The sequence below is a fragment of the Microbacterium sp. P26 genome, from assembly GCF_023712585.1.
Lineage (GTDB): Bacteria > Actinomycetota > Actinomycetes > Actinomycetales > Microbacteriaceae > Microbacterium > Microbacterium algihabitans_A.
In genome coordinates this window covers 168,885-225,285 of sequence record NZ_JAMAXZ010000002.1, presented here as the reverse complement: position 1 = coordinate 225,285, position 56,401 = coordinate 168,885, and the positions used below count along the sequence as shown (strand labels likewise).

General features: G+C 70.2%; 55 protein-coding genes (2 of these 55 only partly in view). 25 read left to right on the top strand and 30 right to left on the bottom strand.

Annotation, left to right across the window (positions count from 1 at the left end; genetic code table 11):
* Both M3667_RS04710 and M3667_RS04705 read left to right on the top strand, forming a co-directional pair.
* A protein-coding gene (locus M3667_RS04710) for a creatininase family protein (protein WP_251505671.1) crosses the window boundary here: on the top strand, positions 1–109 show its 3' portion. 671 nt of this gene lie to the left of the window's left edge; only the last 109 of its 780 coding nucleotides appear in the window; its start codon lies off the left edge, out of view; it ends in the stop codon at positions 107–109.
* Positions 110–455: 346 nt separating this feature from the next.
* On the top strand, positions 456–1,685 hold the full coding sequence (locus M3667_RS04705) for an MFS transporter (protein WP_251505669.1): 1,230 nt from the start codon (positions 456–458) through the stop codon (positions 1,683–1,685).
* 183 nt (positions 1,686–1,868) lie between these two features.
* On the opposite strand, the gene M3667_RS04700 is transcribed toward M3667_RS04705, so the two are convergent.
* Positions 1,869–2,078, bottom strand: coding sequence for a hypothetical protein (locus M3667_RS04700; RefSeq protein WP_251505667.1), 210 nt, complete (start codon positions 2,076–2,078; stop codon positions 1,869–1,871).
* Positions 2,079–2,713: 635 nt separating this feature from the next.
* Here M3667_RS04700 and M3667_RS04695 point away from each other — a divergent pair.
* Positions 2,714–3,259: a LysM domain-containing protein gene (locus tag M3667_RS04695; RefSeq protein WP_251505664.1), complete on the top strand. Its 546-nt coding sequence runs from the start codon at positions 2,714–2,716 to the stop codon at positions 3,257–3,259.
* A gap of 67 nt (positions 3,260–3,326) precedes the next feature.
* The gene (locus M3667_RS04690) at positions 3,327–3,707 is read left to right on the top strand and encodes a hypothetical protein (protein ID WP_251505661.1); all 381 of its coding nucleotides are present in this window, start codon (positions 3,327–3,329) and stop codon (positions 3,705–3,707) included.
* A 31-nt stretch (positions 3,708–3,738) separates the two neighbouring features.
* Here M3667_RS04690 and M3667_RS04685 read toward each other — a convergent pair whose 3' ends face one another.
* The 3 genes from M3667_RS04685 to M3667_RS04675 all read right to left on the bottom strand — a co-directional run bounded on the left by M3667_RS04685 (position 3,739) and on the right by M3667_RS04675 (position 7,238).
* Complete coding sequence (locus tag M3667_RS04685; RefSeq protein WP_251505658.1) at positions 3,739–4,533, bottom strand: alpha/beta fold hydrolase; 795 nt, start codon at positions 4,531–4,533, stop codon at positions 3,739–3,741.
* 218 nt (positions 4,534–4,751) lie between these two features.
* On the bottom strand, positions 4,752–6,128 hold the full coding sequence (locus M3667_RS04680) for an amidohydrolase family protein (protein ID WP_251505655.1): 1,377 nt from the start codon (positions 6,126–6,128) through the stop codon (positions 4,752–4,754).
* A 165-nt stretch (positions 6,129–6,293) separates the two neighbouring features.
* Positions 6,294–7,238 (bottom strand): alpha/beta hydrolase, encoded by a 945-nt coding sequence (locus tag M3667_RS04675; RefSeq protein ID WP_251505652.1) that lies wholly within the window; start codon positions 7,236–7,238, stop codon positions 6,294–6,296.
* A gap of 145 nt (positions 7,239–7,383) precedes the next feature.
* On the opposite strand from M3667_RS04675, the gene M3667_RS04670 reads away from it, so the two are divergent.
* The 3 genes from M3667_RS04670 to M3667_RS04660 all read left to right on the top strand — a co-directional run bounded on the left by M3667_RS04670 (position 7,384) and on the right by M3667_RS04660 (position 9,452).
* The gene (locus tag M3667_RS04670) at positions 7,384–7,881 is read left to right on the top strand and encodes a pyridoxamine 5'-phosphate oxidase family protein (RefSeq protein WP_251505650.1); all 498 of its coding nucleotides are present in this window, start codon (positions 7,384–7,386) and stop codon (positions 7,879–7,881) included.
* A 97-nt stretch (positions 7,882–7,978) separates the two neighbouring features.
* Positions 7,979–8,686 carry an SDR family NAD(P)-dependent oxidoreductase gene (locus tag M3667_RS04665; protein WP_251505647.1) on the top strand — a complete coding sequence of 236 codons (708 nt, stop codon included), beginning with the start codon at positions 7,979–7,981 and terminating at the stop codon, positions 8,684–8,686.
* Positions 8,687–8,735: 49 nt separating this feature from the next.
* Positions 8,736–9,452, top strand: coding sequence for a GNAT family N-acetyltransferase (locus tag M3667_RS04660; protein WP_251505645.1), 717 nt, complete (start codon positions 8,736–8,738; stop codon positions 9,450–9,452).
* 13 nt (positions 9,453–9,465) lie between these two features.
* On the opposite strand, the gene M3667_RS04655 is transcribed toward M3667_RS04660, so the two are convergent.
* The 6 genes from M3667_RS04655 to M3667_RS04630 all read right to left on the bottom strand — a co-directional run bounded on the left by M3667_RS04655 (position 9,466) and on the right by M3667_RS04630 (position 14,709).
* Positions 9,466–10,299, bottom strand: coding sequence for an aldo/keto reductase (locus M3667_RS04655; protein WP_285837450.1), 834 nt, complete (start codon positions 10,297–10,299; stop codon positions 9,466–9,468).
* Positions 10,296–11,006: a gamma-glutamyl-gamma-aminobutyrate hydrolase family protein gene (locus M3667_RS04650; RefSeq protein ID WP_251505640.1), complete on the bottom strand. Its 711-nt coding sequence runs from the start codon at positions 11,004–11,006 to the stop codon at positions 10,296–10,298. The genes M3667_RS04655 and M3667_RS04650 overlap by 4 nt, the downstream gene beginning before the upstream one ends.
* A 77-nt stretch (positions 11,007–11,083) precedes the next feature.
* Positions 11,084–11,941, bottom strand: coding sequence for an ABC transporter substrate-binding protein (locus M3667_RS04645; RefSeq protein WP_251505636.1), 858 nt, complete (start codon positions 11,939–11,941; stop codon positions 11,084–11,086).
* A 43-nt stretch (positions 11,942–11,984) separates the two neighbouring features.
* Positions 11,985–13,166 (bottom strand): N-methyl-L-tryptophan oxidase, encoded by a 1,182-nt coding sequence (solA, locus tag M3667_RS04640; RefSeq protein ID WP_251505633.1) that lies wholly within the window; start codon positions 13,164–13,166, stop codon positions 11,985–11,987.
* Complete coding sequence (locus tag M3667_RS04635; protein WP_251505630.1) at positions 13,163–13,912, bottom strand: amino acid ABC transporter ATP-binding protein; 750 nt, start codon at positions 13,910–13,912, stop codon at positions 13,163–13,165. Before M3667_RS04635 ends, solA begins: the two co-directional genes overlap by 4 nt.
* A complete protein-coding gene (locus M3667_RS04630) occupies positions 13,909–14,709 on the bottom strand; it encodes an amino acid ABC transporter permease (RefSeq protein ID WP_251505627.1) in 801 nt (266 codons plus the stop codon). The genes M3667_RS04635 and M3667_RS04630 overlap by 4 nt, the downstream gene beginning before the upstream one ends.
* A gap of 212 nt (positions 14,710–14,921) precedes the next feature.
* On the opposite strand from M3667_RS04630, the gene M3667_RS04625 reads away from it, so the two are divergent.
* Genes M3667_RS04625 through M3667_RS04615 form a run of 3 tightly spaced genes read left to right on the top strand, consistent with a single transcriptional unit; the run spans position 14,922 to position 17,239 of the window.
* Entirely contained in the window at positions 14,922–15,710 is a 789-nt protein-coding gene (locus M3667_RS04625) for a helix-turn-helix transcriptional regulator (RefSeq protein ID WP_308196431.1), read from the top strand.
* A complete protein-coding gene (locus M3667_RS04620; protein WP_251505621.1) occupies positions 15,700–16,878 on the top strand; it encodes a MalY/PatB family protein in 1,179 nt (392 codons plus the stop codon). Before M3667_RS04625 ends, M3667_RS04620 begins: the two co-directional genes overlap by 11 nt.
* 22 nt (positions 16,879–16,900) lie before the next feature.
* The gene (locus M3667_RS04615) at positions 16,901–17,239 is read left to right on the top strand and encodes a carboxymuconolactone decarboxylase family protein (protein WP_251505618.1); all 339 of its coding nucleotides are present in this window, start codon (positions 16,901–16,903) and stop codon (positions 17,237–17,239) included.
* A gap of 92 nt (positions 17,240–17,331) precedes the next feature.
* On the opposite strand, the gene M3667_RS04610 is transcribed toward M3667_RS04615, so the two are convergent.
* On the bottom strand, positions 17,332–18,354 hold the full coding sequence (locus M3667_RS04610; protein WP_251505614.1) for a methylenetetrahydrofolate reductase C-terminal domain-containing protein: 1,023 nt from the start codon (positions 18,352–18,354) through the stop codon (positions 17,332–17,334).
* Positions 18,355–18,466: 112 nt separating this feature from the next.
* Here M3667_RS04610 and M3667_RS04605 point away from each other — a divergent pair, with 112 nt between their 5' ends.
* The 3 genes from M3667_RS04605 to M3667_RS04595 are packed head-to-tail and all read left to right on the top strand — an operon-like array spanning position 18,467 to position 22,783.
* Positions 18,467–19,081: a pyridoxal 5'-phosphate synthase gene (locus tag M3667_RS04605; RefSeq protein WP_251505610.1), complete on the top strand. Its 615-nt coding sequence runs from the start codon at positions 18,467–18,469 to the stop codon at positions 19,079–19,081.
* 1 nt (position 19,082) lies between these two features.
* Entirely contained in the window at positions 19,083–19,916 is an 834-nt protein-coding gene (locus M3667_RS04600) for an FAD binding domain-containing protein (RefSeq protein WP_251505606.1), read from the top strand.
* Positions 19,913–22,783 carry a molybdopterin-dependent oxidoreductase gene (locus M3667_RS04595; RefSeq protein ID WP_251505603.1) on the top strand — a complete coding sequence of 957 codons (2,871 nt, stop codon included), beginning with the start codon at positions 19,913–19,915 and terminating at the stop codon, positions 22,781–22,783. The genes M3667_RS04600 and M3667_RS04595 overlap by 4 nt, the downstream gene beginning before the upstream one ends.
* Positions 22,784–22,910: 127 nt before the next feature.
* Here the strand turns inward: M3667_RS04595 and M3667_RS04590 are convergent, their stop codons facing one another.
* A complete protein-coding gene (locus tag M3667_RS04590; protein WP_251505600.1) occupies positions 22,911–23,774 on the bottom strand; it encodes a PhzF family phenazine biosynthesis protein in 864 nt (287 codons plus the stop codon).
* Between the two features lie 75 nt (positions 23,775–23,849).
* Here M3667_RS04590 and M3667_RS04585 point away from each other — a divergent pair, with 75 nt between their 5' ends.
* Positions 23,850–24,218 carry a hypothetical protein gene (locus M3667_RS04585; protein WP_251505596.1) on the top strand — a complete coding sequence of 123 codons (369 nt, stop codon included), beginning with the start codon at positions 23,850–23,852 and terminating at the stop codon, positions 24,216–24,218.
* A 53-nt stretch (positions 24,219–24,271) separates the two neighbouring features.
* Here M3667_RS04585 and M3667_RS04580 read toward each other — a convergent pair whose 3' ends face one another.
* The 8 genes from M3667_RS04580 to M3667_RS04545 all read right to left on the bottom strand — a co-directional run bounded on the left by M3667_RS04580 (position 24,272) and on the right by M3667_RS04545 (position 34,621).
* Complete coding sequence (locus tag M3667_RS04580; protein ID WP_251505594.1) at positions 24,272–24,481, bottom strand: hypothetical protein; 210 nt, start codon at positions 24,479–24,481, stop codon at positions 24,272–24,274.
* 341 nt (positions 24,482–24,822) lie between these two features.
* Entirely contained in the window at positions 24,823–26,106 is a 1,284-nt protein-coding gene (locus M3667_RS04575) for an allantoate amidohydrolase (RefSeq protein ID WP_251505591.1), read from the bottom strand.
* 67 nt (positions 26,107–26,173) lie between these two features.
* Positions 26,174–27,406: an alanine--glyoxylate aminotransferase family protein gene (locus tag M3667_RS04570; protein ID WP_251505587.1), complete on the bottom strand. Its 1,233-nt coding sequence runs from the start codon at positions 27,404–27,406 to the stop codon at positions 26,174–26,176.
* 193 nt (positions 27,407–27,599) lie between these two features.
* Positions 27,600–29,300 carry an AtzH-like domain-containing protein gene (locus M3667_RS04565; protein WP_251505584.1) on the bottom strand — a complete coding sequence of 567 codons (1,701 nt, stop codon included), beginning with the start codon at positions 29,298–29,300 and terminating at the stop codon, positions 27,600–27,602.
* 229 nt (positions 29,301–29,529) lie between these two features.
* Positions 29,530–30,705: an acetamidase/formamidase family protein gene (locus M3667_RS04560; RefSeq protein WP_251505580.1), complete on the bottom strand. Its 1,176-nt coding sequence runs from the start codon at positions 30,703–30,705 to the stop codon at positions 29,530–29,532.
* A 2-nt stretch (positions 30,706–30,707) separates the two neighbouring features.
* Positions 30,708–32,042 (bottom strand): allantoinase AllB, encoded by a 1,335-nt coding sequence (gene allB, locus M3667_RS04555; RefSeq protein ID WP_251505577.1) that lies wholly within the window; start codon positions 32,040–32,042, stop codon positions 30,708–30,710.
* Between the two features lie 51 nt (positions 32,043–32,093).
* The gene (locus M3667_RS04550) at positions 32,094–32,981 is read right to left on the bottom strand and encodes an aspartate/glutamate racemase family protein (RefSeq protein WP_251505574.1); all 888 of its coding nucleotides are present in this window, start codon (positions 32,979–32,981) and stop codon (positions 32,094–32,096) included.
* On the bottom strand, positions 32,978–34,621 hold the full coding sequence (locus M3667_RS04545; protein WP_251505571.1) for an NCS1 family nucleobase:cation symporter-1: 1,644 nt from the start codon (positions 34,619–34,621) through the stop codon (positions 32,978–32,980). The genes M3667_RS04550 and M3667_RS04545 overlap by 4 nt, the downstream gene beginning before the upstream one ends.
* A 159-nt stretch (positions 34,622–34,780) precedes the next feature.
* Between M3667_RS04545 and M3667_RS04540 the strand changes: the two genes are divergently transcribed.
* The 4 genes from M3667_RS04540 (at position 34,781) to hpxO (ending at position 37,852) form a co-directional block, all read left to right on the top strand.
* On the top strand, positions 34,781–35,392 hold the full coding sequence (locus tag M3667_RS04540; protein WP_251505568.1) for a helix-turn-helix domain-containing protein: 612 nt from the start codon (positions 34,781–34,783) through the stop codon (positions 35,390–35,392).
* Between the two features lie 422 nt (positions 35,393–35,814).
* The gene (gene uraD, locus M3667_RS04535; RefSeq protein ID WP_251505565.1) at positions 35,815–36,342 is read left to right on the top strand and encodes a 2-oxo-4-hydroxy-4-carboxy-5-ureidoimidazoline decarboxylase; all 528 of its coding nucleotides are present in this window, start codon (positions 35,815–35,817) and stop codon (positions 36,340–36,342) included.
* On the top strand, positions 36,339–36,659 hold the full coding sequence (uraH, locus tag M3667_RS04530) for a hydroxyisourate hydrolase (protein WP_251505562.1): 321 nt from the start codon (positions 36,339–36,341) through the stop codon (positions 36,657–36,659). The genes uraD and uraH overlap by 4 nt, the downstream gene beginning before the upstream one ends.
* 8 nt (positions 36,660–36,667) lie before the next feature.
* Positions 36,668–37,852 carry an FAD-dependent urate hydroxylase HpxO gene (gene hpxO, locus M3667_RS04525; RefSeq protein WP_251505558.1) on the top strand — a complete coding sequence of 395 codons (1,185 nt, stop codon included), beginning with the start codon at positions 36,668–36,670 and terminating at the stop codon, positions 37,850–37,852.
* A 315-nt stretch (positions 37,853–38,167) separates the two neighbouring features.
* Here hpxO and M3667_RS04520 read toward each other — a convergent pair whose 3' ends face one another.
* From M3667_RS04520 to M3667_RS04510, 3 genes are read right to left on the bottom strand one after another with little or no spacing between them, the layout of a single operon-like run.
* Complete coding sequence (locus M3667_RS04520; protein ID WP_251505555.1) at positions 38,168–38,692, bottom strand: adenine phosphoribosyltransferase; 525 nt, start codon at positions 38,690–38,692, stop codon at positions 38,168–38,170.
* A gap of 59 nt (positions 38,693–38,751) precedes the next feature.
* The gene (locus M3667_RS04515) at positions 38,752–39,786 is read right to left on the bottom strand and encodes a glycosyltransferase (RefSeq protein WP_251505550.1); all 1,035 of its coding nucleotides are present in this window, start codon (positions 39,784–39,786) and stop codon (positions 38,752–38,754) included.
* Positions 39,783–40,997 (bottom strand): glycosyltransferase, encoded by a 1,215-nt coding sequence (locus M3667_RS04510; protein ID WP_251505547.1) that lies wholly within the window; start codon positions 40,995–40,997, stop codon positions 39,783–39,785. The genes M3667_RS04515 and M3667_RS04510 overlap by 4 nt, the downstream gene beginning before the upstream one ends.
* Before the next feature lie 225 nt (positions 40,998–41,222).
* Between M3667_RS04510 and M3667_RS04505 the strand changes: the two genes are divergently transcribed.
* From M3667_RS04505 to M3667_RS04495, 3 genes are all read left to right on the top strand, one after another.
* Positions 41,223–42,413, top strand: coding sequence for a glycosyltransferase (locus tag M3667_RS04505; protein WP_251505544.1), 1,191 nt, complete (start codon positions 41,223–41,225; stop codon positions 42,411–42,413).
* A gap of 133 nt (positions 42,414–42,546) precedes the next feature.
* Positions 42,547–44,226, top strand: coding sequence for a glycoside hydrolase family 13 protein (locus M3667_RS04500; protein WP_251505541.1), 1,680 nt, complete (start codon positions 42,547–42,549; stop codon positions 44,224–44,226).
* A 41-nt stretch (positions 44,227–44,267) separates the two neighbouring features.
* Entirely contained in the window at positions 44,268–45,260 is a 993-nt protein-coding gene (locus tag M3667_RS04495; RefSeq protein WP_251505536.1) for a LacI family DNA-binding transcriptional regulator, read from the top strand.
* Between the two features lie 29 nt (positions 45,261–45,289).
* On the opposite strand, the gene M3667_RS04490 is transcribed toward M3667_RS04495, so the two are convergent.
* Positions 45,290–46,504: a DUF4190 domain-containing protein gene (locus tag M3667_RS04490; protein WP_251505533.1), complete on the bottom strand. Its 1,215-nt coding sequence runs from the start codon at positions 46,502–46,504 to the stop codon at positions 45,290–45,292.
* Positions 46,505–46,683: 179 nt separating this feature from the next.
* Entirely contained in the window at positions 46,684–47,877 is a 1,194-nt protein-coding gene (locus M3667_RS04485; protein WP_251505530.1) for an NAD(P)/FAD-dependent oxidoreductase, read from the bottom strand.
* A gap of 107 nt (positions 47,878–47,984) precedes the next feature.
* Between M3667_RS04485 and M3667_RS04480 the strand changes: the two genes are divergently transcribed.
* The 4 genes from M3667_RS04480 (at position 47,985) to M3667_RS04470 (ending at position 50,374) form a co-directional block, all read left to right on the top strand.
* A complete protein-coding gene (locus tag M3667_RS04480) occupies positions 47,985–49,199 on the top strand; it encodes an amidohydrolase (protein WP_251505528.1) in 1,215 nt (404 codons plus the stop codon).
* A gap of 125 nt (positions 49,200–49,324) precedes the next feature.
* Positions 49,325–49,744 (top strand): hypothetical protein, encoded by a 420-nt coding sequence (locus tag M3667_RS17110; protein WP_368859118.1) that lies wholly within the window; start codon positions 49,325–49,327, stop codon positions 49,742–49,744.
* A 33-nt stretch (positions 49,745–49,777) separates the two neighbouring features.
* Positions 49,778–50,014 carry a hypothetical protein gene (locus tag M3667_RS04475; RefSeq protein ID WP_251505525.1) on the top strand — a complete coding sequence of 79 codons (237 nt, stop codon included), beginning with the start codon at positions 49,778–49,780 and terminating at the stop codon, positions 50,012–50,014.
* Positions 50,015–50,185: 171 nt separating this feature from the next.
* Positions 50,186–50,374 carry a hypothetical protein gene (locus M3667_RS04470; RefSeq protein ID WP_251505522.1) on the top strand — a complete coding sequence of 63 codons (189 nt, stop codon included), beginning with the start codon at positions 50,186–50,188 and terminating at the stop codon, positions 50,372–50,374.
* Positions 50,375–51,162: 788 nt separating this feature from the next.
* Here M3667_RS04470 and M3667_RS04465 read toward each other — a convergent pair.
* The 5 genes from M3667_RS04465 to M3667_RS04445 form a co-directional block, all read right to left on the bottom strand.
* Entirely contained in the window at positions 51,163–52,458 is a 1,296-nt protein-coding gene (locus M3667_RS04465) for a hypothetical protein (protein ID WP_251505519.1), read from the bottom strand.
* Entirely contained in the window at positions 52,455–53,141 is a 687-nt protein-coding gene (locus M3667_RS04460; RefSeq protein ID WP_251505516.1) for an ABC transporter ATP-binding protein, read from the bottom strand. The genes M3667_RS04465 and M3667_RS04460 overlap by 4 nt, the downstream gene beginning before the upstream one ends.
* 1,056 nt (positions 53,142–54,197) lie before the next feature.
* Complete coding sequence (locus M3667_RS04455) at positions 54,198–54,593, bottom strand: hypothetical protein (protein WP_251505514.1); 396 nt, start codon at positions 54,591–54,593, stop codon at positions 54,198–54,200.
* Between the two features lie 327 nt (positions 54,594–54,920).
* A complete protein-coding gene (locus tag M3667_RS04450; RefSeq protein ID WP_251505512.1) occupies positions 54,921–55,829 on the bottom strand; it encodes a carbohydrate ABC transporter permease in 909 nt (302 codons plus the stop codon).
* Positions 55,826–56,401: the 3' portion of a carbohydrate ABC transporter permease gene (locus tag M3667_RS04445; RefSeq protein WP_251505511.1), read on the bottom strand. It continues 378 nt past the right edge of the window; only the last 576 of its 954 coding nucleotides appear in the window; its start codon lies off the right edge, out of view; it ends in the stop codon at positions 55,826–55,828. Before M3667_RS04445 ends, M3667_RS04450 begins: the two co-directional genes overlap by 4 nt.

The window sequence follows — 56,401 nt, the reverse complement described above, 5'->3', positions numbered from 1 at the left end:
CGACCCGACGGGCGCGAACGCCGCGCACGGTGCGCAGCTGTTCGAAGACAGCGTGTCGTTCGTCGTCGAGGCGCTCGAAGAGATCAGCCGATTCGACTACACCGCGTGAGTCGCTCGGGGCGGGCACGGGTCGTTCCCATCCGGGCCTCCGCCGGAGAGATGGGCGGCAACGCGACACAATGCAGGAGATATGCGCCGCCGCAGCCGTGGTCACGCGGGCTTCCCGCTGCGGGGCGGGCGGTTCTCCTGCGTACCGCCCGCCCATCCCGCCGCGACCACGCCGCCGGCGGGTTTTGCTCCCGCGGTCGCGGCGGTGACGACGGCTCACGCCGCACGACGACACAACGCAGGAGAATCCGTGGGGGCTGCCCACGGCGACGAGTCCGCGCGGGGTGGTCGACCAACGGCTGGTCGGATCTCCTGCGTTGTGGCCACCGCGAGGGGACGCACGCGCCGTGAACACGACGACGTCTGAGGCGCAGGGCGTCCGCGCCTACGGCCAGGTGCTGCGCCTGCCCGGGGCCCGCAACTTCGTCGCCGCCGGAATCCTCGCGCGCTTCCCCCGCGCGACGCTGTCGCTCGGCATCATCCTGCTCGTGTCGGCCGCGACCGGCAGCTTCGCCTCGGCCGGGCTCGTGGTCGCACCCCTCGTCGGGGGCATGGCGATCGCGGCGCCCCTGTGGTCGTCGCGCATGGACCGCCACGGCCAGGCCCGCGTGATCCTGGTGTCGCTCGGATGCCTCGTGCTCGCGGCATCCGCTCTGCTCGTCCTCGTGCTCACGGGTGCACCGTTCTGGACGTGGCTCGTGGCCGCGTTCGTCACGGGGGCGGCGACCCCCGACCTCACCTCGGCCGTCCGCGCCCGGTGGACCGTGCTCGCCCCGCCGGCGCAGCGGACACCCGCGCTGGCCCTCGAGACGATCGCCGACCAGATGGTGTTCATCTCGGGGCCGCCGGCCATCACCGCGGTGGCCGCCGCCCTCGACCCCGCGGTGGCGATCCTCGGGTCGCTCGGGCTCGGGCTCATCGGAGGGGTGTGGCTCGCCGCGCAGCGCGGCACGCAGCCCTCCCCGACTCCGCACGCTCCGCGCCGCGGCATCGTGCTGCCTCCCGTCGGGGTGATTCCGATCGCTGTGGCCTGCATCGCCCTGGGCGGGGTCTTCGGGGCCTTCGACGTCAGCCTCGTCGGCTGGGCCGAGCTGAACGAACGGCCGTGGCTCGCCGGCCCGGCGTTCAGTGCCCTGGCCGTGGCGATCGCGATCGGCTCCGTCGTCACCGGAGCCCGCACGTGGAAGCTCTCCCCCGCCGCGCGGTACATCCTCTTCGCGGCGCTGGCCTTCGCCGTCGCGCTCGCCCTGCCGTTCGCGCAGGGCTCCGCGCCGGTGCTGTTCGGGGTGATCCTGCTGCTCGGGCTCGCGGTGTCGCCGGTCATGGTGTCGGGCATCCTCGTGGCATCCGCCCGCGCCCCCGAGGGCCGCGTGACCGAGACCCTCGCCTATCCGACCGCGGCGATGTCGCTCGGCGTGCCGATCGGCGGCGTGATCGCCGGGGCGGCTCTGGATTCGACGGGCCCGGCGGCCGCTCTCGTTACGATCGCGGTGTCGCTGGCGAGCGCGGCGGCGATCGCCGCGGGGGGCGAGGCGCTGCTGCGGGTCGCACGGCGTCGCGAGACGACGGCTCGCTGACGGGACGGCACCGCTTCGGGTTGCGCGGGACGGGGCCGCTCGGTCGCAGGGTGACACCGCCGCAGTCGCACGCGAGACTGCATCTCGCTGACAAGTCCGTTGCACGCTGCAACCGGGATGTCAGCGAGCTGCAGTCTCGGTGTCCGGCCAGGCGCGATCGATCGGCCCGGCCTGCAGATCGACCTATGCGGTTCTCGATCGGGCGAGGCGGACGGCCACGAAGATGTGGCCAGCAACTGACAACGTAAGAAGAAGCACGACGACACCGGGAGTGAAGTCCGGGATGTCAGCCCCGAGCGCGGAGAACGCGATGAACGGCACGGTCACGCAGACGAGTGCGCTCAGGCCGAGCGACATCAGGAATAGCGTGGTGAACAGTATTCGATCCTTCATGGCATCCTCAGCACTTGTATGTCGTGAGGGTGAAGTTGAAATCGTCGCCGATCTTGTGCCAGGCACTATCTCCCCTGAGGTAGTTCCTCGCCTGGGTCGTACCCCCTGGGCCATAGAACCACGCGCAAACTCCCCTGACTAGGAGGTATCCGTCCGCGTCCTTCATCGTGGAGCGGGAAGATCCGCCGGGAGGAACACTCGCGGTCGTTCCGGTCGGGCGGCCTGCCGACGTGCTCCAGTTGGAACCAACCAGAATGTTGTACTGCGAGTTCTTCGAGCTGTTGACGGTTCCGCTAAAGATCCAGCGGCAGTCGCTCGCCCCGGCGGCAACCGGGGTGAAGCACGTTGCAAGCAACGCGGCGACTATAGCCAGGCAGACGAAACTCCACCAAGACGGTCATCCGCGGTTTCAGGGACGCGGTCGACCTATCACCCTCAGGGCGCACTCAACCCACCCGGCCAGGCCGTTAGCGTCAACTCGAGAAGAGCCACGCCAGTCGCCGGAGCCGAAAAGCCACCGTGATCGTGGGACCATCTGGGACTCGGCTTCAAACGGCGGGGCGGGGAGGCTGGCGCAATCTCGGCGCCGGCGGAGACGGGCGGTCGCAACGACCGGCACCCGTACACTTCGACGCATGGGGGCAGAGCGCACGGCGGCGACGATCGGTATCGACATGCTGGCGGTGATCCTGACGGCCTGCACGCCGCCGCCCGGACCGCTCGTCGATGCGATCCGCCCCTCGGCCAGTGCCCGCGCGACGCCGGAGACGACGTCGTCGCCCGCGCCGATCGTCGATTGGGGGCCGTGCGGCCCCGCTGCCCCGGTGCGCGCCGTGGCCGATCCGTCGGATCCGGAGCAGCTAGGCGGGAAGACGCTCGAGGTCCCCGTCGACCGCGGCCTCCTCGACACCGCCTCGGGAGAAGCGGTCCTGAACGCCGAGGGTGTGCCGGTGGCGTACCGCGTGGCTCCCGGCGATGTGTTCTCGACCATCGCGGCGCGGTTCTGCGTGGCCGAAGACTGGCTGCTGATCGTGAACCACGCCCGCCGCGACAACAACGGGCTGTACGCGGGCGACACCCTGAACCTCGACGCGCACACCATCTTCAGCGTCGGCGACCAGAACGGCGTGGTCTCCGACAACGTCTTCCCCGCGGAGTTCACCCTGCCGCCGCAGCGCTAGCGGGATCGACTGGCCGGTTCGCGACGAAGGGTGGTGCGGGCGCGCACCGCGCCGATACCGTGAAGAGATGGACGCCGAAACCGTCTCGACCCCGCTGGCCGGGCCGCACGTTTCGCGATCGCGCGTGAGCCGTGGCCTGGTGTTGATCGTCGGGGTGATCTTCATCCCGATGGCACTCAACCTCATCTTCAACAGCTGGGGCCCGCTCACCCACGAGACCGCCGTGCGCATGGCGTTCGCGACCGTCGCCGGTCAGACGATCGCAATCTTGAGCGTGATCGTCACCCTGGCCATGACCGCCCTGACCCGCCGCTGGCGTCAGCTGCCCACGTTCATCGTGATCGCCCTGCTCGTGTTCGGTGCGGCGTCGGCGACGATGGGCGCCGCGGCCGACAAGCTCTCGTCACGCCTGACGATCGTCGACCAGGTGAGCCGCCTGAATCCGTGACGCCGCTCTGCAATCGGCGTGTCCTGGACTTTCAACGAGCCAGCGCGGCACCCAGGTGGCGCAGCACCGAGACGTGGCCGTCGTCGGGATGCAGGTCGAGCGTCGCATGGGGAAGGGCGGCCTCGAGCATCCGAGCGTGAGCGGGAGGGATGACACGGTCGCGCTCGCCCTGGACGAGCAGCACGGATGCCGAGACCTCGGCGAGCGCGAACCCCCAGGGGCGGGTGAAGGCGAGGTCGTCGTCGATGAGCCCCTCGGGTCCGTCGGCTCCGGCCGCGCCGGCGTCGGCTCCGAGAGACGCCCACTCGCCCTGGAGGGCCGCGAAGTCGGCATCCACGAACTGCTCGGAATCGAACTCGTCGGTTTCGGCGAAGCGGCGGCGCGACTCCTCGCCGTCGACGGCCGATCGCAGCCCGCCCGGCGCCTGCATTCCGGTGAACCAGGCGTCGTCACCGGTGAACGGTGCAGGGCTCGCGAAGGTCACGACTCTGCCGACGAGCTCCGGCATCGCCGCCGCGCACGCGAGGGCGTGCGGACCTCCGCCCGACGCGCCGACCGAGACGACGGATGCCACGCCCAGGGCGTCGAGCAACGGAACGAGCCCCGCGGCGACGTCGGCGACGGTGCGGCCCGTCTGACGCGGCGACCCGGCGTAGGCGGGACGGGCAACGGAGACGACGACGAGACCGTGTGCGTCGGCCGCCCTCTGGACCGGAGGAAGGATCGCCCCGGTCTGCGGGGAGCCGTGGTGCCACAACAGCACGTCGCGCCCCGCGACCTCGACGACGGAGGTGTGGACGTCGAGCCCCGCGATGCGTCTGCGCATGCGCTTACGCTGTCACGGAGTCGCGACGGGCGCGAGGGCGGGCTCGGGTCGAGTCGTCGTCGAACGTCCAGGAAACCCGGACGAGCCTGGCATTCCGTCCGGGTGTTGTGGACACTCAGCGGGGGTGCGGGCAAAGCCGGTTGAGTGTCCAGAACACGCCGCCCCGGCACGCGGAACGCGGCGTGTCCGGGACGCTCTACGGCAGAGGCGCGGAGGGGTCAGAGGATGACGCCGAACTCCTCGGCCAGCGCGGGCAGCTCCTCGTGCAGCACGCGCGAGGCCTCGACCGCGAGCGGGTTGGTCGAGACGCCCCGGTCGTTGACGAGCTTTCCGCCGACGTAGACCTGCTGCAGGTTGCGCAGGCCGCAGGCGAGCACGTAGCTGCGCACGGGGTTCCACAGCGGTCCGATGTCGGGCGTGCGCGGGTCGACCACCACGAAGTCGGCGAACTTGCCCACCTCGAGGCTGCCGACGCGATCGTCGACGCCCATGATCTCGGCGCCGCCGAGGGTGTGCAGGCGCAGTACGCGCTCGGGCATCATCGACAGCGGGTCGTGGGTGCGCGCGCGCTGCATGAACATGCCCATGCGCATGTTCTGCCACGGGTCGGCGACGTCGGTGCAGGCCTGATCGTCGAGGCCCATGCCGACCTTCATGCCCTGCTCGAGCATCTCGGGCACGTGGGCGATGCCCGACGCCAGGCGTCCGTTCGACGCGGGCTGCCACGACATGCTCGCGCCTCCCGCGGCGGCATCCGCGATGATCTCGGGCGTCGTCTGGATGAAGTGGCCGAACATCATGCCCGGACGCAGCGCGCCGGCGTTCTTGTACAGCTGGAACTTCGTCTGCTGGTGCTCGATCGCCTCGTACGTCTCGAGGAAGTGCGCCTGGTTGGTCACGCCGAAGCGGTCCATGACGGCGACCTCGATCTCGGCGGCGTCGGGCCGCGTCGACCACTGCACCTGTCCCATGATCGAGGCGCCGAGGGCGATGTCGGGATCCATCGCGAGCACGTGATCGAGCGACGCCTCGAACCGCGCGAAGATCTCGTCGTCGGTGCCGACGGTGGCATCGAGGGCGATCGAGTCGACGAAGCGGAGCCCCGCGTCGTGGCATCCGTCGGCCTGACGGGTGTGCCAGGCGTGATCACGCAGGATGCCGCCGCCGTCGGCGCGCTTGCCGTCGACCATCGGCTCCCAGGGCAGCAGCGGGTCGGTGAAGTTGTAGGCCGTCGTCACACCGTTGGCGAGGAAGTCGAGCGAGCCGTGCAGCGTCGCCCAGTAGATCTGGTCGGGCGAGGCGTTGTTGAGCACGCTGAACATCGACGTGCACCAGCCGTAGAGCGTTTGGTCGACGCCGAGTCCGCGCGAGCCGCTCGTGAAGAGGTGGCTGTGCGACGAGACGAAGCCCGGGGCGACGAACTTGCCGTCGACGTCGAGGATCTCGTCGGCCGTCGTGCCCGGCGCGGGGTCTCCGGCGCCGATCGCGGTGATGCGTCCGCCCTCGACGAGCATGTAGCCCCGCTCGATGTAGCCGGGGTCGTCGGTGCCCGCGGGGACCGTGATGAGACGTGCGTTCGTGACCAGGAGCGACATGTTGATGACGGTAACAATGGCGTGTTTCCGCGGTGTTCCGGGCGTGGGGCGGGTTGTTTGCGGGGCGGCAGGAGCACACCCATGTCCCGAAGAAGGTTGCCGGAACAGGCCGCAGGCCGCACAAAGTGGGACATGCACCGCCAGAAGTGGGACGAGGTCAGGACCTCAGGCGAACGCCGCTCGAACGGCGGGCGCGACCTGCGCGAGCACCTCGTCGCGCGCGGGCGTCGAGGGGAACACCAGGAACAGGTGCGGCACCCCCTCGCGGCGCACGAACTCGACCGGCACCCCCGAGGACGCGAGGCGGCCGGCGTACTCCTCCGCCTCGTCCGACAGGGGGTCGACCGCGGCCGCGACGATCACGGCCGGCGCCGAACCGCCGAGCACCGCGGCGCGTAGGGGCGCTGCGTCGACGGGCACCCGGCGCGTGGCATCCGGAACGTACAGTCGCCAGTACCACTGCATCCCGCGCGCGGTGAGGGGCAGATTCTCGGTGTGCGCGCGATAGCTCGGGCGCTCGGCATTCGGGGCGTCGAGCACGGGGCACAGCAGCACCTGCACGCGGATGCCGGGAGCCCGGCCATCGCGCGAACGCAGGGCGAGCGCCGCGGCGAGGTTGCCGCCCGCGCTGTGTCCGGCGACGCCGAGTCGGGCCGGGTCGATGAGTCCGTCGGCCCCCGTGGCGGCGAAGCGCAGCGCGCGGTCGAGGTCGTCGAGACCGGCTGGGAAGGGATGCTCGGGCGCGAGGCGGTAGTCGACGCTGAGCACCTGAGTTCCGGTCGCGAGTGCGAGCGCGCGGCACAAGGCGTCGTTGTTGTCGAGGTCGCCGGCGACCCATCCGCCGCCGTGGGCGAAGACGAGCGTTCCGCGGTGGCCGGCACGCGGGCTGTAAAGACGCAGGGCGAGACCGTCGGCGTCGAGGTCGATCGACTCGAGCGCCGCGTCGTCGGGTGAACGCACCCACGACGGGTTCGCGCGCAGCTCGGCGATGCGCGTCGCGTCATCGCCGTCGGCATCCGTCGCCCCCGAGGGGATCGTGCCGACCTGAGCCGCCAGGCGTTCGAGGTGGGCGCGCACGGCGGCGTCGGTGATGGCGGGGTGGACGCTCACGGGTCTCCTGCGGGTCGGGGCTCACGGGGCGCCGCAGGCGGCGCTGCCCCGAGCGTAAGACGCCGGATGCCGCGGAACCGGCCGTCGCGACCAAGCTTCACCCCGCCGAAACATCCGTGTCGCCCCAGGCCTCCAGCATGAGCGCATGACCTCTCCCGAAGAGCGCGCCGCCGCGATTCTCGCCGCGCAACGGTTCGTCGTGATCGGCACGGCGGACGCCGTCGGCCCCTGGACCGCCGCCGCCCAGTACCGACTGCTGCCGGGCGGACTGTACGTCGAGTCCGACCTCGCGTCACGGCATGCGCGGGCGATCTCGGCCTCGGGCGCGGCATCCGGGGTCGTCTACGACTCGTCAGCGGGGCTCGCCGACGCCGACGGGGTGCAGTTGTCGTTCCGGGCGAGGCAGGCGGATGCCGACCCGGCGGCCGTGCGCGAGGTGCTGGCCGCACGCCTGGCAGGCGACGCCGTGACCGCCGCCGCGCTCGACGACGAGGTGGCGGCGATCATCGCGACTCCGCGCAAACGCCTTTATGTCTTCGAGGTCGAGCGCGCCTACGTCTTCGACCGCGACGCGTGGCGCAGCCGCGGCACCGACGCGCGCCTCGAGGTCGACGCCGCGGCGGTGTGGGCACTGCTCGCCTGAGGCGCGTTACGCCCGCGAAACAGCGCCGTCGTCGCCGCGTTCGCCGCCGGGCGTACGTTGACCGCCAGGGCGACCCGACGCCCGCGGGAGGAGCGTCATGTCGCAGCGCGTCATCGTCACGGGAGGCTCCGGAGGCATCGGCGCCGCCATCGTCGCCCGGTTCGCGGCCGATGGAGCCCGGGTCGCAGTGCTCGACCGTCGCGCTCCGGCGGGCGATGCGGCATCCGCGTTCTTCCCCGTCGACCTGCGCGACCCCCTCGACACGCGCCGCGCCGTCAGCGAGGCGATCACCACGCTCGGCGGGGTCGACGTGCTCGTGAACTGCGCCGGGGTGTTCCAGCACGTGTCGCTGCTCGACATCACCGTCGACGACTGGAATCTCGTGCTCGACATCAACGCCCGCGCGACCCTCGTGACCATGCAGGCTGTCGCCCCGCTCATGCTCGAAGCGCGCGGCGGCTCGATCGTGAACATCGCCAGCATGGCCGCCAAGCAGGGCGGCGGGGGAGAGGGGCACTACGCCGCGTCGAAGGCCGCGGTCGTCGCCCTCACGCGCGCCGGCGCGCAGGAATGGGGATGCCACGGCGTGCGCGTCAACGCCGTCTGTCCGGGCTACGTGCTCACCGAGATGGGCGCCGACACCCGCTCCGACGACGACGTGCGGGCGTGGAGCGCGAAGTCGCCGCTCGGGCGCCTCGGCGCGCCGGAAGACGTCGCGGGGGTCACCCACTTCCTCGCCTCCCCCGCCGGCGGATACCTCACCGGGCAGGCGATCAACGTCACGGGCGGCATGATCATGCACTGAGCGGGGTGCGGGGAATGCGCGCGGATGCCGTCGGGTTGGCCTGTACGCCATGACTTCCGCCTCACGTCTCGCCGTTCCTCACGCCGACGCCACCGTGCTCGACAACGCTGCGTGGCACTCGCTCGCCGGTGCTCACGCCTCGTTCGCGATCGGCGGCGATCTCGTGCGGCGCTACCCGGAAGACGTCGCGCCGTTCGTGGCCGTCCGCACCTGGGATGACCCCGGAGTGTGGGACGCCCTGCGCGAGCTCGTCGGCCCGGGCGCCGACGTGGGCCTGTCGGGCTACGAGGGTGCCATCCCCGAAGGATGGGAATGGCTCGGTGGCGGCGAGGGCGTCCAGCTCGTCGAGACGGAGGTCCTCCGGCCGCGCCCCGACGACGAGGCGATCGAACTGGGGGCCGACGACGCGGCCGAGATGATGGCGATCGTCGAGCGCAATCAGCCCGGCCCGTTCCGGCCTCGCACCTATGAGCTCGGCCGGTACATCGGCATCCGTCGCGGAGGACGCCTCGTCGCCATGGCGGGCGAGCGCCTGCACCCCACCGGGTGGACCGAGATCAGCGCCGTCGCGGTCGATGCGGAGGTCCGTCGTCAGGGCCTCGCCTCGCGGCTGGTGCTCGACGTTGCGTTCCACATCCAGCAGCGCGGCGACCGCGCGATGATGCACGCCGCGGCCGGCAACACCGGCGCGATCGCGGCGTACGAGCGGCTCGGCTTCGCGCTGCGGCGGGTGAACCAGTTCGCGGCGGTGCGGACGCCGGCGTAGCGTGCCCGCAGGCTCAGCCCTCGAACGTGCGCGGGTCGGCGCCGATCCGATCGGCGGAGTCGAGGCCGTCGAACACGGCCATGTCCTCTCCCGAGAGCACGATGTCGAGCACGTCGAGGTTCTCGCGCATCCGAGCGGGAGTCACCGTTTTCGGTAACACGATCCGGCCGCTGTGGAGATGCCACGCGAGAATCACCTGCGGGATGGACCGGCCGAGCCGTTCGGCGACGACCGCCACAGCGGGCAAGTCGGTTGCTCGACCGCGCGCCAGCGGGCTGTAGGCCTCGATCGCGATGCCGTGCGATGCGCAGAACGCGGCGAGTTCAGCCTCGTGATTGGCGGGGTGCACCTCGATCTGGTTGACCGCCGGACGTACACCCCCGTCGGCTAGAACATGCTCCAGATGGTCGATGAGGAAGTTGGAGACGCCGATCGCCCGCGCCCCTCCCTCGTCGTGGATGCGCTGCAACGCGCCCCATGCCTGCCGGTACAGTCCGCGCGTCGGCACCGGCCAGTGAATCAGCAGCAGATCGACCACGTCGAGTTGGAGGAGATCGAGGCTGCGAGCGAATGCATCGCGCGTGGCCGTCGATCCGTGGGCGTCGTTCCAGACCTTCGTGGTCACGAAGATCTCGTCACGAGGGATGCCCGACGCGACGATCGCCGCCCCGACCGCGCGCTCGTTGCGGTACACCGCGGCGGTGTCGAGATGGCGGTAACCCGCCTCGAGGGCCTGCTCGGTCACCCGCTGAGCTTCATCGGGGTCCACCTTGAAGAGCCCGAATCCGATCTGCGGAATGGACACTCCCGGGGCGATCTCGACGGAGGGCGTGAGCGTGACGGTCATGATGCTGCTTTCTGCAACGCGAGACGGGCCGAGAGCGCGCGCTGGACGAGGTCGTCGAAGAGCCGGTGCGAAGGGTGTCCCAAAGGGGCGAGCTCTTCCGGATGCCACTGGACGGCGACGATCCGAAGGTCGGGGGTCTCGACTCCCTCGACGAGCCCGTCGGAGGTGTGGACGGTCGCGCGCAGGCCGGGGGCGAGGTCGCGCACGGCCTGCTCATGGATGCTGTTCACGTGCAGGTCGTCGTTCCCAAGGACCACACCGAGGTGTCCGCCGGTGGCGCGGACAGTGTGCGCGAGATGGGTGCGCTCGAGGTCGGGGTCGTGCGTGTCGATCCAGTCGCCGCTCGGCAGGTGCTGCCAGAGGGTTCCACCGAGAGCGACGTTGAGCACCTGCATGCCTCGGCAGATCCCGAGAAGGGGGACCGTACGACCGACCGGGTGCTCGAGCAAGGCGAACTCGCGCGCATCGCGGTCGGGTTCGGGAGCGAAGCTCACACCGCTCTCGTAGCCCGAGCCGTACCACTCCGGTGCCACCGACGCGCCGCCCGCAAGAACGATGGCCTCCGGGTCGGTGGCGAGGTAGGCGTCGAAGCCGTGCGAGGGGCGGCGGACCAGAGGGTCGCCGCCGGCCGCTCGGACCGCGCGCTCGTAGGGCACGGCATCCTGCCCCTCACCGGCGGTGATGAGAACTCTGGGCGCTGCAGTCATGTCGACCTCTCGGGAGACGGTGGGGAAGGAGAGAAGAGCGAAGGTGGCGGGGCCGCACTCGGCCCCGCCACGGGCGATCAGGGGCGCTCGAAGGTGACGTCCGCCGTGCCCGGCGTGAAGTCGGCGGGAATCTCCGCACCGGGGTAGAACTCCTGGACGAGTTCGTACCAGGTGCCGTCCTCGACGATCGCGTCGAGCTGCTCGTTCATCGCGTCGACCAGGCCGGTGTTCTCCTTCGCGACGGCGAAGCCGAGCTGGTTGCGGCTGTTGAGCTGCGAGTAGACCATCTCCATGTCCGAGTCGGGGTATTCGTCGAGATACTTGGTACCCGTGCCGAACGGGGCGAGCCAGGCATCGCCCTGACCCGCGAGCAGCGCCTGGAACGCGCTGGTCTGGTCGGGGAAGCGAATCGGATCCAGACCGAGCTCTGACACGGCGTACTCTTCCTGGACCGAGCCCGCCGCCACTACGACCTGCTTACCTTCGAGATCCTCGAAGCTCGCATAGTCGCTGCCCGAAGGAGCGACGATCCCGAGGAACGCGAAGTAGTGGGGGGCGGTGAACGAGCTCGTCTGCTTGCGCGCGTCGGTCACCGTGACACCGGCGCTCCCGACGTCGTATTGGCCGTTGTTGACGCTGGCCAGGAGGGATGAGAAGTCCGTCGCCGTGAACTGCACGTCGAGATCCATGCGCGATGCGATCTCACGGACGAGTTCGTTGTCGAACCCGGTGAACTCGCCGTCGGCGTCGATGTAGGCGTTCGGCGAGCCGTCCGAAATCGTGGCGACGGACAGGGTGCCGTCGGTGACGAGTTCGTAGCCGCTGTCCGACTCCCCCGTCTCGGCTGTGGCGCCGCTGGCGCAGGCGGAGAGGACGACGGCGGCGGCCGCGAGCAGGATGCCCGCCGTCCACCGAATGGGGGTCGAGGTTGTCATGTGAATTCCCATCGATCGGAGCAGAAAGGTGTCGGGTGGAGCGTCAGATCGCCAGAGCGGCGAGGGGTCCCGCGAACCGGCTGGCTCGCAGGAAGTCGATGTCGACGGCGGGGTCACGATCCGTCGCCAATGCCGCGAGGGCGGCGCCCATGCCGGCGGCATGTTTGCCACCGTGTCCGCTCTCTCCGGCAGCGATGACGAGGCCGTTGGGCCGTTCGTCGATGAGGAAGAGCTCGTCGGGAGTGCGTGTCGAGTGGCAGATGTAACCGGCGGCCGCGCGGGGCTCAAGCGAAGGCAGGTACTCGGCGACCATGTGCTCGGCGGGGGCGGCATCGACAGGGGCGAACCGGCGGTCAAGCCCGTCGACCGACCGCTCATCACCGCGAGCCATCGCGCCACGCGGGCCGACCTTCGCCAGCTCGCCCCGGGGTGCGCCATGCCCCCAATAGCCCCCGCCGACCCCCATCTCACGGATGAATGCCCCTGCGGACTCCAGCGACGCCTGAGACACGCCCACCCGCGGGCGGAACCACGTCATTGGCATGCGAGTGAGCTTGAGAGGCAATTCGGGGAACACTTCGCGGGTCCACGACCCGAGGGTCGAGATGACCCGGGGAGCACGGAAGACGCCGCGATCGGTCTCGATGCGCAGGCCACCCGGGATGCTGTGCACGTCGCGCACCGTGACACCGCTACGAACCTGTGCACTATGCCTGCGGGCCGTATCGAGGGCGGCACCCACGGCCGTCTCGACACGCAGAGTCCCCGAGAGCGGATCGAAGACGCCCACGTCACCGTCGTCGATGCGGGTGTGGAACGGATGCCGTTCCCGCAGCACCACGGCATCCAGAACCTCGACAGGGAGGGACGCATCGGCCGCGGCGCGCAACACGCCGGGGACGGCGACGCCTCTCTCGGGCCCGATGGTCAGGCCCCCGCACTGGTCCAGGATGTGCGCGCCGGTGGCTGCTTCGAGGTCCCGGTAGAGCTGCGCCGAGTGGAGGGCCAGGGGAGTGAGGCCGGGGTGCTCGAGGCACGCCGCGCGGAACAGCCGAGTGATGCCGTGAGACGATCCCTGGTCGTGAGGCGCGGACAGGCGATCTAATGCGAGGACATCGACACCGGAGGCCGCCAGACGCCAGGTGGCCATGGCACCCCACGCCCCCGTGCCGAGGACGATGACATCGGCATCCCACACCCCCGCCTTGCCCGCGCGGGTCGTCACAGGACCTGGTCCAGGAAGCGCCGCAGACGCGGGCTCTCGGGCGCATCGAAGACCGCCTCCGGAGTGCCCGTCTCGACGACGGTTCCGCGGTCCATGAACGTCACCTGGTCGGCGACGTTCCGCGCGAAGCCCATCTCATGAGTGACGACGACCATGGTCATGCCCTGTGAGGAAAGGTCTGCCATGAGCGAGAGGATCCCCTTCACGAGCTCGGGGTCGAGCGCGCTGGTGACTTCGTCGAAGAGCATCACCTGTGGCTTCATCGCGAGGGCGCGCGCCAGAGCCACACGTTGCTGCTGCCCGCCAGAGAGGTTGCCCGGCCGTGCCGAGGCCTTGGCCGCGAGACCGACGTTCGTCAGCTGCTCCATCGCGATCGCTTCGGCCTCGGCGGCGCCGATCTTCTTGATGCGCCGCAGACCGATCGTGATGTTATGGAGCACGCTCATGTGGGGGAAGAGGTTGAAGTGCTGGAAGACCATGCCCACCCGTTGGCGGAAGTGGTTGGGGTCGTCGCGCATGACGCTCCGACCGTCGAGGAGGACCTCTCCGGAGTCCGGCTCGGTGAGTCGGTTGAGAGCGCGGAGCAGCGTGGACTTGCCACTTCCGGACGGACCGATGACGCAGGCCGTCGTGCCTTCCGGGACGTCGAGGTCGACACCGCGCAACACCTTGTTGGCACCGTAAGAAAGGTGGATGTCGCGGCAGCCGAGGCCGACGGCTCGCTGGACGATCGTGGTGGAGGTCATGCGGGGTCCTTCACGGTGGAGGAGCGGGTGGAAAGCGGCGCGGCACCGGCGAGCGCCGGATCGTCGAGCGGGTCCTCCTCGGGGGCGGGGCGACGCCCCTCACGCAGGCGCTTGTCGATCCAGTTCACGAAGTGGGTCATGGGGATCGTGATCGCGAGGTAGCAGATGGCGGCGACCGTGAGCGAGGACTGGTTGCCGGTCATCGACGCGAAGTCCTGAGCGATGCGGAACAGCTCGCGCTGGTCGGCTTGCAGGCCGAGGTAGAACACCAGGGACGACAGCTTGATGAGCTGAATGAACTGGTTGACGGTCGCGGGGAGGACACGGCGGATGCCCTGCGGGATGACGATGAGAAGCATTGCCGTCGCCTGCGAGAAGCCCAGGGCTCTCGCTGCCTCCATCTGGCCGCGTTCGACGCTCTGAATGCCGGAGCGGAAGATCTCGCCGAGGTAGGCCGCGGTGATGAGGGTCAGCGCCGTGATGCCGAGCGGATACGGCGAAGTCGTGCCGAAGACGTCCTTCGCAAGCCAGAACAGGCCCTGGCCCATGATGACGATGAGCAGGATCGCGGGAACGCCGCGGAACACGTCGGTGTAGACGCGGGCAGGCCAGCGCAGCCAGCGTGTGGTTGACATACCCATGACAGCCAGCAGCACGCCCAGCACGACGGCGAGGAGGCCGGACACGAGGGCGAGGAAGAGCGTGTTGAGCAGGCCAACGGTCAGCATGGTGGGCAGCACCTGGGCGATGTAGTCCCAGTTGAAGAAGTTCTGCCACAGCCTCAACAAGATGTCCAAGGGGAAGCTCCGGTTCCGGGCTATAGCCCCGTTGGGTTCCAAAAGATCAACACTCGGTTGAATGCGATGGCTGCCATCCTGAACTTCGGGTGTTTCGATCGAATGAACGGGTGATTTCTGTGCTGACAAATCGTTCAATGACTCAACAGGTGGTGTAACTTCGACCCTGCCCATGCACCGCGTCGAGATGGTGCCGTCCGAAAGGTCCGTGAATGTCGAGCGCCAGTTCTCCGATGCCGCCACCGGCTACGTCCCGCTCCGAAGAGGCTGAGCACCTCCTCCGCGTCCTCGACGCCGTGGTGCAGACTCTCGGCTCCGCCCTCCCGTCGTCCGTCGAGATCGTGCTGCACGACCTCGATCGCCTCCCGAACTCCATCGTCTCCGTGTCCGGTGACGTCACGCGACGCTCGATCGGTGACCCTGCGACCGATGTGCTTCTGCAGGCGATCGTGTCGGGCCAGGCCGACTCGATGGTCGGTTACCAGACACGGCTGCCAGACGGGCGAGAGCTACGCTCGTCGACGCAGATCGTGCGCGATTCCCAGGGGCACCAGGTGGCTGCCGTTTGCGTCAACGCCGACGTGACAGCCTGGCTGCAGATGCGGGACCTGGTCACACGCGTGCTGCAGCCCCTCTCCGCCGTCGGTTCCGCGCCCGCGGCTCCCGTCGCGGCCGTGCCGAATGAACTCTCTGAACACCGGGGCGAAGCGCCTTCCGCTGCGGGTGAGCGCTTCCCGAAGGACGTGGACGAGCTCGCCGCGCATCTGCTCTCCGATGCCGTCGGGGCCGTCGGCATCCCCGTCGATCTGATGAAGAAGGAGCACAAGCTCGCCGTGGTCTCACGGCTGCGCCAGCGCGGGATGTTCCTCTTACGCGACGCTGTCGAGATGGTCGCCGCACATCTGCACGTGACCCGCTTCACGATCTACAACTATCTGAACGAGATTGAGCGTCAGTCCGGTGTCGAGGTCGCCAACATCTACCGTGACGATGAGGGCTGAGGACACTTTGCCGCCGGGCGACGCCTTCGCGCGTGCCGCCGCGACACTCACCGAGGAGAGTCTCCGTCTGCGCGGCGGCAAGAAGTGGGAAGACGCCGTCGACGGCATGCTGCCGGCGTGGGTCGCAGAAAGCGACTTCGCCGTCGCCCCCGTCGTGCGCGCGGCGCTGACCGACGTGGTCGACCGCGGTGAGTTCGGTTACGTCTCGGACGAGCGGCTCGCCGCCTTCCGTGGCGCGGTGTCACGCTGGTACGGCGAGGCGCACGCGACCCCGGTTCCTGAGGAACACGTTCATCCTGTGGGTGACGTCATCGAGGCCTACCGCCACGCGATCCGCGACTTCACCGCACCGGGAACGCCGATCATCGTGCCGCTCCCCGCCTACCCCCCGTTCTCGGCCGTCGCCGCGGAAGAAGGGCGCGATGTCCTGCACATCGGGGCGGTCGGCGGCCTCGACCTCGACGCGCTGGACGCGACGATGCGGGAACATCGCGCTCTGCTCGTGCTCTGCAACCCGCATAACCCGCTCGGACGAGTGGCACCCCGCGAGGAATTGCTCGCCATCGCCGAGATCGTCGACCGCAGTGGGGGTCGCGTCTTCGCCGATGAGATCCACGCGCCCCTGGTCCTCGACGACGTCTCGCATGTGCCCTACGCCTCGGTGTCCCCGGCCGCCGCGGCGCACTCGCTGACCGCGTTCGCCGCATCGAAGGCGTTCAACCTGCCATCGCTCAAGGCCGCAGCGTTGCTCACCTCGAACGCCGCGGACCTGGGGAGGTGGAACAAACTGGGCCCACTCGCCGGTCACGGCGCGGGCATCATGGGTCTGGTGGCGGGGACAGCCGCACTCGACCACGGTCGCGAGTGGCTGACACAGCAGAACGCGTACCTGCGGAGCAATCGCGATCTCGTCGGGCGGGCGGCATCCGGAATCCCCGGCGCCGCCTTCACACTCTCTCAAGCGACATATCTGCAGTGGATCGACCTGACGGCCGTCGACCGCACATCGCCCATTCGGACCGCCGCGCACATGTGCGCGGAGGCGGGATTGCTTGTCAACGACGGATCGACCTTCGGCGGCTTCCCCGGCCACATCCGCCTCAACTTCGCCACTCCACGGCACCTTCTCGTCGAGATGCTCGACCGATTGACCCGCGCTTTCGCGTGATCCCCCACCCCGAAAGGAAAAGATGTCGCACTACACCGACCCCTCCGACGCGCAGTACACGAAGGTCTACAAGGCCGAAACGCCGGAGATGCTCGCCGCGTTCTTGGAATTCGACAAGGCGGTCTTCGCGGCTGACGGACCGGAGCTCCCGCTGAAGGTTCGTGAATTGATCGCCGTCGCGGTCGCTTTGACGACGCAGTGCAGCTACTGCATCGAGGCACACACGCAGAACGCCGTGAAGGCCGGCGCCACCGACAAGGAGATCGCCGAAACGAGTTGGGTCGCCGCGGCGATCCGCGCCGGAGGAGGATTCGCGCACGGCCGCATGGCCTTCAAATTCGCTGCGCACGCTCACGGCTGACACCGACCAACCGATCCTCGGACGCGCCGCGGCACCCGCTCGCACCGCGGCGCGTCCGCCACCGCCCCTCCCGCATCAGCCCCGGCACCGCCTCAGCGCAGGCGCCGCGCGATCTCGGCCAACGCTTCGGCGAACGACTCCTCGGCGCCCTCGCGCCCGCCCGACAGGTTCACTCCGACGACGCCCGGCAGGGCGAGCATCTCCTCGGCGAGCGCGACGGCCAGGGCGATCCCCTCGGCGCGCGGGTCGCGGGCCGAGCGCACGCGCGAGAGAAATCCGTCGGGGAGCACGAGTGCCGTGAACGACTCGAGCAGGTCGGCCGACGCGGCGTCGACGACGACCGGCACGCACGGGATGTAGCGGATGCCGTCGCCCGCCGCCTCGATGAAGCGGCGCACCGGCGCGGCTCCGCCGGCATGGTTGACGAAGCACACGTCGGCCCCCGCGTGCTGCTTCTCGCGCAGCCGCGCCGCGCGCCGGTCGACCGGAGGGGCGGCCGGCGACGCGGCCACCGACACGACGTGCCCCGCGGCGCGGGCGAGCGCTGCGGCCTCGGTGGAGTCCAGGTCGAACACCGGCGCGGCATCCGGTCGATCTCCGGTGCGGGTGTGATCGCCGGTCACACAGTGCACTCCCGCGACCCCCTCTACGGCGAGGGCCGCGAGCTCGCCCTCGATCGCGACGCGGTTGCGGTCGCGCATGTTGAGGCCGGTCCACACGCGCAGTCCCCGCGCCTGCAGGAGGTGTGCGCGGAAGGCGGGTGGGAACTGCACGCGCGCACTTCCCGCGTCGCCCGCGAGCACGGCATCCACTTCTCCGGCGAGGATCGCGGCGCACGAGTCGATGGATTCCACGCTCAGCGCTCGCGCGGGCAGATCGGCGACCACCCACGGGCGCGTCCCGAGCGCCGCCAGGGTCGCTGCCGCCGCGGCCGTGCGCGACCCGGGCACCACGGCGACCGTGCGATCGATCCCCGTCCACGGCACGGTCGACCGGTGCAGGAACGCGCAGCGATGCGCGGCGTCGATCTCGCACGAGCCGTCGAACCCGACTCCCCCGCAGGGGCCGTACTCCATGCGCTTCGGGCAGGTGTCGATCAGCGGCAGCGAGGTCATGGCGGGAGTGTAGGGACCGCGTGTTTCCGCGAATGTTCGTGACGGCAACATTGCCGAAATGCGCGGTGCCTACGCTCGGCGATACCCGCTGCCCCATCCCCCGGAGGTCGCCATGATCACGGCCGGCACCACGTTCGGTTCCGACGTCGACGACGTCGACGCGCTCACCGACGACCCGCTGGCCCTGCTCGTGCGGTGGCTGCCTCCGCACGACAACGAGCTGCGACCGCTCGCCGCCTTGGCCACCGTCGGCCTCGACGGGCTCCCCTCGCTGCGGCACGTGCTGGCGAGCGAGTGCGACGCCGAGGGTCTCACCTTCCACACCGACGCCCAGAGCGCCAAGGCCGCCGAACTCGCCCAGAGCCCGGTCGCGGCGATGTCGATCGCCTGGCCCGAGATCGGCCGGCAGCTCGTGGTGCGCGGCACCGTCGAGCAGGTCTCGGCGGCGGATGCCGCGAGGGTCTACGCCGAGAGGTCGCGGTACCTGCAGCTGTTGGCCTGGACGAACACCCGCGAGAACGCGCACCTGCCCGTCGACGAACGTCATCGCCTGTGGGCGGAGTTCGACAACGCGCACCCGCAGCTCGACCCGCCCGCCCGTTGGGTCGGCTTCCGCCTGCGCCCACGAACTCTCACCTTCTGGCGCGGCGACCCCGCCGGTCAGAGCACGCGCCAGCACTACACGCTCGTCGACGGCCGCTGGTCGGGCGAGATCCTGGCGGGCTGACGTGGACATCACCACCGTCACCTCGTTCCGCGCCGCGCGCTCGCGCGCCGACCTCGCGCTGCGTCCCGGCGAGGTCGTCATGGCCGGGGGCACCTGGCTGATGAGTGAGCCGCAGCCCGACACGACCGGCTTCGTCGACCTCACCACGCTCGACTGGCCCGACCTCGAGATCACCGACGACGGCCTGCGCATCGGGGCGACCTGCACCATCGCGCGTCTGCTCGCGTGGGCCGAGCGCGAGGCGCCCGCGGCCTGGACCTCGGTCGAGCTCGCCCGCCCCGCCGCCGACGCCCTGCTCGCGTCGTTCAAGATCTGGAACACTGCCACCGTCGGCGGCAACGTCTGCCAGGCCTTCGCCGCCGGCGCGATGATCGCCTTCCTCGCGACGCTGGATGCCACGGCACTCATCTGGACGCCCGACGGCGGCGAGCGCCGCGTAGCCGTGGCCGACCTGGTGGTCGACAACGCCGCGAACGCCCTCGCGCCGGGTGAGGTCGTGCGCGCCCTCGACGTCCCCGTGCGGGCACTGTCGTCGCGGGTGGGCCTGCAGAAGATCGCGCTGGCCGAGCTCGGTCGCTCCGGCGCCGTCGTCACCGCCCGCGTCGACCCCGACGGTTCCGCGGTGTTCGTGGTGACCGCCGCGGTACGCCGCCCCCGCGTACTGCGCTTCTCGCGCGTGCCCGGAGCGGGCGCACTGCGGGACGCCGTGGCATCCGCCCCCGATTTCTACACCGACCCGCTCGGCAGCGCCGACTGGCGTCGGGGAGTGAGCGTCGTGCTCGCTGAACGACTGCGCGCGCGCTTCGCGCGTGAGCTGCAGGAAGGTGCCGCGTGAGGTTCGAGGTCAACGGCTCCCCCGTCGAGGTCGACCCCCGCCCCGGTCAGAGTGCCCGCACGCTGCTGCGCGAGGCCGGACACGTCGAGGTGAAGAAGGGGTGCGATGCGGGCGACTGCGGCGCGTGCTCCGTGTTGCTCGACGGGACGCCGACGCACTCATGCATCATCCCCGCGATGCGACTCGAGGGGCGCGCGATCACGACCGCTGCCGGCCTGGCCCCCGGCGACGAGCTCCACCCCGTGCAAGAGGCCCTCGCGACCGGCTTCGGCTTCCAGTGCGGGTTCTGCACGCCCGGCATGAGTGTGACGGCCTCGACCCTGACCCCCGACGACCTCGGCGACCTCGACCGGCGCATGAAGGGCAACCTCTGCCGGTGCACCGGGTACCGCCCGATCCGCGAGGCGATCCGCTCGTCGGTGCTCGGGCCGGTGCGCGAGACCGGGAAGAGCTGCGGGGCGGATGCCGAGGCCGCGGCGCCCGCCGGCTGCGGTGGCACGTGCGCAGGGCACGACACAGCTTTTGCAGATCCGCCCCTCACTGCTCCCTCGACGCCTGCACCTGCCGATCGGCAGGAGTGGTGCACGCCCACCTCCCCCACCGGACGCGTCGGCACCTCCGCGATCCCCGAGGCGGCGCGCCGCATCGTCCAGGGGCGCGAGCCCTTCACCTTCGACGAGCCCGTGCCCGGCGGACCGCCGCTCGTGCTGCGCGTCGTGACCTCGCCACACGCCCATGCCCGGGTCGTTTCGATCGACACCGCGGCCGCGCGGGCGGTCCCGGGCGTCGTCGCCGTCTTCACCCACGACGATGTGCCTGCCGTGCGCTACTCGACCGGCCGCCATGAGCACCGCACCGACGACCCCGACGACACGCGCATGCTCGACGACGTGGTGCGTCACGTCGGTCAGCGGATCGTCGCGGTCGTCGCCGAGACGGCCGAGGCAGCCGACGCCGGATGCCGAGCCGTCGAGGTCGAGTACGAGGTGCTACCCGCGGTGTTTGACCCCGAAAAGGCACGCCGACCCGGAGCCCCGCTGCTGCACCCCGACCGCACGCCCGACGAGCGCGTGATGGACGCTGGCCGCAACGTCGTCGCAGGCTTCCACACCGGCCACGGCGGCGACATCGACGCCGCCCTCGCCGCGAGCCACACCACGGTGACGGGCGAGTGGCGCTCATCTCGGGTGACCCACGCGGCGCTCGAGACGCACGGCGCCGTCGGCTGGATCGACGACGACGGTCGCCTCGTGATCCGCTCGTCGACGCAGGTGCCCTTCCTCGTGCGCAATGAGCTCGCGCACGTGTTCGACCTCGAGCGCGATCGCGTGCGCGTCTACGCGACGCGCGTGGGCGGCGGATTCGGCGGCAAGCAGGAGCTCTTCACCGAAGACCTCACCGCGCTCGCGGTGCTGCGCCTCGGCCGCCCGGTCGCGTACGAGTACTCGCGCACCGACCAGTTCGTGCGGGCGTCGCTGCGGCATCCGATGCGCGTGCGCACGACCCTGGGGGCGGATGCCGACGGCACCCTCACCGCGATGAAGCTCGACGTGCTGAGCGACACCGGGGCCTACGGCAACCACGCGATCGGCGTGCTGTTCCACTCGTGCGCCGAGTCGACGACGCTGTACCGCGTGCCGACGAAGTGGATCGACGCCGAGGCGGTCTACACGAACAACCCGCCCTCGGGCGCGTTCCGCGGATACGGGCTCGGACAGGTGGTGTTCGCCGTCGAATCGGCCATGGACGCCCTCGCGCAGGAGCTCGACATCGACCCCTTCGACCTGCGGCGCATCAACGCCGTGCGCGAGGGCGACCCGCTGCACCCCGACGCCGACGAGAAGCACGAAGACGACCTGATCTGGGGCAGTTACGGCCTCGACCAGTGCCTCGACCTCGCGCAAGAGGCGCTGCGGCGCGGCAACGGCGTCGACGCCCCCCACGGCTGGCTGGTGGGAGAAGGGATGTCGGCCGCGATGATCGCCACGATGGCGCCGCGCGGGCACATCGCCCACACCACCGCGACACTTCACTCCGATGGCACCTACGTGCTGCGGGTCGGCACCGCGGAGTTCGGCAACGGCACCTCGACCGTGCACCGCCAGATCGCGGCGACCGTGCTCGAAGCGCCGCTCGAGCGCCTGCACCTGTGGGCCGCCGACACCGACGCGGTGCACCACGACACCGGCGCATTCGCCTCCGCGGGAACCGTGGTCGCCGGCAAGGCGCTCTACGGTGCCTGCCTGGCTTTGAAGCGCCGGATGATCGCCATCGCCGCCGAGCTGTCGGGGGCGGATGCCGCGGGCGCCGAGGTCACGGCATCCGGAATCTCGATCGCGGGCGAGACCGTGACCTGGGCGCGGATCGTCGCCGCGGGGGGCGGAGACGGCCTCACCGCTGACGGGGCCGAGTTCGGCGACTTCCGCTCGCTCGCGTTCAACGTGCACGCCGTGCGCGTGGCCGTCGACCCCGAGACCGGGACGGTGAAGGTGCTGCAGTCGATCCAGTCGGCCGACGCCGGAGTCGTCATCAACCCGGCGCAGTGCCGCGGCCAGATCGAGGGCGGCGCCGCCCAGGCCCTCGGCGGTGCGCTGTACGAAGAGGTGCTGCTCGAAGACGGCGTCGTGCAGAACCCGGTGTTCCGCACGTATCGCGTGCCGCAATTCGCCGACGTGCCCGACACCGAGGTGTACTTCGCCGAGACCGACGACACCCTCGGACCCTTCGGCGCGAAGTCGATGAGCGAGTCGCCGTACAACCCCGTCGGAGCCGCGATCGGCAACGCCGTCTCACGCGCGCTCGGCCGCCGCGGATACGAACTGCCGTTCTCGCGCGACCGCGTGTGGAGGCTCGCGGGCGGGGAGTGAGTGCAGACCTCCGGAGCGGGGGCGCGGCGGCACACCCTCGTCCCAGTTATGGCTGCTGCATGTCCCACTTAAGGCGGTACAACGACCGCCCAACCCACCAGAAGTGGGACATACTCCGCGCGCCGGCTCAGCCTTTCAGCGGCACAGCGGTCCCTGACACCCGGATGCCCCCGGATGCCGGAACCTCGACCTCGAGCACGCTCGGCCGCCCGATGTGCCGACCCTGGAGCACGGTGAAGGCGAACGGTGCGGTAAGGCCCAGGCGGTCGCGGAGGTACGCGCCCAGCGAGGCGGCGGCTGAACCCGTCGCGGGATCCTCGGTGATGTCGCCGACCGGGAAGAGGTTGCGCGCCTCGGCGACGAGGCCGTCGACGAGGTCGCCGTCGACGTGGACCGTGATGACGGTGCCTTTCCAGCCGCGCTCGTCCATGAGCGTCCGCAGCTCCGCGGGGTCGAACGCGAACGAATCGAACGTCTCGCGGGAGGCGATCGCGACCACCGGGTGCAGATTGCCGGCGAAGGTCTGGGCGAGCGGCATCCGCTCATCGAGGTCGTCGGAGCGAAGGCCCAGGATGCCGAGGAGGCGGTCGGCGACGTCCGCTTCGAGGTCGGTCGTCGAGGGATCGACGCTCGTGAACCCGGCGGTGATGCGGCCCTCGGCGTCGCGGTCGGTCGACACCTCGACGGTGCCGGCCGCGGTGTCGAACGTGAACGGGCCGACGCCTTCGGCCTCGGCGAGCGCGACGGCGGTGGCGATCGTCGCGTGTCCGCAGAACGGAACCTCGGCGCCTGGAGAGAAGTACCGCACGGCGACCCGGCGGCCGTCGCGCTCACCGACGAAAGCGGTCTCGGGGTGGCCGAGGTCGGTCGCGATGCGCTGCATCTGCGCGGCGTCGAGGGCCACGGCATCCAGGACGACGCCCGCCGGATTGCCTCCACCCGGCTCGGCGGCGAAGGCGAGCAGCTGCAGGATGCCGGTGGTCGAGGTCATGCGATCCATTCTCGCGCCGTCCGCCGGTCGGGCAGTGTGCGCGGGGATCGTCTTCGCACCCGCGAAGATGGGCTCATGCGGATCGCGGGGGGAATCGTGTTGGTCGTGGTGGCGACGGTCATCGGGCTGTTCGGGGCGCTGATGCTGGGGGCATCCGGGGTCAGCTGGGTGAGCGGAGGCGTGAACCAGTACTCCGACTCCGACGATTCCGAGCGCGCGATCGGCATCGCGATGGGCGTTGCCGCCCTGATCGTCTGGGCGCTGCTCACCTGGGCGGCGTTCGCCGCGGTGCGCGGCCACCGGCGCGGGCGACAGCGCGCCTCGACGGTCGCGGGAGCCGTGCTCATGGCGGTGAGCATCGCCGTCGTCGGCGGCGCCACCGTGTGGGCGACGTCCACGCCCGCAACGGTCGTCGAGAATCCCCCGGCCTGGAATCGCGCGTGAGCTGAGGGCTCGTCGGGGTGCGAGGTCGCAGGGCCGTCGATGCCAGGCGACTCCTACTCCTCGAGGCGCTCGCCCCGCAGTCCCGCGACCACGCCCCAGACAACGAGCACCGGCCCGAGCACGAGGAAGAGGAACTCCCACCGCTCGGTCTGGTATCCCGTGTCGATCGGAAGCAGCACGAGACCAACGACCAGCATGACCACACCGACCGGCACGAGCCACCACGCCGAGGGCGCGGGACGGTCGCGCTTGATGAAGATCATGCGCCGACCGTACCGATGTCGGCGCACCGTGGGGCGGCGTTGACCAGACCCCCGTCCGCAGGTGGCCCCGGGGCCACGGTGGTCGCCCCGGGGCCACGACCGACGCCCCACTAACGACCGCCCCCGCACGCCCCACGCCCCGGGGCCACGACCAACGCCCCACTAACGACCGCCCCCGCACGCCCCACGCCCCGGGGCCACGACCAACGCCCCACTAACGACCGCCCCCGCACGCCCCACGCCCCGGGGCCACGACCAACGCCCCACTATCAACCGCCACCGCACGCCCCGCGCCCCGGGGCCACGACCGACGCCCCGAACCGGGCGCAACCGCAAGCGCCTCACCGCACCTCCGCCCCGAGGTGCAGCACCGCCTCGGCGAGGGCGCGCAGGCCCGCCGCCACGTCGGCGCCCTCGACGTCCTCGGCGGGGTGGTGGCTGATGCCGTCGGGGTTGCGGAGGAAGAGCATGCCGACATCGGTGATGGCACCGATCGCCATGGCGTCGTGACCGGCGCGACTGAAGAGGGTGGGGGCGTCACCGCCGATGCCCGCGCGCACGACGTCCTGCAGCAGCGGAGCGCAGAACACCGCGGGCGCGCTGTGCACCTCGCGGGCGTGCCAGCGCAGGCTCCGGCGTCCCATGATCGTGTCGAGCTCGCGCGAGATCTCGTCCCACACGTGGTCGCGCGCGGCGTCGAACTCTCCGCGCAGGTCGAGCGAGAGGTGCGCCTCGCCGGGCACGACGTTGACCGCGCCGGGGAAGGCCTCGAGCTGACCGACCGTGCCGACGATGTGGTGCTCGCCGCGGCAGATCCGCTCGACCGCGAGCGCGGCCTCGCTCGCACCGAGCAGGGCGTCGCGGCGCATGTCGTAGGGAGTGCCGCCCGCGTGCCGCGCCTCCCCCTCGACGACGAGCTGGAACCGCCGGGCCGACGCGATCGACGACACCGCTGCCAGGGCCTGTCCGCTGCGGTGCAGCTCGGGCGCCTGTTCGATGTGCGCCTCGAGGTACGCCACGAGCTGGTCGGGCCGGCGCGCGGCCTCGCCCACGCGGCCCGGGTCGAGCCCGAAGTCGCGGAACGCCTCGCGCAGGGTGAGTCCGTCGGCATCCGCCAACTCCCACCACGCGGGGTCCCACTGACCGGCCACGGCCGACGAGCCCAGCAGCGCCTTGCCGAACCGCGTGCCCTCTTCATCGCTGAAGGCGATGACCTCGAGGGCGAAGGGGAAGGGGCTGGATGCCGTGCCCTCATCGTCCACGCGGCGCAGCAGCCGCACGACCTCGAGCGCCATCAGCACGCCGACGATGCCGTCGTAGCGCCCCGCGTCGGGCACGGTGTCGAGGTGCGACCCGAGCAGCAGGGCGGGAGCGTCGGGCATCCCGGCCGGAGCGAGCCGGCCGACCTGGTTGCCCGCGGCGTCTTGCCGGGTGGTCATGCCGAGCTCGCGCATCCACTCGGCGGCGAGGCGGTTGACGCGCGCGTGCTCGGGCGAGAGGTAGACGCGGGTGATCGAGCCGGGCGTCGAGGTGACGCGGGCGAGCTCTTCGCAGCGCCCCATCACGCGGCGCGCGGCCGAGGCGATGCGCTCCTCCGAGACCTGCAGTCGAGTGGACGCCATCATGCCCGGGCCCCGCGGCCGCCGCAACCCGTCGCGGGATCGCGCACGGCGCGCCCGGCGCCGGTCGCCGTCACGCCCCCGCCCCCGCGTACACGCCCTGCGCGGCCTCGACTCCGCCGCCGGCCGGGACCGCGGCACCGTGCCGGCGCAGCACCGCCTCGAGGGCGGCGAGGGTGGTGAGCACCGCGTCCTTGCGCGCGTTGTAGCCCATCGTGCCGATGCGCCAGACGCGGCCGTGCAGCGGCCCGAACGACGTGCCGATCTCGATGCCGAAGTCGCTCAACAGCTCGCTCCGCACGGCGTCGCCCACCACGGCATCCGGAATCTCGACCGCGACGACGTTGGTCATCTTGTGCGCGACGTCGCCGAACACGGTCAGGCCGAGGCCCTCGACCCCCGCGAGCATCGCCTCGCCGTGCAGTCGGTGGCGCGCGATGACCTCATCGCGCCCCTCGAGCAGCAGCACCCGCGCGCACTCCCGGGCGCCATAGAGCATGGTCGTCGCCTCGGTGTGGTGGTTGAGGCGTCGCGGCCCCCAGTAGTCGAGGATCATCGCGAGGTCGAAGTAGTTCGAGCGGATGAAGTCGGATGCCGAGGCGTCGCCCTCTTCGCGGATGCCGGCCTCGACGCGGGCGCGCGAACGCACGACCTCGACGGCGCGGTCCGACAGGCTCAGCGGCGCCGATCCCGAGGGGCCGCCGAGGCATTTCTGCAGGCCGGCGGTCGCAGCGTCCAGTCCCCAGGCGTCCATCTCGAAGGGGTTGCCGCCGAGAGAGGCGGTGGCGTCGGTGTAGAACAGTGCGCCGTGGGCGCGGCAGATCTCGCCGATCTCGTCCAACGGCTGGAGCATCGTGGTCGAGGTGTCGCCCTGCACGCACGCGACGAGGTGGGGCTTCACCCGCTCGATCGCCTCGCGGATCGTCGACACCGGGAACACCTGTCCCCACGGCACCTCGATCGTGTGCACCTCGGCGAGCGCACGCTCGGCGATCTCGGCCAGCAGATGACCGAAGCGGCCGAACACCGGCACGAGCACGCGATCGCCCGGGCGGATCAGCGACACCATCGCGGCCTCGATCCCCGCGCGCGAGGTGCCGTCGACCAGCAGGGTCGCGTCGTTCGCGGTGCCCCACACCTGGCGGTACAGCTCCTGCGTCTCGGTCATGGTCGCCGTCATGAACGGGTCGTACTGGCCGACCAGCGGCGCCCCCATCGCGCGCAGCACGCTGGGGTAGGCCGAGATGGGGCCGGGGCCCATCAAAAGGCGCGCGGGTGGGTCGATCGGGCCGGGGAGGTGGGACATCAGGACTCCGTGGTGCGGGGACGGGCGGGGGAAAGGATCGAGCGGGCGTGCGCAACTCCGGAGATTCTCGTCCGGGAGGGGGCGGATGCGGTGCGAGAGCCGCTCAGGCCCCGGATTCTCCGGAGTTCGGCCCGCCCGGCGCGCGAGACGGTCCGCCCTGCGCGCGAGAAGGCCCGCCCGACGAGCGAGCCGGTCACCGGACGCCCCCGGCGAGCGCGGCGAAGCGCCGAGCCAAGCGGACGAGCGCGATGTCGGTGCCGGCACGCGAGACGAGGCAGACCCCGACCGGAGCTCCGCCGACGCGCAGCAGCGGGATCGACACGGCGGGGAGGCCCGCGGCCGCCGCGGGCGCGGTCATGCGCAGGGTCGCCGCGCGCACGGCGTCGACGTCGGCGGTGCGCAGCGGCGCGGGACCGGGCACGGTCGGGAACACCATCACGGCGCCGTCGACGACCTCGGCCAGCAGGGCGGCGATCGGTTCGAGCTCGGCGCGTGCGGCGGCCTCGTCGTCCGCGGTGATCTGCGACGCGACGCGGAAGCGCTCGGCCACGGCCGGGCCCACGGCGCCGGGGTGCGCGCGCAGCCACTCGCCGTCGTTGCGCCACGCCTCGGCGCCCTGCACGGTGCGGAACGCCCAGAAGGTGGCATCCAGATCGCCCGTGTGCACCGCGCGGAACGAGGGAGGGTCGTCGGATGCCGAGAGCGCGGCGAGCAGTCGACTGAACGCCTCGCGGGTCGCCGGCTCCACGCAGTCGAGCACCTCTTCGGGCACGACGAACCGCCACGGCAGGTCGTCGCCCGAGGCTCCGTAGACGTTCTCGGTCGAGCTCGAACCGTCGTAGCTGAGGCACCAGTCAGCAACGCGCTGCAGGGTCTCGCCGTCGCGCGTGAGCCAGCCGATCGTGTCGAACGACTGCGCGAGCGGAAGCATGCCCTGCCGCGGCACGAGGTCGTGGGTCGTGCGCAGGCCCCAGAGTCCCTGATACGACGCGGGCACGCGGATCGAACCCGCGGTGTCGGTGGCGAGGCCGATGTCGGCGTGGCCGAGCGCGACGGCGGACGCGGGGCCGCTCGACGATCCGCCGGGCAGTGCGCCGACCACCGCACCGTTGGGCGGGGTGCCGTAGTGCACGTTGTCGCCGGCGATCGAGTAGGCGAACTCGTCGGTCCGCGCGATGCCGCGCAGCGACGCCCCCGCGCGGAGCAGGTCGGCGACAGCCGGGGCCGTGGCCTTCTCGGGCCGCGCCTCTTCGAGGTAGATCGGGTTGCCCGCGCCGATGCGGAAGCCGGCGATGGCGAACAGGTCCTTCACCGCGACGGTCAGGCCGGCCAGCGGCCCCTCCCACGCTCCCTGCAGGAACGGGTCGCCCACGCTCCGCCAGATCGTGCGGTCGAGCGGAGGCGTACGGGGCGTCACGTGCGCGGCCGTGATGAGCCACCGGCCGTCGATGCACTGCCACACCTGGGTCTGCAGGCCGCGGCCTCCGCCGACGAACTCCGACACCGACATGAGCAGGGCGCTGTCAGGCCCAAGCGGGCGGTAGTGGATCTCGGCGATCTCGCGCGGCGGCACTCCCCCGCGCAGGGCCCGGAACCCGCTGATCGCGTCGTGCCCGACGAGCAGGCCCGCGGTGTCGCCGCGGAGCGTCTCGGGTCCGGGAGCGAAGGAGTCGTCGAGCGCGTCGAGGTCGTTCGCCACGATCGCCCGCTCGTACGCGTCGAATGCGGCACGCAGGTCGGCGGGGATCGCCGGGGCGCCGGCGGGCGCCGCGGGCGCAGGCGTGGTGGGCTCGGGCACGGCGGGCACGGGCATGGCGGGCACGGGCATGGCGGGCTCCGGCATGGCGGGCTCGGGCATGGCGGGCGCGGGCGTCGCCCCCGTGGCATCCGTCATGATCGGCGCCCCTCTCCGCGCGGCGTTGAGTGTCCAAAACTCCCGGACCATCTGAAGAATCGTCCGGGTGTTTTGGACGCTCGACGGGCAGGGGCGGCGTCGCCAGCGCCCGGCGCGAACGGCCGGGCCACGACGTCGGCGTCGGCATCTAAGACCGACGCGAAGTCGGCGTCGAACGGCAGGGCGTCGGCGGCCTCGGCACGGGCCAGGGCGGCGGCGAGAACGGGGCTCATGCGACGTCTCCTTCTTCTTCGTGCGGCGCCGAACCGTCGACGGGCTCGGGTTCCGCGACAGCGTCGGGGGCGGATGCCAGCGGCACGGGCTCCACGGCGGCGACCCCTGCGAAGTCGGCCTCGCGGATGCGGGCGTGCACCCCCGAGACGATGTCGACGACCTGCGAGATGTCGAAGTCGGTCGCCGCGCTCAGGTAGGCGTAGGCGAGGTGCTCGTCCATGCCCCAGCGCCCGCCGAGCAGCGCGAGCGAGGAGCGCACGCACGCGCGCATCGCCGCGTCGAGGTCGGGGTCCATGCCGGTCGGGACGAGGTAGTCGGGCGTCCGCACGAGCGGGCCGGTCACCTCGCCGAACGCTGCGCGGGCGGCATCCGCGGGGATCACCTCGAAGCGCAGGGTGGCGCGCAGCGAGGCCTCGAGAGCGGTGAGCGCCACCTCGCCGTCGCCCTGCGCGAAGTGCGGGTCGCCGACGTAAGCAAGCGCCCCCTCGACCTGCACGGGAAGGAAGAGCGTGGTCCCCTCGACGAGCAGGTTGATGTCGATGTTGCCGCCGTGGGTTCCGGGCGGAACCGAGTGCGGGCGCTCCTCCCCCGCGACGGCGACGCCCATCGTGCCGAGGAACGGCGCGAGCGGGTACGACACGATCGGCTCGGCGCCCTCGACCACGGGGAGGGTGCCGTAGCGGATGCCGTCGCGCTCGACGACGGCCGAGAACACGCTGACGTTGTGCTCGCCGCGGGGCAGCTCCCCGACCAGGGCGCCCTTGCCGTGGCGGTTCGAGATCACGCCGTACGGCACACGCGGCACGAGGGTCTCGACCGTGATCTTGAGCAGGTCGCCGGGGTGCGCTCCGCGCACGTGCACGGGTCCGACGACCACGTGGGGGCCGTCTGCGAAGGGGTCTCGGGGGGCGGATGCCGCGATCTCGACCGCATCGTCGAGCACCTGATCCGCGGGCACGCCGTGGCCCGCGAAGAACGCGCGCGGGTCTTTGCCCTGGTCGTCGAGGATGCCCTCGTGGCTCACGGTGTCGAAGGTGACGCTCTCGCCCGAGGCGACCTCGAGCACGGCAGCGTCGGCCGCGCACGGGAGGCGCCCCCACAGCACGGTGTCGAGGGTCGCGGCGACATAGTGGTCGCCGGGGATCAGCCCGGTGTGGGGCTGCAGGATCACGCTCACGCCTCCACCACCGCTGCCGCGCGCAGCAGCTCGCGACCCTCGCGCTCGGTGACCTCGGCACCGCGCCGGTAGACCGCTGCCCCCCGCAACCAGGTCTCGCGGACCACGCCGGTGAGCGTCTGCCCGTGCCACGGCGACACGGGATTGCGGTACTCCAGAGCCGCGGCATCCACCGTGAACTGCTCGTCGGGGGCGAAGGCCACGAGGTGCGCGGGAGCCCCGATCTCGATCACGCCGAGCCCCTCGAGCCCCGCGATGCGGGCGGGGCCGGTGGTCATCAGCGGCAGCAGCGTCTCGAAGGCAAGTCCTCGCGCCCGGGCGGTGGAGTGCACCGCCGACAGGCCGGTCTGCAGTCCCGCGATACCACCCCAGGCCAGCCCGAAGTCGGGGTTGTCCTTGAGGGCGACGGTGGCCGGGGAGTGGTCGCTGACGATCGCGTCGATCGTTCCGTCGACGACACCCGCCCACAGCAGGTCGGGGTTGTCGCCTCCGCGGATCGGGGGGCAGCACTTGAACGCCCCGGCACCGTCGGGCACGGCCGCGGCGTCGAGGGTGAGGTAGTGGGGGCACGTCTCGATCGTCAGGCGCACGCCCTCGGCCTTGGCGGCGCGCACCGCGTCGAGCGACCCGCCGTCGGAGACGTGCACGATGTGGGCACGCGCTCCGGTGCGCCGCGCGGCGTCGATCACGCGCTGGATCGCGGCGCGCTCGCTCAACGGGGGGCGGCTCGCCTCGAAGTCGGCGTAGTGCGGGCCCAGCGCCCCGTCGGCGTGGAGGTGCGCCGGGTCTTCCGCGTGCACGATGAGCAGTCCGTCGAACTCCGCGAGCTCGGCGAGGCACCGCTCGAGCTGCTCGGGGTCGAGGTGGCCGAACTCGTCGATGCCACTCGGCGACAGGAAGCACTTGAAGCCCACGACCCCGGCATCCGCCATCGCGCGCAGCGAACCGAGGTTCTCGGGCACGGCGCCTCCCCAGTAGGCGACGTCGACGGCGAGCTTGCCGCGGGCCGCGGCGCGCTTGGCCCGCAGCGCCTCGACCGTCGTGGTCACGGGCGAACTGTTGAGCGGCATGTCGACGACGGTGGTCACGCCCCCGGCCGCGGCGGCCGCGGTTCCGGTCGCGAAGCCCTCCCACTCGGTGCGGCCTGGTTCGTCGAGGTGCACGTGCGAGTCGATCAGGCCCGGCAGTAGCACGGCGTCAGCGGGCAGGACCGTGTCGGCGGAGACGTCGAACGCCTCGATGCTCGCGATGAGTCCGTCGTCGATCACGACGGTGGCGGGGGTGAACGCACCGTCGAGATAGACCCGGCGGGCGGCGATCCGTGTGCTCATGCCGCTCACGCTAAAGGCCTCGCGTTTCGCGAATGTAACCGTCATCAACATTCATGCGAACACCTCGGCCGCGGTCTCCGCGCGGGGCGGGGCGAGTGGCCCCGGGGCGGCAGAGGTGGCCCCGGGGCCACTGACGAACAGGGGCGATGGAGGGCGATGCGCATCCAACGCCCCGGGGCCAGCACCGAGCAGGGACGGCGAGGCGACACGCACATCCGATGCCCCGGTCGCGCCCGCGAACGGGCGCGGAGGCCGCGCGTACTCGTCGCGCTTGCTCGTGCCCAGGCCCATGCGCACCATCCCGGATGCCATGCCCACCGCGGCCGCGACCCCGTCGACGACCGGCACCCCCACGCGTGCCGTCAGCTCGGCGCACAGGTCGGCCATGCCCGCGCAGCCGAGCACGATGACGTCGGCGCCGGAGGCCGCGGCATCCGCGCTCAGTTCGGCGATGGTGGAAACGGCGGCGGATGCCGTGTCCTCGAGGTCCAGGACCGGAATGCCGGTCGCGGTGAGCGAGACACACGCCCGCTCCATGCCGTACCGCGCGACGAGGTCGTGCGCCCGCCCGAGCGTGCGGCTGAGCGTTGTGACCACCCCGAAGTGCCGCCCCGACACCGCGGCCAGGTGCATCGCCGCCTCGGCGATACCCACCACGGGCGCCTCGACCAGTTCGCGAGCCGCATCGAGTCCCGGGTCGCCGAAGCACGCGATCACGTAGGCGTCCGCCGGGTCGGGGCCGTCGCGGTCGGCCGCGATCAGTTCGACCACGGCGGCGGCCGCGGCGATCTCGTCGAGGTGGCTCTCGATCGCGGCGGCACCGGCGGAAGGGCTCACGGCCTCGATGTCGACGTCGGGTCCCGCCACCTCCCGGGCGGCGTCCGCGATCTTCGCGGTCATCGCCCGGGAGGTGTTGGGGTTGACGAGCAGAATCCTCACGCGAGCGCCTCACGCGGGCCCGCGGCATCCGGAACCGTGTGCGCCAGCACCGGCACGGCCTCTCCGGCCGGGACCTCGGCCGGAGCGTCGACCGTGCCGTCGGAGATGCCGTCGGTCTCGCCGTCGAAGGTCGGGACGCGAGGGTCGAGGTGCTCGAAGAGCAGGAAGAGCACGAAGCCGAGACCGCAGCCGATGAACCAGCTGTAGTCGCTCACCCATGACACGTTGAACAGCCCCAGGTCGGCGAAGAGCTTCGGGAAGATGGCGATGGCCACCGTGGGCACGCCCGCGGCGATGACGGCCTTGACCGCGTTGGGGTTGAAGCCGTTGCGGTACCAGTAGGGCCCGGCGGTGTCCATCGTGAACATCGCGTCGACCTTCACCCGCTGGCGCGCGGCGAAGTAGTACCCGGCGATCAGGATGCCGAACAGGGGCCCGATCAGCGCACCCAGCACGCCCAGCGAGTAGTGGATGGCGTCGCTGTTGGAGTACCAGTTCCAGGGCATGAGGAAGGTCGAGCCGACGGCGGCGATCATGCCGCCCGCGCGCCACGAGATCTTCTTCGGGGCGACGTTGGAGAAGTCGAACGCGGGCGAGATGAAGTTGGCGACGATGTTGATGCCGACCGTGGCGGTGACGAAGGTCAGCCCGCCCAGCAGGATCGCAAAGGGGGTGTCGATGCGCTCGACGGTCGCGATCGGGTCGGTGATGAGGTCGCCGAACACGGGCACCGTGGCCGAGGCGGTGATAACGGTGAGCAGCGAGAAGAAGACGAAGTTGATCGGCAGGCCCCAGAAGTTGCCCTTCTTCACCGCGGCGAAGCTCTTTCCGTAGCGGGCGAAGTCGCCGAAGTTCAGCATCGGACCCGAGAAGTACGACACGACCAGCGCGATCGCGGCGAACATGACGGGGATCGAGGCCCAGAAGTCGAGCTGGGTGGTCGACAGGGTGAAGGAGATGTTCTCGATGCCGGCCTGCGAAACGAGGTACACCGCCAGCACGATCATCACGAGGTAGACCGCGGGGCCTGCCCAGTCGATGAAGCGCCGGATGACCTCCATGCCGTTCCAGAAGAGGAGGAACTGCGCGGTCCACAGGATCGCGTACGAGATCCAGCCCAACGCCGACAGCCCGGCGAACGACACGTCGAGCAGGGCTGCGGAGCCCGGGATGAACTTGAGGAACATGATGTTCAGCGATTCGGCCGCGAGGAAGGTCTGCACCCCGTACCAGGCGATCGCGATGAGCCCGCGGATGATCGCGGGGATGTTCGCGCCACGGATGCCGAAGACCACGCGGTTGATGACCGGGAAGGGCACGCCCGTCTTCTGGCTGGGCTTGGCGACCATGTTGGCGAACACCTGCACGATGACGATGCCGGCGATCAGCGCCACGAGCACCTGCCACGACTGCAGGCCGAGGGCGAAGAGCGAGCCGGCCGTGACGTAGCCGCCGACGGAGTGCACGTCGCTCATCCAGAAGGCGAAGATGTTGTAGCTCGACCACTTCTGCTTGCGCAGGGGAGCCAGGTCTTCGTTGGCGAGACGGTCGTCGTAGTGCGGCTTCATGTTGCCGCCCCCGTGGGGGTGGCCGGCGGCCTCCACGAGATCGTGGGGACCGGTGAGCGGGGTGGAAGTCATGTCATTCCTCTCAGGACGATGGATGCCACGACGTGGAGTCCGCGGCCGGAGTGGAGCTCTGATGTGAAGTTATGGGTTCACACAACTCCGCCGGTTTCGCTCGTGTAACGAGCATGTGAAGTCGCTCCTTCACGCTTTTCGCCTCCCTAGACTCGGGGCATGTCGCAGCCGCCCGTCGCCGAAGCCACCGCCGTCGAGCCGGGTTCGGCGGGCGTCGGAGCGCGGATCCGCGACCTGCGGCAGGCGCGCGGCATCTCGGCGCGGGCGCTCGCGAAGTCGCTCGGCATCTCCCCCAGCGCCGTGTCGCAGATCGAACGCGGGGTGATGCAGCCGAGCGTCTCGCGCCTGATCGCCATCACCGACGCGCTGGGCGTTCCGCTCGTGGCGGCCTTCGACCCGGCATCCGACCGTCCGATCGAACCCGTCGGCCCCTCGGGCTTCACGCTGCAGCGCGCCGGGCAGTCGCCCGACATCGTGCTCGACAGCGGGGTGTCGTTCCGCCGGCTCACCCCCGGCAGCTCGCCCGGCGTCGACTACTTCGAGTCGATCTACCCGCCCGGAGCCTCGGCCCACGGAGCCGACGGTCTGTTCCACCACGAGGGCTACGAGGTCGGCACCGTCGTCGCGGGCGAGCTCACCATCGACTTCGAGGCCGAGCGCGTGATCCTGCGTGCGGGAGACGCGATCAGCTACCCCTGCTCGGTGCCCCACCGCCTGCACAACACGGGCGAGGCCGACGCCGTGGCGCACTGGCTGATCGTGCACGCCTGACCCCGCGGCCCAGGTTTGGGGCGGATTCCGTCGTTCGGGGCGCGAACCTGCGTGCGGGCGTGTCCCCGGGGCCACTTTCGGGGCCCCGGGGCCACTTTCGACGCCCCGAGGCCACTTCCACGCCCCGGGGCCACTTTCCACGCCCCGGGGCCACTTTCGACGCCCCGGGGCCACGCCCGCGCATGCCTCACCTGCACCACGAGCGACCGCCGCCCGTGCCATCCGGCAGCGGGTGGCCCCGGGGCCACTTTCGACGCCCCGGGGCCATTCCTCACGCCCCAAGGCCGGGACCGCGCCGCGCCGCCGCCGCCGACACGCCCACGGCCATGACCGCGCCGCACCGGACCGGAATGTTCCCCACAGCAACATCGCCGACACATCCCGCCACAGCCCCGTAACGCGGTCGGCCTAGCGTGACCTGCATGCACCTGCACCACTTCCATGCCCTCGACGAGGCGGATGCCGCGGCGGTGGTCCGCGTGTGGGCCGACGTCCCCGGCTGGGTCGACGCCGTCGTCGCCGGTCGCCCCTACGCCGACGTCGACGCCCTCGCCGCCTACGCCGGCGACCTCGCTTCGGCCTGGTCGCCGCGAGACCTCGAGGCAGCCCTTCACGCCCACCCGCGCATCGGCGCGAAGGTCGCGGGCGACGGTGCCGAAGCGACAGCGTCCCGGCGCGAGCAGGGGTCGATGGCCTCCGCCGCCGACGACGACGTGGCGGCCATCGCCGCCGGCAACGTCGCCTACGAGGAGCGCTTCGGCCGCGTCTTCCTCATCCGCGCAGCCGGTCGCACCCCCGGCGAGATGCGCGCCGAGCTCGAGCGGCGACTCGACAACGATCCGGATGCCGAGACGATCGAGGCGACCCGTCAGCTCGCCGAGATCGCGCTGCTGCGCCTGCGTACCACCTTCGCCGATGACGCCCCCGCCGAACCGGAGGCCGCCGAATGACCCACCTGACCAGCCACGTGCTCGACGCCACCGCGGGAATCCCCGCCGCCGGCGTCACCCTCACGCTCGCCCACCGCGGCGGCGCGACCGTCGACACCGCCACCACCGACGCCGACGGGCGGGCGAGCCTCGGCCCCGACCTCCTCGCCGACGGCGACTACACCCTCACTTTCGCCACCGGCGCGTACTTCCGCGCACGCGGCGTTCCCTCGTTTCACCCGGAGGTCGTCGTGACCTTCACCGTCGGCGGCGAGGCGCACCTGCACGTGCCACTGCTGCTGAGCCCGTTCGCCTATTCGACCTACCGCGGCAGCTGAGGAGCGACATGAAGGTCATCGTCATCGGCGCCGGCGTCGGCGGCACCTCCGCCGCCCTGGCCCTGCAGAAGCTCGGACACGAGGTCGTCGTGTACGACCGGATGCGCGAGAACCGTCCCGTCGGTGCGGCGCTGTCACTGTGGTCCAACGGCGTGAAGGTGCTCAACTGGCTCGGCCTCGGCGCCCAGGTGGCAGCCCTCGGTGGCCAGATGGACGACATGGCCTATTACGACGGCCACACCGGCGACGAGATGTGCCGCTTCAGTCTCGCCCCCGTGACCGCGCAGACCGGGCAGCGTCCCTACCCCGTGGCCCGGGCGGATCTGCAGCAGCTCATGATGGATGCCGTCGGCGCCGAGAACATCCGGCTCGGCCGCCAGCTGACCGCGGTCTCCGAGGCCGACGGAGTCGTCACCGCGACCTTCGCCGACGGCTCCATCGACACCGCCGACCTTCTCATCGGTGCCGACGGTGCCCGCTCGGTCGTGCGCGATTATGTGACCGAGCCCGCCGGCATCCGTCCCGAGCGCCGGTACTCCGGCTACGTCAACTACAACGGCCTCGTCGCCGCCGACCCGCGTATCGGACCGCTGCAGCAGTGGACCACATACGTCGGCGACGGCAAGCGCTGCGCGGTCATGCCCGTCGCCGGCGACCGCTTCTACTTCTTCGTCGACGTGCCCGGGCCTTCGGGCGTGGTCGAGGACCGCATGGCGGCTCTCGAGGAGGCATTCGGCTCATGGGGAGCCCCCGGCGTGCGCGCTCTGCTCGACGGCATCGATCCCGACGAGTCACTCAACCGCGTGGAGATCTGGGACATCGACCCGTTCGACACCTGGGTGCGCGGGCGCGTGGCGATCCTCGGCGACGCCGCGCACAACACCGCTCCCGACATCGGCCAGGGCGCCTGCTCGGCGCTCGAAGACAGCTTCGCCCTCGGCATCGTGTTCGCGACCTCCACGCTCGGCGTCGAGGACTCGCTGAAGCGCTACGAGCGCATCCGCACCGAGCGCGCGGGCGACCTCGTGATGCGCGCCCGCAAGCGCGCGCACGAGACGCACGCGTTCGACGTGGACGCGACCCAGGCCTGGTACGACGGCCTGCGCCGCGAAGACGGCACCGGCGTCATCCGCGGCATCGTGGGCAACATCGAGGGCAGTCCGGTCGAGCTCGGCGCGAGCGTTCTGGGCTGAGCCCGGCCGTCACGCGCCGCGTGGGCGGTACACAACTCCGGTGATTCCGGATGCCAACCCCTCCGCGACCGCGAAAGTCCGCGGCATCCGCCCACGACCCCGGCCGACGTCCCGGAGTTGTGCACGCGAGCGCGGCCCGCGGCCCAGGGCGGCTCAGACGTTCGAGACCGCGTTCAGGTCGCCCGAGCCGTGCATAACTCCGGTGATTCCGGATGCCGACCCCTCCGCGACCGCGGAAGTCCGCGGCATCCGCCCACGACCCCGGCCGACGTTCCGGAGTCGTGCATGCGGGTGCGGCGTGCGGGCCGGCCGGCCTCAGACGTGGAAGACCGAGTGCAGGTCGCCGCCGAGGGCCTCGCGACCGCCGAGACCGTCGATCTCGAGCAGGGTCGCGATGCCGACGACCTCGCTGCCGACCGCCTGCAGCAGGTCGCGGCCGGCGCCGAGCGTGCCGCCGGTGGCGAGCACATCATCGAGCAGCAGAACGCGCGCGCCCGCGGCGTTGTCGTCGTGCATCTCGATCTGCGCCGAGCCGTACTCGAGGTCGTACGACATCGAGGCCGCGGGGCGGGGCAGCTTGCCCGCCTTGCGGATCGGCATGAGGCCGACGTTCGCGGCGATCGCCGCCGCGCCCGCGAGCAGGAATCCGCGGGCCTCGACGCCGGCGACCGCATCGAAGCGGCCGGCGAACGGCTCGATCAGCGCGTCGACGACGGTCCGCAGCGCCGCGGCGTCGGTGAGCAGCGGAGTGATGTCACGGAAGATGATCCCGGGCTTGGGGTAGTCGGGGATGCTCGTGATGAGCGATTCAGCGCGGGCGAGGGCAGTGGCGTCGGGCACCCGTCCAGCCTACGCGCGCCGTCGACCGCGCCCGCGGCGAGGGCCCGTCCGGGGACGGCTCAGAACTCGACGCGGCGCCCGAGCCGGCCGGCGATCGCGTCGTCGACCGCGGTGCGGATGACCCGCGCCTTGTCGGCCCGCCGCGTCACGACCGCGCACACAAGACACAGCGCGGCGAAGAGGGCGCCGTTCAGCACGCGGGCGCGCGACCACCTCTTTCCGCTTCGCAGTTCGCGGTGGACGCGGTTTCGCAGCGAGTAGTAGAGCAGCGCGTCGTTGGTCGAGCGGAACATCGCCAGCACTTCGAAGCCGGGCGGCATCCACCGCTCGCCGCGCGGGTCGACGACCACCGCGCGCGGAGTCAGCACGATACGCCCGCCGGCGGCGACGATGCGCGAGGTGTACTCGAGATCGTCGCCGTAGAGCACCAGGTCGGCATCCGGATCGCCGATGACCCGCGTCGCCGCCGTGCGCAGCAGCAGGCCGCCGTAGGGCGCGTACGGCAGATCGTTGCCCGTGCGCTGCGCCGGCCGGCGCAGGCCCAGTCGCTCGAGAGCGCGACGGGCGAACAGGCCCGCCTCGACCCCCGCGAACGACCGGCTGGCCTCGGGCTGTTCGCGCGAGAGCTCCGAGGAGATCGTCTCGGCCACCTCGTCGGGCTCGGCGGAGGGAGCGCGCACCGGTGCGACCGCGCAGGGCATCGTGCCCGCGTTCCACAACCGGCGTTCCTCGGCGATCAGGCTGTCGAGCGCTCCCGGCTCGGGGAGGTTGTCGTCGTCGAGGAGCCAGATGTACTCGGCCCCCGACCGGCGGGCGAGGGCGATCGCGAGGCCGAAGGCCGGGGCCGAGCCCTCGTTGCGGTCGAGGCGGTGGCAGACGATGCGGGGGGCGTACTCGACGACGAGCTCGCTCAGCTCCCGCTGGGCGTCGGGCGCGGATCCGTTGTCGACGATGATCACGCTGTCGACGCCCTGCGCGAGCAGCGCTTCGACCGTGGCGCGGCACGACGCCGCGCGCGAGGCGTAGGTGACGGTGGCGCCGACGACCGACGGCCGGACCAGGGTTGCACCCTCGGGTGCCGACGGAGACGTCATGAGCTGTAGACCTCTGCGAGCGATCGTTCGAACTGCTCCGCGGAGAATTCCGCGCGCGTCGCTGCGCGCACCCCGCGGGCGTCGGCTCGGGCGGATGCCGGATCGTCGAGGGCGGCGATCACACCGCGAGCGAGGGCGTCGGCCTCGTCCGCGACGGCGAAGACGTGCAAGCGGTCGTCGACGATCCCCTCGACCCCCACGGTCGTCGACACGACGGGGATTCCGCGCACCATCGCTTCGACGGTCTTGAACTTGACCCCCGCGCCGGAGCGCAGCGGAACGAGCACCACGGCGGCATCCGCGTAGTAGGGCTCGAGGGTCTCGACCCGACCGGTGACCTCGACGCCCTCGAGCTCGGCGGCGAGTTCGTGCATGCGCGGGGTGGGATTCGCGCCGGCGAAGACGAAGCGCACCCGCGGGTGACGGGCGCGGACGAGCGGGAGGATCTCGGTGGCCGCCCACTCCGCCGCGTCGGAGTTGACCGACCGATCGAAAGCGCCGACGAACAGCACGACCGGCGCCGAGGCGGTGCCGCGGGTCGCCTCCTCGGCGGATTCGATGCCCGCGAGGGGCGGTCGCACCACGCGGGCCGGTGCTGACGCGCCCGCGCAGCGATGGATGACGTCGACGTCTTTCGCGCTGAAGGTGACGGCGAGGTCGGCACTCGAGTACACCCGGCGCTCGTCGCGGGCCACGATGAAGCGGCGCCAGCGCGCGAGAAGGCGCTGCGGCAGGGGGGATGCGGCGCTCGCCTCGAAGAAACGCTGATAGCTCTGCGACAGCACGTCGTGTACGACGACCACGTGACGCGCGGACGGAGCCCGCAGGTGCGCGGAGAGCCACGCGGTCTCGGTCCACTGGTATTCGACGACGTCGGCGGTCTCGACGAGGCGCCGCGCGACCGTCGAGTGCGAGAACGCCCGGCGGATCCGTGCGGCCGGCCGCACGGGAAACAGGCGCGCCTGTTGCTTGTCGACGAAGTCGGCGAGGCGGCGGCCGAGCGGGGTCGCGACGGCGAGAAGCTCGACGCGGAACTCGTTGCGAAGCGCCAGGCGTCCGACGCGGTTGTCGGCGCTGTCGGGCGCGAGGATCGTGACGCGGTGCCCGAGCGCGGCGAGGGCACGCAGGTGCCGAAGGTAGTGCTGGCCCCCCGCGTGCGGCACCCCGTCGAAGGGGACCATCGGGGTCACGCTGACGATGCGCGCAGACACCGTCTCTTGCTCGACTTTCGGCTGGGCGTACACGGAACCCACTGTGGCGAGCCGCGCGTGCCGCCCCGCGCTCGAGCCGCTCCCCCTCGTGGCTCGTTAAGGACGACCCCCGATCGGGTGAGGTGACGGTGCAACCTCGCGGCGCCCGCGTCACTGCGGCCTCCGACGGTGATCGCCCCCGCGTAACGTCCGTCGCGTTCGGATGCGACCGGAGGGGATGTCCGCGTGAAGATCACCCACGTGCAGAGCACCTTCGTCGCCCCGCTCGGAGGCGCCGAGTCGTACGTACTCGCCCTGGCCGCAGCGCAGGCACGACGCGGAGACTGCGTCGAGATCGTCACCGCATGGACCGACCCCGAGTCGGTCGCGCGGGCCCGCCGCTCCGGCGTCGTCGTGCGGCAGCTGCCGGTGCGCCGCCCGTACCGTCCCGACGAGCACGGTGCGACGGTGACGGCGCGGGTGGCCTTCCACGCGCTCGACCTGTGGGGGGCGTTCGTCGTGCCCCGCGCGCTGCGGCGCGTGCAGAAACCCGACCGCGTGGTGCACGTGCATCGCTTCCAGGGCATCGGGTCGGCGATCCTGCGCGCGCAGGCGGCTCCGGTCGTGCACACCGCCCACGATTACTGCCTCGTCGACACGACCTCGACCAGCGTCCGCCACGGCGTCGAACAGTCGCGACTGGGCCTCGTCCAACGCCTGCGCACGCGGGTGCTGTGGCGCTCGGCCCGGCGCGCGGATGTCGTCGTCTTCCCCAGCGTGCGCACGCGCCGGCGGCACGCCGCCCTGGGCCTGCCCCTCGACGAGATCGACGCCCGCGTCGTGCCGCACGGCTGGATCGCCGCGGCGCACCCGGACGACCGACAGCCCTCGGCGCGCCCGCGTTTCGTGTTCCTCGGCAAGCTGCAGAAGGAGAAGGGCATCGAGACCCTGCTGCGCGCGTGGGAGCAAGCCGGCATCGACGGCGAGTTGGTCATCGCCGGCGACGGTCCGCTGCGTGCGGTCGTCGAGAAGGCCGTCGGGGAGACGGTGACCTACGTCGGCTGGGCGGACGACGCCCGCAAGGCGGCGCTGCTGTCGACGGCGACCGCCCTGGTGTTCCCCTCGCAGTGGCCCGAGACCTTCGGCCTCGTCATCGCGGAGAGCCTGCTCGCGGGGTGCCCGGTGATCGCGACGCCCGACGCGGCCGGCTCTCTCGTGGTCGACGGGGTCAACGGTGTCGTGAGCGCGTCGTCGAGCACGGAGGCCCTCGCCGCGGCGCTCGAGCGCGTCGCCCTCGACGCGCGCCTGCGCGCCACGCTCACAGACGGAGCACGGGCGAGCGCCGCCGACCTCGACTTCGACACCCATCTGGCCCGGATCACCCGCGTCTACACCGACGCGATCACGCACTTCGACCGGTCGCGCCGCGGACTCTGACCTCGGCGCGGCCCGTCGCCTCATCCTCCGACTCACCCGCGCTGGGCGGATCCTCACCCCCACCGCCCCGTGGCCGACGTTCGAGCGGGAGCCCGTTGACGCGACTGCAAGCGCTTGCACTAACGTGGTCGTCATGACTTTCACGCAGGAAGACGCGCGCGCCGAGCTCGTCGCCGCTCCCGGCTCCGAGTGGTGGCGCACCGCCGTCATCTACCAGATCTACCCCCGCTCGTTCGCGGACGCCTCGGGCGACGGTCTCGGCGACCTGCCCGGCGTCACCGCGCACCTCGACGACCTGCAAGACCTGGGAGTCGACGCCATCTGGCTGAGCCCCTTCCAGCGTTCGCCGCAGAAGGACGCGGGCTACGACGTCGCCGACTACCGCGACGTCGACCCGATCTTCGGCACCCTCGCCGACTTCGACGCGATGCTCGCGGGTGCGCACGAGCGCGGCATCCGGGTCATCGTCGACCTCGTCCCGAACCATTCGAGCGATCAGCACGTGTGGTTCCAGGAAGCGCTGAAGGCCGCCCCCGGCAGCCCTGAGCGGGCGCGCTACATCTTCCGCGACGGCAAGGGCGAGAACGGCGAACTGCCCCCGAACAATTGGGAGAGCGTCTTCGGCGGCGGCATGTGGAAGCGCGTGACCGAGGCCGACGGCACCCCCGGCCAGTGGTACCTGCACATCTTCGACGAGAGCCAGCCCGACTTCGACTGGACCAACGACGAGGTGCGCGCGGAGTTCCGCGACGTCCTGCGCTTCTGGCTCGACCGCGGGGTCGACGGCTTCCGCGTCGACGTGGCGCACGGCCTGATCAAGGCCGAGGGGCTGCCCGACTACACGCCCGATCCCGACGCGGGGTCGATGGGCGGCGACGCCGACGCCGTCCCCTACTGGGGCCAGCCGGGCGTGCACGAGGTGTGGCGCGAGTGGCACGAGGTGCTCGCCGCGTACGACGGCGACCGAGCCCTGTGCGCCGAGGCGTGGCTGCCCACCGTCGCCGAGACGGCGCTGTGGGTGCGGCCCGACGAGATGCACCAGGCCTTCAACTTCCACTACCTCGAGACCGCCTGGGACGCACCGGCCCTGCGCGCGGTCATCACCGACTCTCTCGACGAGTACGGCGCCGTCGGCGCCCCCAGCACCTGGGTGCTGTCGAACCACGACGTCGTGCGCCACGCCTCGCGCCTCGCGCTGACGGCCGAGAATCCGCAGGGAGCGGGCATCGGCCCGAAGTCGCCCGGCAAGCCCGACCCCGTGAAGGGCCTGCACCGCGCCCGCGCCGCGACCTCGCTCATGCTGGCACTCCCGGGCTCGTCGTACCTCTATCAGGGCGAGGAGCTGGGTCTGCCCGAGGTCATCGACCTGCCCGACGACGCACGGCAGGACCCGACCTGGTTCCGCACGAACGGCGAGCGCTACGGGCGCGACGGATGCCGCGTGCCGATCCCGTGGACCGCCGACGCCCCCGCCTACGGCTTCAACACCACGGGCGAGTCGTGGTTGCCGCAGCCGACGGAGTGGGCCGACCTCGCGCGCGACGTGCAGGTCGACGACCCCTCGTCGACGCTGACGCTGTACCGGTCGCTGCTGGCCGAGCGCCGCGCGCGCAACCTGGGCGCGGGCGAGCTCGAGTGGGTCGAGGGCTTCGGCGACGACGTGCTGGCGTTCCGCAACGGCTCGCTCCTGGTGGTGGCGAACCTCGGCGATGCCGCGGTGGAGCTGCCCGCCGGCGAGGTGCTCATCGCGAGCGGACCGCTGGACGGCGACACCCTGCCCACCGACACGACCGTCTGGATCGCGGCGGCCTGAGCCGCGGCATCCGCCGGCATCTCACGAGAGCACACGAGACCGTGGTCGGCATCGACGACGTCGCCCGCGCGGCGGGGGTGTCGACGGCCACGGTCTCGCGTGCGTTGAGCGGACGGGGGCCGGTGTCGGCCGCGACCCGCGAGCGCGTGATGGTCGCCGCGGAGAGCCTGGGGTACGTCGTGTCGGCGGCCGCCTCGAGTCTGGCGTCGGGACGCGCGCGAGCCGTCGGCGTGGTCGTGCCGTTCCTCGACCGCTGGTTCTTCAGCACCGTGCTCGCGGGCATCTCCGACGGGCTCGTCCGCCACGGCTACGACATCACCCTCTACAGCGTCGGCGACGAGCGTCGACGCGTCTTCGACGACCACGTGCGACGTCGCCGGATCGATGCCCTCATCACGATCGCGCTCGAGTCGGACGCCGAGGAATCGGCGTCGCTGCGCCGGCTGGGCGTGCCGATCGTCGCGATCGCCGGGCCCAACCCCCTACTGACGACGTTGACCGTCGACGATCTCGCGGTCGGCCGACTCGCCACCGCGCACCTGCTCGCGCTCGGGCATCGCCGGGTGGCGCACATCGGGGCGGATGCCGCGACGGCGGCCGGATCGACGGTGCCGGCGCTGCGCCGGCGGGGGTTCGAAGAGGCGTTGGCCGAGGAGGGCATCGCGGAGGCGCCGGTGTACCCGGCCGACTTCACGATCGAGGGTGGCTCCGCCGCCGCCGCCCGCGCCCTCGACGCGGACCACCGCCCCACGGCGCTGTTCGCCGCCTCGGACGAGATGGCCATCGGCGCGATCCTCGCCGCGCGCGAGAAGGGCCTGCGGGTGCCCGACGACGTCTCGATCATCGGCGTCGACGGTCACGAGCTCGGCCGGTGGTTCGGCCTCACCACCGTCGACCAGTTCGCCCGCGGCCAGGGCGAGAGGGCTGCCGCCGCCGTGCTCGCGGAACTCGACGGCGCTGAGCCCGCGCGCGGACTCGGCACCCTGCCGTTCGAGCTCGTCGAGCGCGGCTCGACGGCCCCGCCGTCGGCCTGACGTCGCGCCGCCCCGGCCGAGAGGTGGGGTCAGCGCGCCGACCCCTCGAGCGAACCCGTGACCTCGCCCGCGGGGTCGTAGAGGATGCATGAGATGCTGCGGTCTCCGTCGGACCAGGTCTGCTCGGTCGGACCGACGTACTCCCAGTCGAGGGTCGAATCACCGTACGGAACGCCGACGAAGCCCTCGAACTCCGCGTCGCAGCCCTCGAATGCGGCGTTCCCGAGGGCATCGTCACCGGGGAACGCCCCGTCGGCAACGGCGAAGGTCGAGTAGACCTCGTAGGTGTGCGGGCCGGCGCAGTCGACGAAGCTGTCGTCCGCGATCACGCCGCTCGCCAGACCGTCGAGGCATTCGCCGACGAAGAGGGCATACGGGTCGTCTGTCGACGGGTCACTCGGCGTGATCTGCACGCTGCCGCTCTCCGACGGCACCGGCGGGGCGAACGGGTCGGTCGACGAACCGGACTCGCCGGATGCCGCCGCCGCTCCGACGAACACCGAGAAGACGAAGAGCCCGATCGCCGCGAGGATGTACAGCACCGTCAGCACGGAGCCGGCGATGATGCCGCCGATCGCGAGCCCGCGCCCCTTCTCCCCCGTGCGCTTGACCTGGGCGAGGGCCACCGCGCCCGCCACGATGCCGCCGATCGGGAAGAGGAAGCCGAGGATGATCGCCACGATCGCGACGACGTTCGTGCGGTCCGACGCCGGCGGGGCCGGGTAGGGCGCGAGGGAGGTGCCGTCGGCGGCCGTCGCCTGCGCGGCACCCGGGTAGCCCTGCGCTGCGCCGGGGTAGCCCTGCGCGCCCGGGGCGTGAGGCGGCGGCACGGGCGAAGTCCCGGCATCCGCCCCCGATGCCGCGGGAGGAGCGACGGGCGGGACGCCCACCAACTGACCCCGCTCGGCGAGCCGGACGCCCGCGGAGTGCGCGGCCTCGCGAACCACATCACCTGCCTTGACGGCGCCGATCGCCCCGCCCTTGAAGAATCCGCCGGCCGCGGAGTGCTCGAAGCTCGCGAGCGTGCCCTCGGGCATCCCCGAGAAATGCACGTCGAATCGCTCGTGCATGTCCTGGCCCGCGAAGGCACCGGCGACGAGCGTCGTGCCCAGGCTCCCGCGCGAGACGTCGAGGGATCCGGATGCCGTGGGGGTCACCGTGAAACCGAGGTCGGTCAGCGCGGTGGAGAGCGCGGCGCGCGCCTGGTCCACGGACAGGGGAAGACGCAGTGCAGCGGTCGCCATGAGCGCTCCTGGAGGCAGTGCACGCTGGGCGAACACCCAGCGTGCGTCCAGGTTAAACCCGGCCGGACGGCACGCACATCGGGTCGCGTGGCGCCCGTGCGGGCGAAGGTCGGGCGCGCACGTGCGGCTCAGTCGCCCGGACCGGCCGCGGAACGCGAGACCGATCCGGGCCGACGGTCTCAGCGGATGCGGCCCACGAGGTCGTCGCGCGTGAGGGTCTCGGCCTCGGCCAGCACCGCGCGCGCCGCATCGCGGGCGTCTTCGACGTTCCACAGCAGCACGCCCACGACGCGGTCGTCGTCGAGGTAGTAGACGACACCGTGATCGGCATCCGTCCAGTCCTCGACCGTGTCGAGGGAGGAGTCGAGCGTGCCGACGGCTTCGTAGCGGACGCCGAAGACGGCGGAGTAGTAGTACGGCGTGTGCGTGTAGGCCTCGGCGGCGCCCGCGAGGTTGCGGCCCGCGGCCTTGCCCTGCTCGTTGGCGTTGTCGACGTGCTCGACACGACGTCGGCCGAGGATCCGGTCGGGGTAGCTCGCGACGTCGCCCGCGGCGTAGACGTCGTCGGCCGAGGCACGCAGCTGCGCGTCGACCACGACGCCGTCATCGACGGTCAGACCCGCCTGCTCGGCCAGATCGGTCGCCACCTCGATGCCGAGCCCGCTGACCACGGCATCCGCCCGCACCTCGTCGCCGTTCTCGAGCTCAAGGCGCACGCCGTCGGCATCCGCCTGCCCGCCCTCGACCTTCGACCCGGCGACGATCTCGACGCCCGCGTCGCGGAAGAGCTTCTCGAAACGTTCGGCGAGCGCCGGCGGGAACATCGCGTCGCCCAGCACGGCGCCGGTGTGCACGAGCACGGTGTCGACGTCGTTCTGCACGAGAGCGGCCGCGAGCTCGGAGCCGATGTAGCCGCCACCGACCACGACGATGCGATCGAGGTCTTTCGCGAGCGAGCGCAGGCGGCGGTAGTCCTCGGCCGTGCGGAACGACAGGACCCGCTCGCCGTCCGTGCGGTCGTCGACCGGCAGCAGAACGGGCTTGCCGCCGGTGGCGACGAGGAGCTTGCCGTAAGAGAAGGTCTCGCCGTCGGCATCGACCTCGTGCGCGTCGGGACGGATCGCCGTCGCGCGCGTCTGCAGACGGATGTCGGCGCCGGTGTCATCGGCGGTGCCAAGGGGCACCTTGTCCCACGTGAACTCGTCGTCGGTCCACAGCTTCTTGCTCAGCGCGGGGCGCGTGTAGGGCTCGTCGACGTCGTCGCTCAAGATGCCGATGGAGCCGTCGGCGTCGATCTCGCGGATGCCGCGGGAGGCGGTGTCGGCGACCATTCCGCCGCCGACGATGAGGTAGTCGAAGTGTGTGGTGGTCATGCGGAAAGCGTGGTCGCCCGAGCTGACCGGAGCGGAAGGGTTGCGAGGGTCCGCGGCATCCGGTACTGACCCGACCGCGAAAGGGAACGGCTGAGTAGGCTCGGGGCATGAGCGTCGACCTCGAAAGCCTCTACACCGACCTGCACGCCCACCCCGAGCTGTCGTTCCAGGAGACGCGGACGGCGGGCGTCATCGCCCGCCACCTCGCCGACCTGGGCCTCGAGGTCGAAGAGGGAGTGGGCCGCACCGGTGTGGTCACGAGGATCGACAACGGCGACGGACCCGTCGTGTGGCTGCGTGCCGACATGGACGGCCTCCCCGTCGAAGAGCAGACCGGCCTCGCCTACGCCAGCACGGCGCGCGGCACCGATCCGGCCGGCAACGCGGTTCCCGTGATGCACGCGTGCGGCCACGACATGCACGTCACCGCGCTGATCGGCGCGCTCGAGCGACTCGTCGCGACCACCGACGAGTGGTCGGGGACCGTCGTCGCCGTCTTCCAGCCCGCCGAGGAGTACGGCGCGGGTTCGAAGGCGATGATCGCCGACGGCGTGCTCGACCGGTACCCGAAGCCCGACATCGTGCTCGGTCAGCACGTCACGCCCCTGCCCGCCGGCGTCATCGGCGTGCGCCCGGGAACGCAGATGGCAGCCTCCGACGGCCTTACCGTGATGCTCTACGGCCGCGGCGGTCACGGTTCGCGTCCACACTCCACGATCGACCCGATCGTGATGGCGGCCGCGACCGTGATGCGCCTGCAGACCGTCGTCTCGCGCGAGGTTGACCCGCGCGACGTCGCCGTCGTGACCGTCGGCTCGATCCACGCGGGGCTGAAGAACAACATCATCCCCGCCGAGGCGAAGCTCGAGCTGAGCCTGCGCTACCCCGACGACGCGGCGCGCGAGCGCGTGATGACGAAGGTCGAGCGCATCATCCGGGCCGAGGCCGCGGCATCCGGAGCCGAACAGGAACCCGTCATCACGACCGACCACACCCTGCCGCCCACCATCAACGACGTGGATGCCACGACCCGCCTCACCGAGGCGTTCCGGCGTTCATTCGGCGAGGGCTCGGTCGTCGACCCCGGCATGTTCACCGGCAGCGAGGACGTGTCGTGGTTCGCGCGCGAGTCGGGCGCCCCGTTGGTGTTCTGGTTCTGGGGCGGCGTCGACCCGCAGACCTTCGCCGACGCCCTCGCCGGCGGCACGATCGAGCGCGACATCCCGACCAACCACTCCCCGTTCTTCGCTCCGGTGATGCAGCCGACGATCGACCGCGGCGTGGAGAACCTCGTCGTGGCGGCGCGGGAGTTCCTGGTCTGAGGACCCGGCCACGCTGGATCACAGGCGGCGTGCGGGAGACGCCCCTATTCACGGCCCTAATCGAATGTCAGCGAGCGGGCCGTTAGGGCAGAACCTTCACAAGTGGCCGGGCTCGGTACCAGTCGATGGCCGACAACCTCAGCCCTCGATCGGAGCGAGAGAGCAAGCGCACGCCAACGGGCGACCCAATGCGCGGAGCGCCCATTAGAGACGCGGGAGACGCGACACAGGCCTCAGCTATGAGCGGTTCGCTCCTGCAATCTCTCCGTGATCGCGCGCTAGATGAGTCCGAGCCCCTCGCTGGGCTACTAAGAAAGTGTTTGTTGCTCGGCGCTGAAACGGGCTCTAGCAGCTTGCGGGACTGGGCACGGCTAGACCTCAACGGGTATACGGATGAGGCATCCGTCCCCGCCTATAGAAATTGCCAGGCGTCCCAATTTCGGTGGATTCGGTTAGTGGGAACAGGTGGACGACGGGTCAAACGATTACGCGATGGCAGCTGCCGGCCGCCGCTCGGGAGTTCGTGCCCGAGCTTCTGTACATGACTCAGCCCGTCGAGGAGATCGAGACAAGCACAGGTGAAAGTACTGCGCTTCAAGCCCGCAGGCCTCGCGGCCGCTCAGGGCGTGTGGGATCGGGAGCTTGGCCCATTCCAGTCGATCGTCAACATGTCCTACATTCTGTCGGGCACATCATTTGCGGGCCTTCTCGGCCAGATCCGAACGAAGCTCGTAGACGTTGTCGCGGACCTCACCATGACCACACCGCAGGCGGAGCTCCCTCGGCGAGAAGACGTCGACGCGGCGATGCAGTAGCGCATCGGGCATGTCGGTGACATCTACACGACTACGGTCCTTCACCCCTCAGGCCCAACTGCTGTTGGCGCCGGAGCCACCGCCTCCATAGGTGCGAGCGTCAGCGATGTCCTCCTTTTGCTGGATTCAGTGGGAGCGGCCGCAGGCAACGCAGGCACCGACACAGCCGGAGTGGAAGACGCCCTGTCCGCGCTGAACGATGCCATCAGGAAGCCTCTGCCGGACACAGAAGAGATTGTGAAGAGGGCAGGTGGGCTACGTGAGGCCGCCGACAAGCTGGGCATCGCAGCGGTCTCGAGTGCGGTGAGCACAGCAGTCGCGGCGCTCACCAATCTCGCAATGAACGGGGCCTTCAACTGACCGAATGGTGCGGTGGGTCAGCGAGGGCGCCGTCGGCGCTCGGCGATGAACAGAATCGCTCGATGCGGTGGGGTCGGAGGAGTCCCTTGCGCCAATCAATCCGAGGCGCGCCACCCCACCTGCGGACGGCCGAACGACCACAGAGACTCCTCAGGGCAATAGCTCTCTTACAACGGCGATCACCCGAGGTGCTGAGCGTGACAGGCGGCGCAACGCTGTTGGCTGACCCCAGGTCGCCGCGGCGAGTCCCGCGCCCGAGAGCACGGCAACGGTCGCCCATGCCCGTAGAGGGTCACCCACGAGGAATCCCAGGACAAAACCACCCGGCACCTGAGACGAATCAAAAACCAGAGGAAACATCACGAAGGCCACAGGCACAAGCCCCGCGGCTGTTCGCGGCAGGAAAAACGCAGCTGCGAGCCCCAGGCCGGAAAGGCCCAGGGCAGAGCGCAGAACGGCGAACGTATCGAGGGTACCAAGTGGCCCGAGGAGGACTGAGACTACAGATGCAGTCAGTCCAACTCCGCTGAGCGCCAGGAGCACGACGGCAAGTCGACGCGGCCACATGCGCCTGAAGGCAAGTCTTTCTACCCATCCCATCTCCGACGAAGATGTGAACGAAACTCCGAAAGCGACGAAAAACTGGGCCATAACACCGATCGGAACCGCGTAGTAATCGGCGGAATGCCGGACAACGAGGGAGGGTTCCCCCCAGGCAAGGAGCGACGCCTCAAAGAGAAAACAAAGAGGCAGAAATATGTAAACGCGTCGACTTCGCAGAAATAGCCTCATAGACCGAAGTCCGTTCGACTCCATCGGCAACCTTTAATATCCGGGGCGTGCCCGATCACCCAGTTGTTCGCAGTGGGGCCGTCCATGCGGTTCAAGAAATCGAGCGCCGACTGCATTTCGGTGTCCGACGTGAAAACACTCCTGGGCAGCTCCCCCTGCCCTTGGAACCACGTCCGCACTACCAGAGAGCCCTCCAGCCACCAGTCGCCCTCGCCTCCGCCTGAACCTGAAAAGCACGGCGCAATATCGTAAAAAGCCATTTCGACCGACGAAGCTGCCACGGTGGCGGATCTTGGATTTAGGTCGAGTCGGTAGAATCGGCCCGCAACTCTGCTCGGGTCATACACGGGGTCGAAGTCTTCACGCAGATGAGTGAACTGCAACGACGACCCTGATGTCAGTTCCGATATTCGACCCCACGTCCTTGTCAGATCCTCCGCTACAGGCTTATAAAGATCCATGACCTCGATCTGCATACCTGTCCGACTGTAGGTGAGGAGGATCATAGCTGGCTGCCTCGCTACAGTTGCGTTGACGCTTTGCGTATGCAATAGCGTTACTCCGCATATCAGAAACGGAGCCGCCGTTAGCGAGATGAAAACGATTCGCAGATATCGGGTCGAGCGACCGAAGAAGATGACCAGCGCGACAAGCGCTACGCAATACCCGGCGAGGACGAGAATTTGCGCAAGGTAGAAACTTGCGACAGGCTCGTAGGGATCGTTTTCACTGAAGCGATATAGAGGATTTAAGGACAGAACAGCACTGCTCCCTGTGCCAAACGTGTTGATGGCATACAAGGCAAGCGGAACGGAGACCGCAACGGGTATAGCGAACCACTGCCGTAGACATAGCGCGATCAAGTGTCCCGTCAGGCAGAACAGGATTGGGAGGATCACCCCGTAAGCCAGGCTGGGAAACACCGGCACTCCCGTCAGACCGACGAATGCAGCTCGAATGAGGAATGCACCACACATGGCGGCCGACGCCAACAAAAGCCAGAATGAGTCCGCGGCCATCAGCAGGAGTTGCACTGACGCGCGGCTCCTGATCGCTGTTCGTTCTGCAACCTGGAGCGCCCGGCGCTTGGAGCGCAATCCACTCCAACACGCGACACCGGCGACCAGCGGGGCTATGAACGATTGGGCCGAGAAGAGAGTCGAAACCACGTTTGTCCAGCTCGCCAGCATCGGATACGCGGCGCTCAGCCCGAAGACCCCTGCCGTCGCGTACATCACTGGGGCAGCCAGCAGCAACGGGGACCTTCGAAGTTCGAGCAGAAAGATCCTCATCGTTGCCCCGCCTCGCCTAAAACCCGGATGTAACCCTTCTCTAATGCGCTGTCGCCAGCACCTTCGAGTTCACCGAACGTCTCCAGCTCCTCGACGGTGCCCGAGAAGGCAATCTGACCCGCCTCAAGCACAACGATCCTCGCCGCGAGAGCTTGCACGTCCTCAACGAGGTGGGAGCTCATGACCACCGCACGGCCTGGCGCAAGAAGACGAATCAGCTCTCGAAATCGAATCCTCTGCTCCGGATCTAGTCCAGCCGTTGGTTCATCCAGAATGAGCAGATCCGGGCCATGCACGACGGAGTGAGCGATACCCGCCCTTCTACGCATCCCCCCTGATAACTTGCCCATCTTCGTGTGACGCTCGTGGAGCAGACTTACTTCTTCCAGGGCCGCAGTGACCATACTTGCAACGCGGTCTCTTTTCACGCCCTTCAGCCAAGCACCGTATTCAACGAACTCTTGAACTGTGAAGCTTGGCACGAATCCAAATTCCTGAGGGAGATACCCGACGCGTCTCATCGCATCTCGCCGGCTCGACCTGGCGAAGGGATCATGTCCGAAGATTCGAATAGACCCGGTTGTCAAGGGCGTTAAACCGGTGATTGCGTTCAACAACGTCGACTTCCCTGCACCATTTCGCCCGACGACCGCCACGACCTCATTGTGAATCTCGAGAGACATCGCTGTGATTTGCGGGGGTCGACTCCGCACATATTGGACGGAGGCGCCAGCGATACTAACCGCGGGCGCCTCCGCCTCGTAATTAGCAACCAATCCGGAAGCTGCCATTCGAACTGATGACCCAGTCACCCGTCTGGCTCGAATTTTGCAGGCGAACTTGATTGAAGTACTCGGCTTGCTGATTCGCCTGGGACGGGTAGCAGCCGGACGCGGAGATGCTTCCGTTGTATGTAGCGTCCACTGTATTGCCCGCCACATAAGGGTGCCACCATCCAGACACGTGGTGAATCTCGATCACAGCCTGCCGACCGCCACTGGCGGGACAGTTCCAGCTCCCGGAGGCATAGGCCTTTCCGCTCGAAGCCTTGTACGGCGTGCTCGCCGATACGGAATTGCAGTAGAGAGAAGATCCAGTCGCCGCGGATGCCGCAATTGCACCACCCAGCGATAACGCTCCTCCGACAATTGCCGCCGTAATAATCACAGCGGGTCCCCTAAACGTACTCACGCGACTCCCTCTTTTTCCTCGCAGCACATCTGCGACCGGCTCAAAAGTATCCATTTAGGCACCTTCCGGCCAGGTCTCGGAGGGTTGAATTTTTAAGCCGAAACGGGTGAAAGAGGTAACGACTTGTCGGCTCGCGGGGTCTTTTTCCGCTATGAGTGAATGGGGCAAAACGCATGCAAACATGCCATACTTTTCGAGCGGTTTGCGCTGGCCGCGTGGCAATCGCGATCCCTCTAAGCAGACCGTCCCACCGAACGGCGACCTCTCGATCGTTGTTTCACGTCCAGCAGTCGACCCAGAGCTAAGGTGCCGCCCCCGTGGGACTCTCCTACAACTCAGCACCTGACTTGCTTGCTTCGAACCTGCGTGGTCGGCTCACCCAACAGAGCGCAGAGTTGCACAGGGTGTGCGCGCGTCTGGCTCGGGCGACCTACCGCACCCCAGCGCGTCCGCGCATGGCATTCATCGCAGCATCCAGCTAGATCCGCCCCGCGAATCATTCGAGATCAACTGGTCGGTGCGCGAAGGGGCCCCGGAACCCGCCTGGTTCACATAGTCCGTGCCACATCCTTCATCGTTGTGAAGAAGTATCCGTCGGATGCCGACGGGTCGAGTCGGTCGAAGTTGGTGTTGACGATGACCTTGACACTCCCGCGGCGAACGAGTTCCGCGATCGCGCGGTGCGCTTGGCTTGGCCGTAAGGCAAGGGTGCCGTCGTCGTCGGAGCGGGGCTCGAAGAATCCCGCAAGGAGTCCTTGCCGCGCGGCCGCCGATGGCCCCAACTTTTCAAGGAGTGCGGCATAGCCGAGATCTCCGTCAGCATGCTCCTTCCACCATCGTTCGGGATCTTCGCGGGCTGTGGAGGAGGCGCTGGGGTTGGACGGGTCTGCTGCCGCGGCGACGTGGGCCACGAGCTCTTTCACGACGCCCCAGCCGGTGAGCACACCGGCCCCCGTCGAGACTCCGAACCCAGGAGAACTGCGTAGACACCGGGCTGTGCGTGCATGGATGGAGTCGCCTGCTCATGACCACCGATCACGACTGTGCGGGCATGGGCCGCGGGCCGCAGAGAACCCCAAGCGAGATCGTCAGCGATGCTGCCTTTTCCAGTTGGGGCGCCCGCATCCACGGGCGCGGGAACCTGGACCCGATGGCACCCTACTTCGCCGTGTGACGCAACGGCTGAGCCCACCGCACCCGATGAGTATGTCGAAGCCAAGCCCATCCTCGATGGGCCCAGACCGTTCGCAGAGCCCAGGGACCTAAGCGCCTCACTTGATGCCGCTGCGCGCGAAGCCCGCCACGAAGTACCGCTGAAACACCAGGAACACGATCGCGATCGGCACCACGTTCAGCAGCGCGTAGGCCATGGTGGCGCCGTAGTCGCTGCCGAACTGGCCCTGCAGGTAGAGCAGGCCGATCGGCAGAGTGAACAGGCGGTTCTCGCGCAGGGCGATCAGGGGCCAGGCGAAGTCGTTCCACGACGACAGCAGGCTCATGAACACCAGCACCGCGATGAGCGGCTTCGACAGCGGCAGCACGACCCGCAGGAACGTCTGCACGTGACCGGCCCCGTCGAGGCGGGCGGCTTCGATCAGTTCGCGCGGAATGCCGAGCATGAACTGCCGCGCGAGGAAGAGCCCGAACGCCGAGGCCGACACGGGCAGGATCACCGCCCAATAGGTGCCGTACAGCCCGGCCGCGGTGACGATGCGGAACAGCGACACCATGATCACCTGCACCGGCAGCACGAGCGTTGCGAGCGCGAGGAAGAACAGCGCCGTCGACCCGCGGAAACGCAGCTGCGCGAAGGCGTAGCCGGCGAGCAGGCTCGTGCTGACCGAGATGAGGGTCACCACGACCGCGATCGCGACCGAGTTGCCGAACCAGGTCGCTACGGGGAACGAGGCGAAGACGCGCTCGAAGTTCTCGAAGGTCACCTCGCGCGGCCACAGGCGCAGTTCCCGCCCACCGAGCAGCTCGGCGCGCGACGAGAAGGCGACGGCGAGCATCCAGTACAGCGGCGATACGGCGGCCAGCCCGACCACCGCGACGATGAGGGTGCGCACGATCGCACTCCCCCGCCGCGACCGGTCGCGGGCACGCCGGCCCGGGGTCACCGCGGGCGGGGCGAGGGGGGACGCGGATGCCGTGGCATCCAGGCGCTCGTCGAGGCTCACTCGACCACATCCTTGGTGCGAGAGGCGCGGTACTGCGCCGCGGCGAACACGAGGGCGAAGAGGAACAGCACCATGCCGATCGCGGCAGCGTAGCCCTGGTCGCGCGTGACGAACCCCGTCTCGTAGGCGTAGGTGACGAGCACGCTCGTCGCGCCTCCCGGTCCGCCGCCGGTGAGCACGAACACGATGTCGAACACCTGGAACGAGAAGATCACGTTCAGCACGACGAGGAAGAACGACGTGGGTCCGAGCAGCGGGATCGTGACGTTGCGGAAGCGCTGCCACCGGTTCGCGCCGTCGAGGGTCGCCGCCTCGTACAGGTCGGGCCCGATGCCCTGGAGCCCCGCGAGGTAGATGAGCATGTTGAAGCCCGTGCGCCACCAGACCGTCGCCAGCACGATGGTCGCGAACGCGGGCACCGGATCGGACTGCCACGTGACGGGCGACAGACCCACGGCGGTGAGGATGCGATTCAGGATGCCGGAGTTCTGATCGAACACGAGCACGCCGATCAGCGCGGTGGCCACGCCCGACACGGCCATCGGCAGGATCAGCAGCGAGCGCCAGAGCGG

Coding starts and splice junctions, on each gene's coding strand:
- M3667_RS04700 (WP_251505667.1), bottom strand. CDS start 2,078: ATGAAGGATCGAATACTGTTCACCACGCTATTCCTGATGTCGCTCGGC.
- M3667_RS04695 (WP_251505664.1), top strand. CDS start 2,714: ATGGGGGCAGAGCGCACGGCGGCGACGATCGGTATCGACATGCTGGCG.
- M3667_RS04690 (WP_251505661.1), top strand. CDS start 3,327: ATGGACGCCGAAACCGTCTCGACCCCGCTGGCCGGGCCGCACGTTTCG.
- M3667_RS04685 (WP_251505658.1), bottom strand. CDS start 4,533: ATGCGCAGACGCATCGCGGGGCTCGACGTCCACACCTCCGTCGTCGAG.
- M3667_RS04680 (WP_251505655.1), bottom strand. CDS start 6,128: ATGTCGCTCCTGGTCACGAACGCACGTCTCATCACGGTCCCCGCGGGC.
- M3667_RS04670 (WP_251505650.1), top strand. CDS start 7,384: ATGACCTCTCCCGAAGAGCGCGCCGCCGCGATTCTCGCCGCGCAACGG.
- M3667_RS04665 (WP_251505647.1), top strand. CDS start 7,979: ATGTCGCAGCGCGTCATCGTCACGGGAGGCTCCGGAGGCATCGGCGCC.
- M3667_RS04660 (WP_251505645.1), top strand. CDS start 8,736: ATGACTTCCGCCTCACGTCTCGCCGTTCCTCACGCCGACGCCACCGTG.
- M3667_RS04655 (WP_285837450.1), bottom strand. CDS start 10,299: ATGACCGTCACGCTCACGCCCTCCGTCGAGATCGCCCCGGGAGTGTCC.
- M3667_RS04650 (WP_251505640.1), bottom strand. CDS start 11,006: ATGACTGCAGCGCCCAGAGTTCTCATCACCGCCGGTGAGGGGCAGGAT.
- M3667_RS04645 (WP_251505636.1), bottom strand. CDS start 11,941: ATGACAACCTCGACCCCCATTCGGTGGACGGCGGGCATCCTGCTCGCG.
- M3667_RS04635 (WP_251505630.1), bottom strand. CDS start 13,912: ATGACCTCCACCACGATCGTCCAGCGAGCCGTCGGCCTCGGCTGCCGC.
- M3667_RS04625 (WP_308196431.1), top strand. CDS start 14,922: ATGTCGAGCGCCAGTTCTCCGATGCCGCCACCGGCTACGTCCCGCTCC.
- M3667_RS04620 (WP_251505621.1), top strand. CDS start 15,700: ATGAGGGCTGAGGACACTTTGCCGCCGGGCGACGCCTTCGCGCGTGCC.
- M3667_RS04615 (WP_251505618.1), top strand. CDS start 16,901: ATGTCGCACTACACCGACCCCTCCGACGCGCAGTACACGAAGGTCTAC.
- M3667_RS04610 (WP_251505614.1), bottom strand. CDS start 18,354: ATGACCTCGCTGCCGCTGATCGACACCTGCCCGAAGCGCATGGAGTAC.
- M3667_RS04605 (WP_251505610.1), top strand. CDS start 18,467: ATGATCACGGCCGGCACCACGTTCGGTTCCGACGTCGACGACGTCGAC.
- M3667_RS04590 (WP_251505600.1), bottom strand. CDS start 23,774: ATGACCTCGACCACCGGCATCCTGCAGCTGCTCGCCTTCGCCGCCGAG.
- M3667_RS04585 (WP_251505596.1), top strand. CDS start 23,850: ATGCGGATCGCGGGGGGAATCGTGTTGGTCGTGGTGGCGACGGTCATC.
- M3667_RS04580 (WP_251505594.1), bottom strand. CDS start 24,481: ATGATCTTCATCAAGCGCGACCGTCCCGCGCCCTCGGCGTGGTGGCTC.
- M3667_RS04575 (WP_251505591.1), bottom strand. CDS start 26,106: ATGATGGCGTCCACTCGACTGCAGGTCTCGGAGGAGCGCATCGCCTCG.
- M3667_RS04570 (WP_251505587.1), bottom strand. CDS start 27,406: ATGTCCCACCTCCCCGGCCCGATCGACCCACCCGCGCGCCTTTTGATG.
- M3667_RS04565 (WP_251505584.1), bottom strand. CDS start 29,300: ATGACGGATGCCACGGGGGCGACGCCCGCGCCCGCCATGCCCGAGCCC.
- allB (WP_251505577.1), bottom strand. CDS start 32,042: ATGAGCACACGGATCGCCGCCCGCCGGGTCTATCTCGACGGTGCGTTC.
- M3667_RS04545 (WP_251505571.1), bottom strand. CDS start 34,621: ATGACTTCCACCCCGCTCACCGGTCCCCACGATCTCGTGGAGGCCGCC.
- M3667_RS04540 (WP_251505568.1), top strand. CDS start 34,781: ATGTCGCAGCCGCCCGTCGCCGAAGCCACCGCCGTCGAGCCGGGTTCG.
- uraD (WP_251505565.1), top strand. CDS start 35,815: ATGCACCTGCACCACTTCCATGCCCTCGACGAGGCGGATGCCGCGGCG.
- uraH (WP_251505562.1), top strand. CDS start 36,339: ATGACCCACCTGACCAGCCACGTGCTCGACGCCACCGCGGGAATCCCC.
- hpxO (WP_251505558.1), top strand. CDS start 36,668: ATGAAGGTCATCGTCATCGGCGCCGGCGTCGGCGGCACCTCCGCCGCC.
- M3667_RS04515 (WP_251505550.1), bottom strand. CDS start 39,786: ATGACGTCTCCGTCGGCACCCGAGGGTGCAACCCTGGTCCGGCCGTCG.
- M3667_RS04500 (WP_251505541.1), top strand. CDS start 42,547: ATGACTTTCACGCAGGAAGACGCGCGCGCCGAGCTCGTCGCCGCTCCC.
- M3667_RS04490 (WP_251505533.1), bottom strand. CDS start 46,504: ATGGCGACCGCTGCACTGCGTCTTCCCCTGTCCGTGGACCAGGCGCGC.
- M3667_RS04485 (WP_251505530.1), bottom strand. CDS start 47,877: ATGACCACCACACACTTCGACTACCTCATCGTCGGCGGCGGAATGGTC.
- M3667_RS04480 (WP_251505528.1), top strand. CDS start 47,985: ATGAGCGTCGACCTCGAAAGCCTCTACACCGACCTGCACGCCCACCCC.
- M3667_RS17110 (WP_368859118.1), top strand. CDS start 49,325: ATGGCCGACAACCTCAGCCCTCGATCGGAGCGAGAGAGCAAGCGCACG.
- M3667_RS04465 (WP_251505519.1), bottom strand. CDS start 52,458: ATGAGGATCTTTCTGCTCGAACTTCGAAGGTCCCCGTTGCTGCTGGCT.
- M3667_RS04460 (WP_251505516.1), bottom strand. CDS start 53,141: ATGTCTCTCGAGATTCACAATGAGGTCGTGGCGGTCGTCGGGCGAAAT.